We start from the raw sequence: 46,609 nt of genomic DNA, 5'->3' as shown, positions 1-46,609 counted from the left end.
CCCCCCCCGGGGGCTTTAACCCCCGCCGCCGGTCCGGCGGCAACAGGACGAGACACGACGAGGCACGACAGGAGGACCCGGTGTTCTGGTGGCAGGACGACGTCGGGCAGGGCGTCCGGGTGGCGTTCACGGACCGCGGCGCGGGCAACCTCGCGCTGCACACGGGTGACGACGCGGACGCGGTGCGGGGCCGCCGCGCCGCGCTCGAGCGGTCGATCGGCGTCCCCGGCGGCTCCCTGGTGTTCCTCGAACAGGTGCACGGCACGGACGTCGCCGACGCGGACCGCGCCGACCGGCCGGCCGTGCCGACCGCCGACGCCGCGGTCACCGCCACGGGCGTGCCGCTGGCCGTGATGGTCGCCGACTGCGTGCCCGTGGTCCTCGTCGGGGAGGGCCCGCGAGGCCCGCTCACGGGCGTGGCGCACGCCGGGCGCCGCGGCCTGCTCGACGGCGTGCTCGAGCGCACGGTCGAGCAGCTGCGGGCCCGGGGCGCGCGCGGGCTGTCCGCGTGGCTCGGTCCCTCGATCTGCGGGAGCTGCTACGAGGTGCCGGCCGCCATGCGCCGGGAGGCCGCGGAGCGGATCCCCGCGGTGGCCGCCACGACGTCCTGGGGCACCCCGGCCCTCGACCTGCGCGCCGGGGCCGCGGAGCGGCTGTCCGCCCTCGGGGTCGGCGTCGTCGAGCCGGCGGCGGCCGGCTCCTCCTGCACCCTCGAGAACGAGCAGCTGTCCTCCCACCGGCGGGACCCCGGCTCCGGCCGCATCGTCGGCCTCGTCTGGCGCGCCGGTCCCCGTGGGGAGGACGTCGCGTGAGCACCGACCGGACCGCCGCCCCCGGCGGGGACGATCCGCGGACCCTGGAGCTCTCCCGGTCCCTCGACCGGGTGCGCGCCCGGATCACGGCCGCGGTACGGGAGGGCGGGGCGGCCGAGGAGCCCGTGCTGGTCGCCGTGACGAAGTTCTTCCCGGCTGCTGACGTGGCCCGGCTGCACCGGCTCGGCGTCCGGGACGTCGGGGAGAACCGGGACCAGGAGGCCGCCGTCAAGGCGCGGGAGGTGTCCGGCCTCGTGGACGGACCCCTCACCTGGCACTTCGTGGGACAGCTCCAGTCCAACAAGGCGAAGTCGGTCGTGCGCTACGCGTCGTGGGTGCACTCCGTGGACCGGGCCTCCCTGGTCACGGCCCTCGGCAAGGCGGTGCAGCGGCACCGGGAGGCCGTGGCGGCCGGGGACGCGGCCCCCGGGCCGTGCGCCGGCCAGGACCTGACGTGCCTCGTCCAGGTGTCCCTCGACGCCGAGGAGCGCCGCGGCGGCGCCCGCCCCGAGGACGTCGTGGAGCTCGCCGAGCAGATCGCCCGCACCGAGGGACTGCGGGCCGGGGGCCTCATGGCCGTCGCCCCGCTGGGGGCGCCCCCGGGGCCCGCCTTCGACCGCCTCCAGGAGCTCTCGCAGCAGCTGCGACGGTCCCTCCCGGAGGCCACGGCCGTGTCCGCGGGCATGAGCCAGGACCTCGAGGAGGCGGTCGCCAGGGGGGCCACGCACGTGCGCGTCGGCTCCGATATCCTCGGCCCCCGGGCGCCCGTAGGATAGCTTGGAGGACGGCCCCGCGGGGCCAGGGCCGTACCGCGTTCCGGGCAGCACGACGGGCGCAGGGCGGTCCGAGGATCCCGGAACTCCCCCCACCGCCGATATCCGCACAGACAGTCAAGGAGAGCACCATGGCCGGAGCGTTGCGCCGCACCATGATCTATCTCGGCCTCGCCGAGACGGACGAGGACTACGACGAGCCGACGCCGTCCCGCCAGGAGCACCAGCCCGCCGTCGCGGTCCGCGAGGAGCCGCGCGAGGCCCGCGCCCACGAGTCCACCGCGGTGGCCGTGCCCCGCCGGTCGGCCGAGTACCGGGCGCCGGTCACCTCCATCAAACGCGCCCCCTCCAGCTCTCGAGAGGACAGCTCGACCTTGCGCACGATCACCACGGTCCACCCCCGCTCCTACAACGACGCGAAGTCCATCGGCGAGGCCTTCCGCGAGGGCACGCCCGTCATCATGAACGTCAGCGACATGGGCGACGCCGAGGCCAAGCGCCTGGTGGACTTCTCCGCCGGCCTGGTCTTCGCCCTGCACGGCTCCATCGAACGGGTCACCGGCAAGGTCTTCCTGCTCACCCCGTCCTACGTGGAGGTCGTCGGGCACCCCGCCGGCGGCGAGGACGAGACCGACGACCACCAGGAGGACTGAGGCGGACCGATGGACCTGTTGCTCTCCGTGCTGTACCTGGCACTGCACCTCGTGTACGTCGCGCTGCTCGCGCGCCTCGTGCTCGACTGGGTGCAGATGTTCGCCCGCAACTGGCGGCCCCGCGGGGCCGCCCTCGTCGGGGCCTCGGCCGTGTACACCGTCACCGACCCGCCGATGCGGTGGCTGCGGCGGATCGTGCCGCCCCTGCGCTTCGGCGGGGTGTCGCTGGACCTCGGGTTCCTCATCCTCATCTTCGCCGTCAGCATCGTCCAGGGCATCATCGGCTCGATGCTGGTCTGACCCGATGCTGGTCCGACCCGATGCCGGTCTCATCCGATGCCGGTCTGGCCTGACGCCGGTCCGGAGCCTGGGCGACCCGGTGCCGGTCCGGCCCGGCCCGCCGAGGACCGGCCTGTACGCTGTAACCGCACGACCACCGGGCACCGGCCACCGCGCCGCCCCGGCCCCGGTCGGACGGATCCCCCGCCGCGGGCCGCGCCCGCGCTCCGCCCACGAAGGAATGCACTCATGGCTCTGACGCCCGAAGACGTCATCAACAAGCGGTTCCAGCCCACCAAGTTCCGGGAGGGCTACGACCAGGACGAGGTCGACGACTTCCTCGACGAGATCGTCGTGGAGCTGCGCCGCCTGAACCAGGAGAACACGGACCTCAAGCAGCAGCTCGAGGCCGCCGGGCAGCCCGTTGCCCCCAAGGAATCCGCGCCGTCGCCCGTGTCCGAGCCCGGCCTGCCGGTCGCGGAGGACACCGTCGGCGCCGAGTCCCCCGCGCCGGTCACCACCGGTGCGCAGCGGGACGCGGTGGAGCAGACGGCGCCCGCCGCGGCGGAGCTGCCGGAGACGGCTGCCGCCGAGACCGCCCCCGGAGGGACCCCGCCCGCCTCCGGCGCGGCGCAGTCCGCGGCCGGCGTCCTGGCCATGGCACAGAGGCTGCACGACGAGTACGTCGCCGAGGGCACGGCCGAGCGGGACCGGATCATCGGCGAGGCCCGCGACCGGGCCGAGGAGCTCGTGACGGACGCCCAGCGCACGCGCGAGGAGACCCTCACCGCCCTCCAGGAGGAGCAGGCCGAGCTGCAGGCCCGCGTCGCGGGGCTGCGCTCCTTCGAGCAGGACTACCGCACCAACCTCAAGGCGTACATCCAGGACCAGTTGCAGGACCTGGACACCACCCCGTCCCTCGAGCCCGCGCCGACCGCGGACGGCGCCACCGGCGCGGTCCGGATCGAGCAAGCCTAGCCACCGGGCCACGACGCGCGACCCGCGGAGGGACCGGCCACGTGCCGGTCCCTCCGTCGTCGCCCGGCCGGGTGCTCCGGCCGGGCGCGCTCCTGGAGGGGTCGCTCCCGGGCAGGAGACTCCCGGGGGACGTGGCACCATGGGACGGGACCGGAGTCCCCGCCGCCCTGCCCCGCGGGGCGGCCCGTCAGACCGATCCGCCACCCGAGGAGAGCATGAGCGAGTCCCCCGAAGTCCCCGCCGGCGCACCCGACCGCGGGGTGCCGCGGGGCGTCCTGCTCCTCGCCGCGTCCGGCGCGCTGCTGGTGTACGCCGCGGACCAGCTCACCAAGTGGTGGGTCGTCGCGAGCATGGAGCTCGGCCGGCGGACGCCGGTGGTCGAGGGACTGCTGTCGTGGCAGTTCATCCGCAACCCCGGCGCCGCGTTCTCCCTGGGAGAGGACATCACCTGGGTCTTCACCGTGGTCATGGTGGTCGTGTCCGTCCTCATCGTGCTCACCCTCCGCCGCGTCCGCTCGGCCGCGTGGGCCCTGGCCCTGGGTCTCGTCCTCGGCGGCGCCCTCGGCAACCTGACCGACCGGCTCCTGCGGGAACCGGGCTTCGGGGTGGGGCACGTGGTCGACTTCATCGCCGTGCCCCGCTTCGCGATCTTCAACATCGCCGACTGCGGGGTGGTCGTGGGAGTGTCCCTCGTGGTGCTCCTGACCCTGCTCGGCCGGGAGCTCGACGGCACCCGCACGGGCTCGGGCGGCCCGGGCGGGGAGCGGCTCGAGGCCTCCCCGGAGGAGGAGGGCACCCGTGGCTGAGTCCGAGGAGCACGTGCAGGAACGCTTCACCGTGCCGCCCGAGCTGGAGGGCCACCGCGCGGACGCCGCCGTGGCGGCCCTCACGGGGCTCTCCCGCTCCGCGGCCGCCGTGCTCTGCGCGGAGGGTCGGGTGCTGCACCGCGACCGGCCGGTCGCCAAGTCCTTCCGGGTCGAGGCCTCGCAGACGCTCACCGTGCACGTGCCCGTCCCCGAGGACCCGGCGCGGATCGTGCCGCAGCTGGTCGAGGACTTCCGCGTGGTCCACCTGGACGACGACATCGTGGTGATCGACAAGCCCCCGGGCGTCGCCGCGCACCCCTCGCCCGGGTGGAAGGGACCGACCGTGGTCGGGGCGCTGGCGGGCGCGGGCGTCACCGTGAGCACCTCCGGCGCCCCCGAACGGGCCGGCGTGGTGCACCGGCTCGACGTCGGCACGTCCGGGCTGATGGTCGTGGCCCGCACGGAGCGCGCGTACACCGCGCTCAAGCGCGCCTTCAAGGAACGGACGGTGACGAAGGTCTACCACAGCGTGGTGCAGGGCCTGCCGGACCCCCTGCGCGGGACGATCGACGCGCCGATCGGGCGCCACCCCGGCTACGACTGGCGCTTCGCCGTGGTCGAGGGCGGCCGCCCGTCGATCACCCACTACGAGGTCCTGGAGGCCTTCGGCCGGGCGGCGCTCGTCGAGGTGCACCTGGAGACCGGCCGCACCCACCAGATCCGCGTGCACTTCTCCGCGCTGCGCCACCCCTGCTGCGGGGACCTCACCTACGGCGCGGACCCCGCGCTGTCGGCCGGCCTCGGGCTCACCCGGCAGTGGCTGCACGCCAAGCGGCTGGGCTTCGAGCACCCCGGGACGGGGGAGCCCGTCGAGTACGAGAGCCCGTACCCGCCGGACCTCTCCTTCGCCCTCGAGACGCTGCGCGACGGCGGGCCCGCCTGACCCTGCGGACCGGACCGGCGCCGGTCCGCCTGACCCTGCGGTGCGGTCTCCTCCGGGGGAGCCGCCCGCGGCGGGCCGGTCGCGACGGGGCCGAGCGGTCGGTGCGGGCCACTACACTGGTCGGGTGACGACGGCGACCGGCAAGAACAGCTTCACCCACCTGCACGTGCACACCGAGTACTCCATGCTCGACGGTGCGGCACGCCTCGACGACCTCTTCGAGGCCTGCCACGAACTGGGGATGTCCTCCCTCGCGACGACCGACCACGGCTTCGTCTTCGGGGCCTTCGACTTCTGGAACAAGGCCCGCAACGCGGGGATCAAGCCCATCATCGGCGTGGAGGCCTACCTGACGCCGGGCACCGCCCGCTCCGACCGCACCCGCGTGAAGTTCGCCGACGGCGGCCGCGACGACGTCTCGGGCGGCGGCGCCTACACCCACATGACCCTGCTGGCCGAGACCACCCAGGGCATGCAGAACCTGTTCCGGGCCTCGTCCCTGGCCTCCCTCGAGGGCCAGCTCTACAAGCCGCGCATGGACCGTGAGTTGCTGAACACCTACGGCAAGGGCCTGATCGCGACCACGGGCTGTCCCTCCGGCGAGGTCCAGACCCGGCTGCGGCTGGGCCAGTACCAGGAGGCCCGGCAGGCCGCGGCGGAGTTCCGCGACATCTTCGGCGCCGAGAACTACTACTGCGAGCTCATGGACCACGGCCTGGGGATCGAGAAGCGGGTCACCGGCGACCTGCTCAAGCTCGCCAAGGACCTGCAGCTGCCGCTCGTGGCCACCAACGACCTGCACTACACGCACGCCGAGGACGCGAAGTCCCACGCGGCGCTGCTGTGCGTGCAGTCCGGCTCGTCGCTGGCGGACCCGAAGCGGTTCAAGTTCGACGCCGACGAGTTCTACCTGAAGTCCCCCGCGGAGATGCGGGAGCTCTTCCGCGACTTCCCCGAGGCCTGCGACAACACCCTCGAGATCGCCGAGCGGTGCAACGTCGAGTTCGACACCTCCGCGAACTACATGCCCCGCTTCCCGACCCCCGAGGGCCACGACGAGGAGTCCTGGTTCGTCGAGGAGGTCCAGCGGGGCCTGCACCACCGCTTCCCCGGCGGGATCCCCGAGGACGTGCAGCGCCAGGCGGACTACGAGAAGGGCATCATCCTGCAGATGGGCTTCCCCGGGTACTTCCTGGTGGTGGCCGACTTCATCAACTGGGCCAAGAACAACGGGATCCGGGTGGGCCCCGGCCGCGGCTCCGGTGCCGGCTCCATGGTCGCCTACGCCATGCGCATCACCGAGCTGAACCCGCTCGAGCACGGGCTGATCTTCGAGCGCTTCCTCAACCCGGACCGCGTGTCCATGCCCGACTTCGACGTCGACTTCGACGACCGCCGCCGCTCCGAGGTGATCCACTACGTCACCGAGAAGTACGGCGACGAGCGCGTGGCCATGATCGTCACCTACGGGACCATCAAGGCCAAGCAGGCCCTCAAGGACTCCTCGCGCGTGCTCGGCTACCCCTTCTCGATGGGGGAGAAGCTCACCAAGGCCATGCCGCCGGACGTCATGGGCAAGGGCATCTCGCTGAAGGACGTCTACGACGAGAGCGCCAAGCGGTACGGGGAGGCCGACGAGCTGCGCGAGATCCTCGCCCAGGACCCGGAGGCGAAGAAGATCTTCGACACCGCCGAGGGCCTGGAGGGGCTCAAGCGCCAGTGGGGCGTGCACGCGGCCGGCGTCATCATGTCCTCGGACCCGCTGATCGACATCATCCCGATCATGCGCCGCGAGCAGGACGGCCAGATCATCACCCAGTTCGACTACCCCACGTCCGAGGGTCTCGGGCTGATCAAGATGGACTTCCTGGGGCTGCGCAACCTCACGATCATCTCCGACGCCATCGAGAACATCACCCTGAACCAGGACGGGTTCGTGCTCGACCTGGAGAACCTCCTGCTCGACGACGCCGAGTCCTACGAGCTGCTGGCCCGCGGCGACACCCTGGGGGTGTTCCAGCTCGACGGCGGGCCCATGCGCCAGCTGCTCAAGCTCATGCGCCCCGACAACTTCGAGGACATCTCCGCGGTCATCGCGCTCTACCGCCCCGGCCCCATGGGCGCGAACTCGCACACCAACTACGCGCTGCGCAAGACCGGCCAGCAGGAGATCACCCCGATCCACCCCGAGCTCGAGGAGCCGCTCGCGGAGATCCTCAACACGACCTACGGCCTGATCGTCTACCAGGAGCAGGTCATGGCGATCGCCCAGAAGGTCGCGGGCTTCTCGCTCGGCCAGGCCGACATCCTCCGCCGCGCCATGGGCAAGAAGAAGAAGTCGGAGCTGGACAAGCAGTACGAGGGCTTCCACGGCGGCATGGTGGAGCGCGGCTACTCCGAGGCCGCCATCAAGGCCCTGTGGGACATCCTGCTACCCTTCTCGGACTACGCGTTCAACAAGGCCCACTCCGCGGCCTACGGCCTCGTGTCCTACTGGACGGCGTACCTCAAAGCGCACTACCCGGCCGAGTACATGGCCGCGCTGCTCACCTCGGTGGGCGACGACAAGGACAAGCTCGCCCTGTACCTCACGGAGTGCCGTCGGATGGGCATCACCGTGCTGCCCCCGGACGTCAACGAGTCCGCGCTGAACTTCACCCCGGTGGGCACCGACATCCGCTTCGGGATGGGCGCGGTGCGCAACGTGGGCGCGAACGTGGTCAGCGCGATGGTCGAGGCCCGAGAGGAGCACGGCGCCTTCACCTCCTTCAACGACTTCCTCGCGAAGGTCCCCGCCGTGGTCTGCAACAAGCGCACCATCGAGTCCCTGGTCAAGGCGGGCGCCTTCGACCGGCTGGGCCACACCCGGCGCGGGCTCGTGCTCTGCCACGAGGAGGCCGTGGACGCCACGGTGGCCGTCAAGCGCCAGGAGGCGGCCGGACAGTTCGACCTCTTCGGGGGCATGGGCCTGGACGACGAGGACCCCACGACCTCGCTGACCGTCGCGGTCCCGGACGTGCCCGAGTGGGAGCGCAAGGACCTGCTGGCCTTCGAGCGCGAGATGCTCGGCCTGTACGTCTCCGACCACCCGCTGCGCGGCCTCGACGAGGCGCTCGGCCAGTACGCCGACACCTCGATCCAGCCGCTGCTCGGCGAGGACGGCAGGCCCGACGGCGCCGTGGTGACCGTGGCGGGCATGATCACGTCCCTGTCCCGGCGGATCGCCAAGACCTCGGGCAACGCCTACGCCCGGGTGGAGCTCGAGGACCGGACGGGCTCGATCGAGATCATGTTCTTCGGCAAGGCCTACGCCCCCATCGCAGGGGTGCTCGCGGAGGACCTCATCTGCGTGATCAAGGGGCGGCTGCAGCGCCGGGACGACGGGTCGGTGACGATCTCCGCGCAGGAGCTCACCGTGCCGGAGCTCTCGGCGGACGGGCACAGCGGTCCCGTGCTGATCGCCCTGCCCGAGTTCCGCGCCACGGAGGAGACGGTCAAGGAGATCGGCGCGGTGCTGCGCAACCACCGCGGGGACTCCGAGGTGCGCATCCACCTCGAGACGCGCCAGAAGGTGCAGGTCCTGCGCCTGGGTCCGGACCTGCGGGTGAACCCGTCACCGGCGCTGTTCGGGGACCTCAAGGTCCTGCTCGGCCCGACCTGCCTGGAGGTGTAGCCCACCGGGCGGCGGAGCGCAAGGCCCGGCACCCGGCCGGGCGTCGCGGTGGAATACCATGGAGAGCGTGACTACTGCTGAGACGACCACGACTCCCGTCCTGCGAACGATCGACCTGCGCGGCCGGCACCTGTCCTGGTCCCAGCTGCGGGCGGCCGTGCCCCGGCAGAGCTCCACGTCGCTCGCGTCGGCGCAGCAGGCCGTGGAGGAGATCATCGCCGCGGTCCGCGCCGAGGGCGCCGTCGCCCTGCGCCGCTACGCGCAGCGCTTCGACGGCGTGGAGCAGGACCGGCTGCGCGTCGACCCGGCGGAGATCCGCCGGGCCGTCGACGAGCTGGACCCGGCCGTGCGGCGGGGCCTCGAGACCGCCATCGAGCGGACCCGGGCCTTCGCGCAGGCGCAGCGGCCGGCCGACGCCCGTGTCGAGGTCGCGCCCGGCGCCGTGCTCGTGCACCGGTGGACGCCCCTGCGCCGGGCGGGGCTCTACGTGCCCGGCGGGCTGGCCGTCTACCCCTCGTCCGTGGTCATGAACGTCGTCCCGGCCCAGGCGGCCGGGGTCGGCTCGGTGGTGCTGTGCAGCCCGCCGCAGAAGGAGTTCGGCGGTCTTCCGCACCCCACGATCCTCGCCGCCGCCGGGCTGCTCGGGGTGGACGAGGTCTGGGCGATCGGCGGCGCCCAGTCGCTGGCCGCCATGGCCCACGGGGTCACGGACGGCGAGGACGTCCTGGAGCCGGTCGACACCGTGACCGGTCCGGGCAACGTCTACGTCGCCACGGCCAAGCGTCTGCTCCGTTCCGTGGTCGGCGTGGACGCCGAGGCGGGGACCACCGAGATCGCGGTGCTGGCCGACGACACGGCCGTGCCGGCCTACGTGGCCGCCGACCTGATCTCCCAGGCCGAGCACGACCCCGCGGCCGGCGCGGTGCTGATCACCCACTCGCCGGGGCTCGCCGAGCGGGTCGCCGCGGAACTGGCCGTCCAGGTGCCCGAGGCGAAGCACCGGGAGCGGATCACCACCGCCCTGTCCGGGCCGCAGTCCGGGATCGTGCTCACCGACGACCTCGACGCCTCGATCGCCGTGGCCGACGCCTACGCCGCCGAGCACCTCGAGATCCACACCGCCGACCCGCAGGAGGTCGCCGCACGCGTGCGCAACGCGGGGGCGATCTTCCTGGGCCCCTACAGCCCCGTCCCGCTCGGCGACTACGCGGCGGGCTCGAACCACGTCCTGCCCACGGGCGGGACGGCGGTGCACGCCCAGGGCCTGTCCACCACCGCGTTCATGAAGGCCGTGCAGATCGTCGAGTACACCCAGGACGCCCTCGCCCGGATCGGGGAGGACATCGTGGCCGTCGCGCGCTCCGAGGACCTGCCCGCCCACGGCCGGGCCATCACGATCCGCACCGGGAGCTGATCCGACCGTGCACTGCCCGTTCTGCCGTCACACCGACTCCCGCGTCGTCGACAGCCGCACCACGGACGACGGGACGGCGATCCGCCGCCGCCGTCAGTGCTCCGAGTGCGGCCGGCGGTTCACCACGCTCGAGACCACGACCATCTCGGTCATCAAGCGCTCGGGCGTCACCGAGCCCTTCGACCGGCAGAAGATCGTCAACGGGGTGCGCAAGGCCTGCCAGGGCAGGCCGGTGAGCGAGGACGACCTCGCGATGCTCGCCCAGGAGGTCGAGGAGACGATCCGGGCGCTGGGCGCCGCGGAGATCGAGGCCCACGAGGTGGGGCTCGCGATCCTGGCCCCGCTGCGCCGGCTGGACGTCGTGGCGTACCTGCGCTTCGCCAGCGTCTACCAGGCCTTCGACGGACTGGGGGACTTCGAGGAGGCGATCGACCTCCTGCGCAGGCAGCAGGCCGAGCAGACCGGGCAGCAGACCATCCCCGCCACCGTGGAGCCCATCGGGGCCGCCAGGAAGCGCACCGGCCGCCGGCCGCGGGGCAAGGGCCTCGAGGGAGTGTCGCAGCCGCGGCTGCTCTGACGTCCCGGCCGGCTGATGGCCGGCCTCCCGGCGTGTCTCTTGCCGCAGCCCGGACGGCAGTCGTAGAGTGGGCTACGTAACAGGCTCCCGTCGGGGGCTGCGGAGGGGAAGCCGCGGCCCCCGGCGGGTTTATTTGTGTCCTAGGGTGCGAAAAGGACCGTGCACCGACCGCAGGATCAGGTCGGTGCACGGTCCTTTTCGTGAGCGGGACGGCGTCGCGGGTCACGGCGACCCGGACGGGCCGCGGGGAGTCGGGCCGTCCGGGTGGTCGGTCGTCAGCGGGCGGACACCGGCAGGTCGGCACGCAGAGCGGCCCCGACGATGCCCGCGTTGTTGCGCAGCTCCGCCACCTTGATGGGCGTCCGCAGCTCCAGGTAGGGGAGGAACTTGTCCGGGTTCTTCGACACCCCGCCGCCCACGATGAACAGGTCGGGGGAGAAGAGGAACTCGACGTGGCTGAAATAGGGCTGCAGCCGCTTGGTGGCCCATTTCTTCCAGGGCATGTCCTCGCGCTCCCGCGCCGCCGCCGAGGCCCGGGTCTCGGCGTCGTAGCCGTCGATCTCCAGGTGACCGAGTTCGGCATTGGGGACGAGCCGGCCGTCCTGCACGAGCGCCGAGCCGATGCCGGTGCCCAGGGTCAGCACGATGACGAGTCCGCCGACGCTCCGGCCGGCGCCGTACACCGCCTCGGACAGCCCCGCCGCGTCGGCGTCGTTGAGGGCCTCCACGGGTCGGCCCAGCCGCCGCGTCATGAGGGAGTCCACGTCCGTGCCGATCCACGACTTGTCGATGTTCGCCGCCGACAGGGCGACACCGTTCTTGATGATCGCCGGGAACGCGATGCCGACCGGGGAGTCCGGAGCCGGTGCGTCGGGGCGGGCCTGAAGCTCCTCTACGATCTGCGCGACCGTCTCCGCCACCGCCTCGGGGGTCGCAGGCTGCGGCGTCGGGATGCGGAAGCGCGTGCCGACGAGCTCCCCCGTGTCGAGGTCCACGATCCCGCCCTTGGTGCCGGTGCCGCCGAAGTCGACGCCGATCGCTCGGCGGTGGGCCGCGGGAACGGTCGCGGGAAGTTCGGTGGTCTGTGGCTGGCTCATGGGAGGTCCTCTCGCGGGCCGGGGCGGTCTGTCAAGTGTGGGCAGTCTACGGCAGGGCCTACGGAATTGTGAGGACGTCCACTCCGTCCTCGGTGACGGCCATGGTGTGCTCGAACTGCGCGCTGCGCCGCCGGTCGCGGGTGGTCACGGTCCAGTCGTCGTCCCACTGCTCCCACTGGATCGTGCCCAGGGTCAGCATGGGCTCGATCGTGAACACCATGCCCGGGACCATCAGGGTGGAGTAGGACGGCGCGGCGTCGTAGTGGGGGACGATCAGTCCGGAGTGGAACTCGCGGCCCACCCCGTGACCCGTGAAGTCCCGCACCACGCCGTAGCCGAAGCGCCGGGCGTACTTCTCGATGACGCGGCCGATGACATTGATCTCGCGGCCCGGGCGGACCGCCTTGACGGCCCGGTTCAGGGCCTCCTCGGTGCGCTCGACCAGCAGGCGGGACTGCTCGTCGACCTCGCCCACCAGGAACATCCGGTTGGTGTCGCCGTGGAAGCCGTTCTTGTAGGCCGTGACGTCCAGGTTGATGATGTCGCCGTCCTCCAGCACCGTGGAGTCGGGGATGCCGTGGCAGATCACCTCGTTGAGGGACGTGCAGATGGACTTGGGGAAGCCCCGGTACCCCAGGCACGAGGGGTAGGCCCCGTGGTCGCACAGGTACTCGTGGGCGATCCGGTCGAGCTCGTCCGTGGTCGTGCCGGGCACGGCCGCCCGGCCGGCCTCCTGCAGGGCGCGCGCCGCGATCCGGCCCGCCTCGCGGATGAGCTCGATCTCGTCCGGGGTGTAGACGTTGCCGCCGCGGCCCTCGTCCGGCTCCGCCCGGCCCACGTACTCGGGGCGGGGGATGGCCGCCGGCACGCGCCGGCCGGGGGTCACGGAGCCGGGGGCGAGGGCCCCCACGGGGGCGGTCCCGCCGGGGGCGGGAGCGGTGAGGTTGTGCGTGGGCACGGGAGTCTGGACCTCCTGGATCGGGTGAGCCGGCCCCGTCCGGGCCGGTCCGGGCCTAGGATCTACCCTAGCGCGCCGGGCACGGGGCCGGCCCGGTCGCCGGGGCCCGGCGGCCACCGAGAGGAGAGGTCATGGCCGAGTTCTGGTTCAACACCTACACCCACCAGGTCGAGGAGGGCCCGCAGTCGGACTACCGCAAGCTGCTCGGGCCCTATGCCACGCGCGAGGAGGCGCAGAACGCGCTGAAGCTCGCCGCGGAGCGCACCCGGCGGTGGGACGAGGAGGACCGCGCCTTCGAGGATGGCTGAGCGGACGCGGGCCCGGCGCCCCGCGGGGCCGGGACCGCCGCCGGGCGGGGCGGTGCGTCGCGGCCGGTGGCTCAGAAACCGTGCTCGGGGCCCGGGAACGTCCCCGAGCGCACGTCCTCGACGTAGTGGCCCACGGCGTCGGAGACCACCCCGTGGAGGTCCGCGTACTGCCGGACGAAGCGCGGCATCCGGCCGCGGCGCAGTCCCAGCATGTCCTGCCACACGAGCACCTGGCCCGTGGTCGCGGGCCCGGCACCGATGCCCACGGTCGGGATCTCCAGGGCGGCGTCCACGGCCGCGGCGGCCTCCGCCGGGACCATCTCCATCACCAGGCAGAACGCCCCGGCGGCCTCGAGGGCACGGGCGTCCTCGACGAGCGTCCGCGCGGCGTCGCCGCGGCCCTGCACCCGGTACCCGCCCAGGGCGTGCTCGCTCTGCGGGGTGAAGCCGATGTGCGCCACGACGGGCACCCCCGCCTGGACCATGGCCCGGACGTGGGGGGCGAACCACGCCCCGCCCTCGAGCTTCACCGCGTGCGCGCCGCCCTCCTTGAGGAAGCGCACCGCGGTGGCCACCGCCTGCTCGGGGGAGGCCTCGTAGGAGCCGAAGGGCAGGTCCACCACCACGAAGGCGCGCTCGACGGCCCCGGACACGGCCCGGCACATCGGCAGCAGCTCCTCCACGGTGACGGGCAGGGTGCTGGAGTGGCCCAGGACGTTGTTGCCGGCGGAGTCCCCGACCAGCAGCGAGTCGACGCCGGCCGCGTCGAAGATCGCCGCGGTCAGGGCGTCGTAGCACGTGAGCATCGTGAACTTCTCAGCACGGCGCTTGGCCTCGCGCAGGTGGTGCGTGCGCACCCGGCGCACGTCCAGCGCGCCCGGTGCCGGACGAGGGGTCTCCTGGGTCATGTCCCCACCCTATCGGGCGCACCGCCCGGGCCCGTTCCCGTCCGGCGGGCGCGGCGGGGCAGCGCGTTAGAGTGGGCGGGACAGCAAGCGTGCCCGGTCGGCACAGCACGCCCGGGCAGGAAGACGAGGAAGACAACCATGGACCGTCAGCAGGAGTTCGTCCTCAGGACCATCGAGGAGCGCGACGTCCGCTTCGTGCGCATGTGGTTCACGGACGTCGTCGGGAGCCTCAAGTCGGTGGCCCTGGCACCCGCCGAGGTCGAGGCCGCCTTCGAGGAGGGGCTCGGCTTCGACGGCTCGTCCATCGAGGGCCTGTCCCGGGTCTCCGAGGCGGACATGCTCCTGCAGCCGGACCCGTCCACGTTCCAGATCCTGCCGTGGCGCAGCGAGACGGAGCCCACCGCACGGATGTTCTGCAACATCCTCACCCCGGACGGGGAGCCCTCCTCCTCGGACCCGCGCGGGGTGCTCAAGCGCGTCCTGGAGAAGGCCTCGGACATGGGCTTCACCTGCTACACGGCGCCGGAGATCGAGTTCTACCTGCTGAAGTCCGCGGACCTCGACGCCGAGGGCCAGCCGACGCCCGTGGACCACGAGGGGTACTTCGACCACGTGCCGGGCGGCGTGGTGCAGGACTTCCGACGCAAGGCCGTCAACATGCTGGAGGCCGTCGGGATCTCCGTCGAGTTCTCCCACCACGAGGCGGGCCCCGGGCAGAACGAGATCGACCTGCGCTACGCCGACGCCCTGCAGACGGCCGACAACATCATGACGTTCCGCACGGTCATCAAGGAGGTCGCGCTCTCGCAGGGCCTGTACGCGACCTTCATGCCCAAGCCGTTCACGGAGCACCCCGGCTCCGGGATGCACACGCACTTCTCGCTCTTCGAGGGGGACACCAACGCCTTCTTCGAGGCCGGCTCCGAGTTCCGCCTTTCCCGCACGGCCGGGCACTTCATCGCCGGCATCCTGCGGCACGCCCCCGAGTTCACGTCCGTGACCAACCAGTTCGTCAACTCCTACAAGCGGCTCTGGGGCGGGGGAGAGGCCCCCTCCTACCAGTCCTGGGGGCACAACAACCGCTCCGCCCTCGTGCGGGTGCCCCTGTCCAAGCCGGACAAGGTGCAGGCCGCACGGATCGAGTACCGCGGCATCGACTCCGCCACGAATCCCTACCTCTCCTACGCCGCGCTGCTGGCCGCGGGGCTGCGGGGCATCGAGAACGAGTACGAGCTCCCGCCCGTGGAACTGGACGACGTCGCGGCGATGAGCTCCGCGGAGCGCCGCGCCCTCGGCCACAACCCGCTGCCCTCGAGCCTGTACGACGCCATCCGGGAGACCGAGGAGTCGGAGTTCATGGCCGAGCTGCTCGGGGAGCAGGTCTACGACTACTTCCTGCGCAACAAGCGCCGCGACTGGAACGACTACCGCCGGGTCGTCACGCACTTCGAGCTCAAGAACAACCTCGGCATCCTCTGACCCCGGACGGACCGTCCCATGACACATCCTCCCCAGTCGGCGGCCCCCGCGGACCCCGTCGCGTCCGGCCGCCTCATCAAGGTCGGTTTCGCGGACACGGCCAACGCCCAGCGCTGGCTCGCCTTCCCCGAGCTCGCGGAGGTCGACCTCGACCGGCTGCTGGAGGGCCTGGCGCTGGCGGCGTCGCCCGACGTCGCCCTGCAGCTCACCGTCCGGCTCCTCGAGGGCTCCCCGGAGCTCGCCGAGCGGATCAACGCGGGTCCGGAGGCCTCCGAGACCATGTTCCGGCTGCTGGGCGCCTCCGAGGCGCTGGGGGAGTTCCTGCTCCGGCGCCCCGAGCACCTGGACCTGCTCGCGGAGCCCGCCGCCGCCGAGCCCGGGGAGATCCCGGGGGAGCAGTTCCGCGACGCGCTGCTGACGGCGGTCGGAGCCGATCCCGCCGCGCGCACCCCGGTGGCGGCGGAGACCGGCGACGTCGCCTGCAGCGCCCTCCGCGTGTCCTACCGGCGGGAGCTGGCGCGCATCGCCATCCGGGACGTCGGGGCCCTCTACCCCGCCGACCACATGCCCGCGGTGGGCCGCCAGCTGGCCGACCTCGCCGCCGCGGCCCTCGAGGGGGCGCTCGCCGTCTCCCGGGCGGAGGCCGCGGGGACCTGGGCGCCCGAGACCGTCGACCGGGTGCGGCTCGCCGTGATCGGGATGGGCAAGTGCGGTGCCCGGGAGCTCAACTACATCTCCGACGTCGACGTCGTCCACGTCATGGCCGTCGAGGACCCGGACGGCGCGGAACCCCTGGACGGGGCGGAGGCCACCGTCATCGCCACGGCCCTCGCCACGGGCACCGCCCGGGCGCTCATGGCCCGCGGCGCGGAACCCCCGCTGTGGGAGGTGGACGCCAACCTCCGACCCGAGGGCAAGGACGGGCCGCTCGTGCGCACCCTGGACTCGCACGTGCGCTACTACGAGCGGTGGGCCGAGTCCTGGGAGTTCCAGGCCCTGCTCAAGGCCCGGCCGGTCGCCGGTGACCCGGAGCTCGGAGCGGCGTACCGGAAGGCCATCGAGCCGTTCGTGTGGCGCAGCTCCGGGCGCGAGGGCTTCGTCGAGTCCGTGCAGGCCATGCGCCGGCGGGTCACCGACAACATCCCGGCCGCCGAGGGCGAGCGCCAGATCAAGCTGGGCCCCGGCGGGCTGCGCGACGTCGAGTTCACCGTCCAGCTCCTCCAGCTCGTGCACGGGCGCACGGACGAGCGGGTCCGGACGCAGGCCACGACCGAGTCCCTGGCCGCGCTCTCCGAGGGCGGCTACATCGGCCGCCGGGACAGCGAGCAGTTCTCGGCCCACTACCGCTGGCTGCGTCTGCTGGAGCACCGCATCCAGCTGTTCCGCCTGCGCCGCACCCACCTCATGCCGCGCGGGGAGCGGGAGCTCACGGTCATCGCCCGGTCGCTGCGCGGCGCCGCGGACACCGCCCGCCCGTCCGCCGACTCGCTGCTCGAGGAGTGGCGCAGGGTCAAGCGCAGCGTGCGGGGAATGCACGAGCGGATCTTCTACCGGCCGCTGCTCGCGGCGCTCGCCCACCTGCCCGAGACCGACACCAGCCTCTCGGCCGAGTCGGTGCGGGACCGGCTCGCCGCGCTCGGCTACCGGGACCCCAAGGCCGCCGTGCGCCACATCGAGGCGCTCACCCGCGGCGTCAGTCGGCGGGCCGAGATCCTGCGCACCCTGCTGCCCGTGCTCCTCGCCTGGCTGGCCGACGGCGTCGACGCCGACGCGGGCCTGCTGGGCTTCCGGCGGCTCTCCGAGTCCCTCGGGACCACCCCCTGGTTCCTGCGTCTGCTCCGCGACTCGAACGCCGCCGCCGAACGGTTGTGCCAGATCCTCTCCAGCTCCCGGTACGTCACCGACCTGCTGGAGAACTCCCCGGAGGCCACCGCCTGGCTCGGCCAGGACGACGAGCTCTGCCCCGTGTCCTTCGAGACGCTGTGGAGCGAGATCCGCGCGCAGATGGCCCGCCACCCCGACCCGGGGGAGGCCGTGCGGATGATCCGGCTCGTCCGCCGCCGCGAGGAGCTGCGCGTGGCGCTCGCGGACACCTCCGGGCTGCTCGACGTCGAGCAGGTCGTGGAGGCCCTGTCCGACATCGACCGGGTCTGCATCCTGGGCGCCCTGCACGTGGCCGAGCGCGAGGTCTACGACCGGGCCGGCCGGCTCGCCGACGTCCTCGTCGTCGCGATGGGCCGGCAGGGCGGGCGGGAGATCGGCTACGGCTCCGACGCCGACGTCATGTACGTCTACGCCCCGGTGGGGGACGCGGACCCCACGGCGGCCCGGGAGCAGGCCGAGGCCCTGCTGCAGCGGATGGTGCAGCTGCTCAAGGCGCCCTGCTCACCGCCCATCGTGGCGGAGCGCGTGCTGGAGATCGACAACGACCTGCGTCCCGAGGGCAAGCAGGGACCCATGGTGCGCTCCGTCGAGTCCTACGCCGAGTACTACGCCCGGTGGGCGCAGACCTGGGAGTTCCAGGCGCTCACCCGGGCGCTGCCCGTCGCCGGCAGCGACGAGCTGGCCGACGCGTTCCGGCGGGTCGTCGACCCGCGCCGCTACCCGGAGGAGTTCGCCGAGCGCCAGCTGCTCGAGATCCGGCGCATGAAGGCCCGCGTGGAGAACGAGCGCATGCCGCGGGGCGCGGACCCGTCCCGGCACCTGAAGCTGGGCCGGGGCGGACTCTCGGACGTCGAGTGGCTCGTCCAGACGTTGCAGCTCCAGCACGGGCACCGCGTCCCGGGGCTGCGGACCACGAGCACCCTGCGCGCCCTGCACGCCGCGGAGGAGGCTGGTCTCGTGACCGCCGAGGACGCCATGGCCCTGTCCGCCGCGTGGCGGCTGGCCACGGCGGTGCGCAACGGCAACGTCCTGCGCACCGGGCGCCGCTCCGACGCCCTGCCCTCCAAGCGGGCCGACCTCGAGGCGGTGGCCCGCTGGTGCGGGTACCCCCACGGCTGCGCCGGCCGGCTCGAGGAGGACTACCTGCGCACCACCCGCAAGGCCCGGGCCGTCTTCGAGCGCCTCTTCTACGGCCACTGACGGCGTCCCCTGGCGCCGCCCCCGGGCCGTCGGCAGCACGGGGAGGGCCCCGGACCCCGTCCTGCGGGTCCGGGGCCCTCCCCGTGGCGCTGCGGCGCAGCGCGGTTGCGGCTCAGACGCCGTAGTACAGCGAGAACTCCAGCGGGTGCGGGACCACGGACAGCGGCTTGAGCTCGAACTCGCGCTTGTACTCGATCCAGGACTGGATGGTGTCCTCGGTGAAGACGTCACCGGCGAGCAGGAACTCGTGGTCCTCCTCCAGGGCCAGCAGCGCCTCGTCGAGCGAGGCCGGGGCCTTCTTGATGTCCTTGGCCTCCTCGGCGGGCAGCTCGTAGAGATCCTTGTCGATCGGGTCGGCCGGCTCGATGCGGTTGCGGATGCCGTCGAGGCCCGCCATCAGCTGGGCGGCGAACGCCAGGTACGGGTTGCACGAGGGGTCCGGGGCGCGGAACTCGAGGCGCTTGGCCTTCGGGTTGGTGCCCGTGATCGGGATGCGGATGCCGGCGGAGCGGTTGCCCTGCGAGTACACCATGTTGACCGGTGCCTCGAAGCCCTTGACCAGGCGGCGGTAGGAGTTCACCGTCGGGTTGGTGAAGGCCAGCACGGCAGAGGAGTGCTCGAGCAGGCCGCCGATGTACCAGCGGGCGAGGTCGGACAGGCCCGCGTAGCCCTTCTCGTCGTAGAACAGCGGCTCGCTGCCCTTCCACAGGGACTGGTGGCAGTGCATGCCGGACCCGTTGTCGTTGAAGACGGGCTTGGGCATGAACGTGGCCGACTTGCCGAAGGCGTCCGCCGTGTTCTTGATGACGTACTTGAACTTCTGCAGGTCGTCGGCGGCCTTCGTCAAGGTGTTGAACTTGTAGTTGATCTCGGCCTGACCGGGAGCGCCCACCTCGTGGTGGGAGCGCTCGACCTCGAGGCCCACCTCGTCCAGCGCCACGCACATGGCGTCGCGCAGGTCGGCCTGCTTGTCGACCGGGGAGACGGGGAAGTAGCCGCCCTTGGTGGCGGTCTTGTTGCCCAGGTTCCCGCCCTCCTCCTTGCGACCGGTGTTCCAGGCGGCCTCGTCGGAGTCGATGGCGTAGAAGGAGCCCTGCGGCTGGATGTCGTAGCGGACGTCCTCGAAGATGAAGAACTCGGCCTCGGAGGCGAAGTTGGCGACGTCCGCGATGCCCGTCGACGCCATGTAGGCCTCGGCGCGCTCGGCCACGCCGCGGGGGTCGCGGTGGTAGGGCTCACCGGTGCGGGGGTTCACGATCGAGCAGGTGACCACGAGCGTCTTCTCGACGCGGAACGGGTCCACGAACGCCGACGTCGGGTCCGGGATGAGCTGCATGTCGGACTCGGCGATGCCCTGGAAGCCCCGGATGGAGGAGCCGTCGAACAGCTGCCCGTGCACGAAGAAGTCGTCGTCCACCGACTTGGCGGGGAGGTTGAAGTGCTGCTGCACGCCGGGCATGTCCGTGAACCGGACGTCGACGAAGACGATCTCCTCGTCCTTGATGAACGTGAGGACTTCCTCGGGTGTCTGGAACATGTGCTGTTCTCCTTGTTAAGTGGGCTGGACCGCCGTGCCGGGAACGCTCCAACGGCGTCCGTTTCCGGGGACAACGCTACGGACCGGGCATTAAGGCTCCGTGTCCCGGGTGTTTCCTCGGTGTTACACAGGAGGCCTCGGGGAGCCACGGTCTCCCGCCAGTCTAGGGGAGTCCCTCCCCGATACCCTGAGGGGATGATCGACAGAAGCGACGTGGGCTCATGGCTCGAGGGGCCGGGAACCGGCCGGCAGCAGTACCCGGGGCAGCGCCTCGGGAGACCGGAGCAGGGGCCGGGCTCCGTGGGTCGCGTGGGGCGGCGGATCGTGGCCCTGGTCCTGGACTGGTTCCTGTGCTGGGCCCTCGCCGAGTGGCTCGTGCCCCAGTGGAACGAGCAGGGCCTGATGACCCTGGCGTTCCTGCTCGTGCTCAACGTGCTGCTGGTCGGCGCGACCGGCCACACCCCCGGGCACCTGCTGCTGGGCCTGCAGGTGCAGACGCTGGCCGGGCGGCCGGCGGGCTTCGCCCGCGCCGCGGTCCGCTCCCTCCTGCTGTGCCTCGTGATCCCGGCGGTCGTGTTCGACCCGGACCAGCGCGGCCTGCACGACCGGGCGGCGGACACGGTCCTCGTCCGCACGCGCTGAGCACGCGGCCGGGCACGGTGCCCGGTACGACGACGGAGCCCCTCGCCTTTTCATCAGGCGAAGGGCTCCGTGGCTGTCGTCCGCTCGAGGACGGGTCCGCGGGTCAGCGGCCGCGCATGGCCCGGCGGTCCGGGCGGGCACGCATCGGGTCCACGCCCTTGGGGATCGGCAGGCGGTTGCCCAGGGTGCTGATCCGCTTGTGCACCGTCTGCACCTCCTGCTGGGTGAGCTTCTTGTCGAGCTTCTTCATCCGCTTGGACAGCTCGCGCAGCGGGACCTGTCCCTCGCCCTTGCCGGTCTTGATGACGTGGATCGGGACGTTCTGGATCACGGGGCCGATCCGGCGGCGCTCCTTGGCGACCAGCTTGTCGACCCGCCCGGCGGGGCCCTCGGTCACGAGGACCACGCCGGGACGGCCGATGGCGCGGAAGATGAGGTCGCGGGTGCGGGGGTCCATGGCGGCCGGCTGGTCCTCGACGATCCAGCCGCGGCGCAGCGCGGACAGGGCGGCACCGGCGGCCCCGGGCTGGTCCTCGATCCGGGCGAACGCGGCGCGCTCGGCCCGCCGGGAGAGGTAGAAGGACGCGGCCAGCAGGGCGAACGGCAGGCCGATGAGCAGCCCGGTGATCCAGTTGCCCAGGAGGACGCCGATGAGCAGGAAGACCAGGAGGACGCCGAGGCCGATCAGCAGCATCCACCAGCCGATGTTGGGCTCGACCTCGCGGGTCATCTTGAAGACCTGCTTGATCTGACCGAGGAAGCCGGGTCCCTTGGCCGCCTTCCGCTGCTTCCTCGCCTCGCGCTTCTGCGCCCGGGTGGGCTTCCCGGTCGGCTTCCCCGTCGGCTTCCCGAGGGAGGTGGATCGCGACGTGGGGCGCGACTTGGCGTGGGAAGGTGACACGGTGAGACCTCGTCCTATGGTGCGGTGGCGGTGTTCCGGGGGGACCCGCGGCCTCAGGGCGTCAGGGCGCCCGGCCGTGGTCCGTCCTCCAGTTTAGCGGGTGGGCGGGGCCGGTCCCCGCCGGACCTCAGCGGAGTCGCTGGACGAGCGAGGAGGCCTCCTGGGAGGCGCTGCCGGTGTCCTCGATGTGCGCCAGGTGGTCCGGGATGGCCCGGCCCGACTTCTCCATGGCCCGGGCCCACAGCCGGCCGGCGCGGTACGAGGACCGGACCATCGGACCGGCCATGACGCCCAGGAAGCCGATCTCCTCGGCCATCTCGGAGAGCTCCACGAACTCCTCCGGCTTGACCCACCGGTCGATCGGGTGGAACAGCGGGGAGGGGCGCAGGTACTGGGTGAGCGTGATGATGTCGCACCCGGCGTCGTTGAGGTCGCACAGCGCCTCGTGGATCTCCTGGTTCGTCTCGCCCATGCCGAGGATGAGGTTGGACTTGGTGATCATCCCGGCGTCCTTGCCCTGGGTGATGACGTCCAGGGAGCGCTCGTAGGTGAACGCGGGCCGGATCTGGCGGAAGATGCGCGGGACCGTCTCCACGTTGTGGGCGAAGACCTCCGGCGCGGCGTCGATGACCTGCTGCAGCCGGTCCGGCTTGCCCTGGAAGTCGGGGATCAGGATCTCCACGCCGGTGTTCGGGTTCAGCGTGTGGATCGCGCGGATGGTCTCCGCGTACAGCCAGGCGCCGCCGTCGTCCAGGTCGTCACGGGCCACGCCGGTGACGGTCGCGTAGCGCAGTCCCAGCTCCTTGACGGACTCGGCCACCTTGCGGGGCTCGGTGACGTCCAGCAGGTCGGGCTTGCCGGTGGCGATGTCGCAGAAGTCGCAGCGGCGGGTGCACTTGGAGCCGCCGATCAGGAACGTGGCCTCCCGGTCCTCCCAGCACTCGTAGATGTTGGGGCAGCCGGCCTCCTCGCACACGGTGTGCAGGCCCTTGCCGCGGGCCAGGGACTTCAGCTCCTGGAACTCGGGGCCCATCCGTGCGGTGTTCTTCAGCCAGGACGGCTTCTTCTCGATCGGCGTCTCGGCGTTGCGCGCCTCGACGCGCAGCAGGCGGCGGCCCTCGGGGGCAACGGTCATGGTCGGTCTCCTTGTCGAGATGTCGACGGTGGTGCGCTCACGGTCCCGGTGGTCCCGGGGCGGCGCGGGTCAGCTGACGGCGGTGGGCCAGGGCAGCGGGCCCGGGGTCCCCGACGGGACGAACTGTTCGCACAACTCGTCCCGGCGGGCGGATATTTCCTGCTCCAGGCGCGCGACCACCGATTCCGGGGTCACGAGCCGGCCCGTCTCCTGCGAGAGGCTCGTGACGGAGGCGTCGGTGATCCCGCAGGGGATGATCTTGCCGAACGGCCGCAGGTCGTTGGAGCAGTTCAGCGCGAAGCCGTGCATGGTGGCCCGCTTGGAGACCTGCACGCCGATGGCGGCGATCTTGCGGTCCGGCCCGTGCTCGTCGGCGAGCACCCACGCCCCGGACCGGCCCGCCACGGTGGTGGCCTCCACCCCGAAGTCCGCGACCACGGCCACGATGATCTCCTCGAGCAGGCGCACGAAGCGCACGACGTCGATGGGCGTGGTCAGCCGGACGATGGGGTAGCCCACGAGCATCCCCGGGCCGTGGTAGGTGAGCTTGCCCCCGCGCCCGATCTCCACGACCTCGGTCCCGTCGTAGGGGTACTCGTGGGGTTCGGTGCGCCGTCCGGCCGTGTAGACCGGGGGGTGCTCCAGCAGCAGCACGGTGTTGTCCCGATCGCCCGCGACGACCTCGCGGTGCACGTTCTTCTGCAGCTCCAGCGCCGGGCGGTAGTCGACGAGGTGCGGGTCGAAGCCGAGCCGTTCGAAGCAGAGGGACATGACCCCAGCCTATCGCGCGCCCGGCCCGGCGCGCGCCGGGCGGGGGCTGTGGACGGCGTCCACGGACCCTGGCGGCGTGCGGGCATGCTGGGGGCATGGAGCATCGTCCCGTCGCGCACGGCGGCCACCACGAGTCCTCCCGGCCCCCGTCCGTCTCCGCGCGGGCGCGGCTCGCCGCGGCGGTCCGTGACGACCGTGCGCACGGCGGCGCCGGCCCGTCCGGCGGCTCGCGGGCGGAGGACACGCCTCCGCGGCTCCCGCCCGAGGACGGGCTGGAGCCGGTGCGCCGACTGGGCGGGCGGTCCTGGCTGGTGCGGGAGTCCCGGTCCGGGGAGCACTTCGTCCTGCGGTCCTGTCCGGAGGCGCCCGGGCCGGAGCGCGACCGGTCGCTGGCCGCGCTCCGGTCCCTCGCCGTGGCCCTGGCGGGCCGGGACGAGCCCTGTCTCGTGGCCGTGCGCGGACTGCTGGGCCCGGCGGCGGAGCCCGTGGGCCTGATCGAGGACTGCCTGGTGGGCGGCTCCCTCGCCGACCGGCTGGCCGAGCGCGGCCGGCTGGCGCCCGCCGAGGCGGCCGCGGTGTTCCGGGACGCCGCGACGGGCCTGGCGGCCCTGCACGGCCTCGGCCGGTCCCACGGAGAGCTCTCCGCCCGGCAGGTCCTGTTCCGCAGCACGCAGACTCCCGCCGCGGGCACGGCGGCGACCCCGGTGGCGACCCCGGTGTCGCCGGACGGTGGGGGGCATGTCGCCGCCGTGCGCGCGGGCACGGCGCCCGGGAGTCCGGCGGAGGACGTCCGCGCTCTCGGGGCCGTCGGTTGGACGGCGCTCACCGGGCGGGCACCGGCCCGGGAGGCGCGGCGGGTGCCTCTGTCCCTGCTGTGCCCCGGCGCTCCGCCCGCACTCGTCCGGGCGGTCGAGGCCGCCCTCGCCGCCGATCCCTCGGCCCGGCCCACGGCGGCGGACCTGGCCGACCGGTTCGCGCGGGTCCAGGAGGCGGTGCCCGACGGCCCGGGGGTCCCCGCCGCCCGTCCGGAACGGGTCCGGACGGTGGGCGGTCTCCGGGCAGTGCTCGTCGGTGCCGCGGCGCTGCTGCTGGCCGCCGGAGGCGCGGTCCTCCTGCCGCGGGAAGGGCCTGCCCCGCCCGCGGTCCCGGCGGCCGAACCGGCGGCGACCCACCCGTCGGCCAGCCACCCGGCGCACCCCCTGGCCCCTGGGCGGCCGGGCCCGGTGGCGCCGGGGCCCGTCGGCGGCACGCCGCGGGCCGCCACCGACGCCGAGGATCCCCGACGGGCGCTGCGGGAGCTGGTGGCGCTGCGGGGCGAGGCCCTGCGCGCCGGTGACGCCGGGCTGCTGGACGAGGTGTACGCCCCCGGCGCCGAGGCCGGGGCGGCCGACCGGGACCTGATCGCGCGGGCGGGCAGGGACTTTCCCGAGCTCGTGCTCGAGGTCGGGCGCGTCCGCGACGCGCCGGCCGGGTCCGCGGAGCCGGGCAGGGTCGTGCTGGTGGCCGAGGTGCGGGTCGACGGTTACCGCGGCGCGCCGGGCACGATCCCGTCCGTGGTGCCGGCCGGGGACGGATGGGTGCAGACGGTCCTCGTGGCCCTGGTCGAGGGGGAGCAGGGCTGGCGGCTGGCCGGGGTGGAGCCCGCAACGGGTGCGTCGGGTCCGCCGGGGGCGGACCCGGACGAGCAGGAACCGGCACGGCTGGACCCCCGGGGCTGACGGGCAGCGCCGGGGGTCCGGTCGTCGGGGGTGGGGAGCGGGGCTCACCAGAGGGTGGCGACCGCCATGTTGATCAGCGCCAGCCCGCCCACGGCGTGGGCGAGACCGGTCGAGACCGTCTCCCCTCGCCTGGTCCGCCGCTGGCCCACGAAGGCGGCGACCGCCACGGCGAGGGCGACCAGCAGCTTCACGGCGACCTTGACGTGGTTGACGTCGCCGTCGCCCATCTCGTAGACAGCCACGAGCAGGAGACCGGTCACCAGACTCAGCAGCGAGGCGTGGAACTGTCCGGGGGACACCGTGGGGCGCTTCATGGTGTAGATCCAGGTGCCCACGATGATCGCGGCGCCGACGAGGTGCAGGAAGACGAGGAGCCCGGTCAGGAAGGTCATGTCCCCGACCCTATCGGAGCGTCGTCCGAGGACGCCGGGAGGGCGTGTCCCTGTGACCAGGAACACGCCCTCCCGAGGCCCCAGGCCCTCCGCAGGTGCTCAGCGGGGGCCGGGGACCCGCACGCGGCCGGTCAGAGGCCGACCTCGGACTCGAACCGGCCCTCCTCCAGGCGCGCCTTGAGCGCCTGGAGGAAGCGACCGGCGTCCGCGCCGTCGACCAGGCGGTGGTCGTAGGTCAGGGACAGGTAGCACATGTGCCGGATGGCGATGGTGTCGTTGCCGTCGGCGTCGGCGACCACCATCGGGCGCTTCACGATCGAGCCCGTGCCGAGGATCGCGACCTGCGGCTGGTTGATGATCGGGGTGTCGAACAGGGCCCCGAACGAACCGAGGTTCGTGATCGTGAACGTTCCGCCGGTGAGGTCGTCCGGCGTGATGTTGCCGTCCTTGGCCCGGGAGCCGAGATCCGCGATCTGCTTGGCCAGGCCGCCGAGGTTGAGGTCGCCGGCGTCCTTGATGACCGGCACCAGCAGGCCCTTCGGGGTGTCCACCGCGATGGCGATGTTCTCCGAGCCGTTGTAGACGATCTCCTTCTCGGCCTCCTTGAAGGTGGCGTTGAGCTTGGGGTGGGCCTGCAGGGCCTCGGCCACCGCCTTGGCGAAGAACGGCAGGTAGGTGAGCTTGGCGCCCTCCCGCTCCTGGAACTTCGCCTTCGCCCGGCCGCGCAGCACGGCCACGCGGGTCATGTCCACCTCGGTCACCTGGGTCAGCTGGGCGGCCTCCTGCAGCGACTCGCGCATGCGCTGGGCGATCGTCATCCGGATCCGCGGGGCCTTCTCGGTGGTCCCGCGCTTGGCGTCCGCCTTCGGCGCGGCCGGGGCGGCCTCCTTCGCCGGCGCGGCAGCGGCCGGCTCGGCCGGGGCCTCGGCGGCCGGTGCCGCAGCGGTCTTCTGCTGCTCGGCGGCGGCCAGCACGTCCTGCTTGCGGATGCGACCGCCCACACCGGTGCCGGTGAGCGTGGAGAGGTCCACGCCCTCCTTCTTGGCGAGCTTGCGCACCAGCGGGGTCACGTAGGACGAGTTGTCACCGCTCGGGGCCTCGACGTTCTCGGTGCGGGCGCCGTCGCGCTGGGCGGCGTCCTGCTGCTCGTCACCGGAGGTGTCGGCCAGCACGGGCTCGTCGGTCTTGACCAGGGCCTCGTCGCGGGACGGCGCCTTCTCCTGCTTTCCGTCGGAGGACCCCTCGTAGCCCTCGCCGCCGGCGGTGGACTGCTTCGCCGGCTTCTCCTCGGCGGAGGAGGCTGCGGAGGTGTCCGCGGCGGGCTTCTGTGCGGGCTTGTCCGCGGAGGGGGCGGAGCCGGAGCCGATGATCGCCAGGACCTGGCCGACCTCGGCGTCCTCGTCCTCCTGCACGCGGATCTCCAGCAGGGTCCCGGCCACGGGGGAGGGGACCTCGGTGTCGACCTTGTCGGTGGAGACCTCCAGCAGCGGCTCGTCGACGGCGACCTCGTCACCGACCTGCTTGAGCCACCGGGTCACGGTGCCCTCGGTCACGGACTCGCCCAGGGCGGGCAGGGTGATCTCGCTGCCCTCGCCCGTCTGCTGGGCCTGGGCCTGCGGGGCCTGCTCCTGGCCGGAGGACTCCTGACCGGAGGACTTCTGCTCGGCGGCCTCGGCGGTCGCCTCGGGGGTCTCGGCCTCGGTCGCGGCGTCCACGGCCGCCTCGGCGGAGGACTCCTCGGGGGCCTCGTCCTGGCCGGATCCGCCGCCGGACCCGGAGCCCGAGCCGTCCCCGATGACGACCAGCGGCGCGCCGACCTCGACGTCCTCGTCCTCCTCGACGAGGATCTCCTCGATCACGCCCGCCACGGGGGAGGGGATCTCGGTGTCGACCTTGTCCGTGGACACCTCGACCAGGGGCTCGTCGACGGCGACCTCGTCACCGACCTGCTTGAGCCACCGGGTCACGGTGCCCTCGGTCACGGATTCGCCCAGTGCGGGCAGGTTTACGGTTTCTGACATGGTCCGACCGTCTCTCTTTCGGTGCCTTCGATGGTGCGGTCCGGGCGCCGGGCCCGGTTCCGGGGTAGGGGGGGAGGCCCCGCCCGGGAGGGGCGGGGCCTCGACGCGGTCAGCCGTGCAGCGGCGCGCCCGCGAGTGCCATGGCGGCCTCGCCGATGGCCTCGTTCTGGGTGGGGTGGGCGTGCACGAACGCGGCGACGTCCTCGGGGTAGGCCTCCCAGTTGACGATGAGCTGGCCCTCGCCGATCTGCTCGCTGATGCGCTTGCCGATGGCGTGGAAGCCGATGATGGGGCCGTCCTTCTCGCGCACCAGCTTGATGATGCCGCCGGTGCCCAGGATCGAGCTCTTGCCGTTGCCGGCGAGGTTGTACTCGGCGACCTCGACGTTGTCCTCGCCGAACTTCTCCTTGGCCTTCGGCTCGGTGTAGCCGACCGAGGCGATCTCCGGCTCGGTGAACGTGACCTTGGGGATGTTCACGTCGTCGACGACGGCCGGGTTCAGGCCGGCGATCTCCTCGGCCACGAAGCGGCCCTGCTGGTAGCCGCGGTGGGCGAGCTGGACGCCGGGGACGATGTCGCCGATCGCGTAGATGTTGCCCACGCCGGTGTGCAGCCGCTCGTTCGGGGTGACGAAGCCGCGGTCCATGGGGATGCCCTGCTCCTCGTAGCCCATGTCGGCGGTGTTCGGGCCGCGGCCCACGGCGACGAGGACGATGTCGGCCTCGAACACCTTGCCGTCGGCCAGGGTGACCTTCGCGCCGTTGTCGTCCTGCTCGACCTTCTCGAAGAAGGTGCCGAGGTTGGACTTGATGCCGCGCTTCTTGAACTCCCGCTCGAGGATCTTGATGAGGGCGGGGTCCTCGTTGGCGACCAGGTGGGGGAGGCCCTCGATGACGGTGACGTCCACGCCGAAGGACTTCCACATGGAGGCGAACTCGCAGCCGATCACGCCGCCGCCGAGGACGATGGCGCTCTTGGGCACGAAGTCGATCTCCAGCGCCTCGGTCGAGGTCATGATCCGTCCGCCGATCTCGACGCCCAGGGTCTTGGAGATCGAGCCGGAGGCAAGCACGACGTGCTTGCCGGTGTAGGTGGTGCCGTCGACCTCGACGGTGTTCTCGCCCGTGAGCTTGCCGACGCCCTCGATGACCTTGATCTTGCGCATCTTCATCAGACCGGTGAGGCCCTTGAACTTGCCGGCGACGATCTTGTCCTTGTACTCCCGCACGGCCGCCATGTCGATGGAGTCCAGCGTGGTGTGGATGCCGTACTTGGAGCTCTCCCGGGCGTCCTCGGCCAGCTCGGCGGAGTGCAGGTAGGCCTTGGTCGGGATGCACCCCCAGTGGAGACACGTGCCCCCGAGCTTGTTCTTCTCCACCAGGGCCACGGTGAAGCCGAGCTGGACGGCCCGCAGCGCGGCGGCGTAGCCGGCACTCCCTCCGCCGAGGACGAGGATGTCGAATTCGTTGTCGGCCACGTGTTTGGCTCCCTTGCGCGTTGACGTCGTTCCGGGTGGGTCGCACCCGTCCCGTGACGGGTTCGTTTCGTACATACCTTAGCCCTACGCCGGAGGGAGCGACCAGGCGGGCGCTCCCTCCGGCGCAGGGGTGTCGCGGGAGCTCAGCCGCGCTCGGCGACGGCGTCCTCGAGCAGCCGCACGAGCGTGCGCACGCCCGCGCCCGTGCCCTCCGTCGGGGTGTAGCCGTAGGGCGATCCCTCGTTGAAGGAGGGGCCGGCGATGTCCACGTGCGCCCACGGCACCCGTGCCCCGTCGTCGCCGCCGACGAACTCGCGCAGGAAGATCCCGGCGACGAGCATCCCGCCGTTCTTGTCCCCGATGTTCTTGAGGTCGGCGACTTTCGAGTCCAGGGACGGGCGCAGGTGCTCGGGCAGCGGCATGGGCCAACCGTCCTCGCCGGCGCCGCGGGCGGCCTCGGCCACGGCGGTGCGCAGTGCCTCGTCGCCCATGACGCCGAACGTCCGCGCGCCGAGGGCCACCATCTGCGCGCCGGTCAGCGTGGCGATGTCGACGACGGCGTCGGGGCCCTCCTCGCACGCGGCCACGAGGCCGTCGGCCAGCACGAGGCGCCCCTCGGCGTCGGTGTTGAGCACCTCGACGGTGCGGCCGCCGCGGATGGTGATGACGTCTCCGGGGCGGGTGGCCGTGGACGAGGGCAGGTTCTCGGCCAGGCACAGCCACCCGGTGACCCTCACGGGCAGGCCCAGCTCGGCGGCGGTGAGGACGGTGGCGAGGACGGCGGCGGCGCCGGCCATGTCCGACTTCATGGTCATCATCGAGGCCGGGGGCTTGAGGGAGAGCCCGCCCGAGTCGAACGTGATGCCCTTGCCCACGTAGGCGTAGTGCTTCGTGGCGCGCGCCGGGGCGTACTCCAGCTTCACGAGGCGCGGGCCGTGCACGGATCCCTGGCCCACGCCCAGGAGCCCTCCGTAGCCGCCCTTGGCGAGCTCCTTGTCGGCGAGCACGGTCACCGACACCTTGGTGCCCTTGGCGGCCTGGCGGGCGTAGTCCGCGACGGCTTCCGGGTACATGACGTTGGGGGAGAGGTCCACGAGGGTGCGGGCCGCGCGGACGCCCCGGCCGAGGGCGGAGGCGCGGTCGAGGCACCGGCTCAGCGCGGCGCGCGCCACGCCGGGGGCGTGCACGACGGCGGAGGCGAGCGGGGCCTGCACGGACCCGGCGGTCGCCGCGCGCTGGTGGGCGAAGGCGAAGGCGCCGAGGGCGGCGCCCTCGGCGACCGCGGCGGCGTCCTGCTCGGAGTCCACGGGCAGGGCGAGCACCGCGGAGTCGGTCCCGGCGAGCCGTCGCACGGCCGCTCCGGCGGCCCGGCGCAGCGACTCGGCGCGCTCGGCGGAGTCCTCGGGCAGGAGACCGACCCCGGTGAGGACCACCACGGTGAAGGGCAGCCCGGTCGGGGCCGGCACCACGGTCACCTCGTCGGCGGATCCCTTCACGCGCAGCGCGGCCGCGGCGTCCACCACGGGGGCGAGCCTGCGCTGCTCCCCGGCGGGGAGCAGGACACGGCCCGAGCCGTCGCCCTCCCGCCCCTTCTCCACGCCGAGCACCAGCGCGTGGGCCGGCGTCCGGCCCAGGGTCTTGTGCGTGGCGGTGAGCTCGATGCCCCGGGGTTCGAGCAGGTCCTGTACGTCGGGCATGGATCGTCCTTTCGCTGAGGTCGGGACCGGCGGGGCAGGTCCGCTCCCGGCGGCCCGGCCCGGCCGGCGGGCGTGCTGTCGATCCTATCCCCGTGGGTCCGCGCCGCCGGGGCTCGGACCCACGGGGCGCGCCGTGGCGGTGCGGCGCCTGACCGGCGGGGAATAAGGGGGTGCCCGCGGGCGGTTGACATGATCCGGGCGCGCCGACGGCGGCGTGCTCCCACCGGCCGCCCCACGGACGCCCGGAACCGACCCACCCCAGGAGGAAGAGCTGTGCTGGACCCCACCTCGCTGTACCTGAGCAATCCCGCTCTGCTCGAGGACGCCCGGGTTCGTGGCCTGCCGCTGATCGTCGCCCTGTCCGGCTACGCGGAGGCGGGGCACGTGGCCGTGCAGATCGAGCACACCATCACGGAGGCCCTCCCGCACGAGGTCGTGGCCCGTTTCGACCTGGACCAGCTCTACGACTACCGTGCCCGCCGCCCGCGCGTGAGCTTCGTGGAGGACCACTTCGAGGGCTTCCAGACCCCGGAGCTGTCCCTCCGGCTGGTCACGGACGGCCTGGGGCGCAGCTTCGCGCTGCTGACGGGCCCCGAGCCGGACCTGCAGTGGAACCGGTTCACGGAGGCCGTCGTGGGCCTGGCCCGGCGGATGGACGTGTCCCTCGTCGCCATCGTCTCGGGGATCCCCATGCCCGTCCCGCACACCCGTCCGTTCATCGTCTCGGTGCACGGCAACCGGGCCGACCTGCTGCCTGCCGAGCACGCGTGGAAGCCGGTCGTGGAGATGAGCTCGTCGGCCGCGCAGCTGCTGGAGATCCGCCTGGGCGAGGCGGGGATCGACAACATCGGCTTCACCGTCCACGTCCCGCAGTACCTGGCCGAGGCGCACCTGCCGCACGCCGCCGTGGCCGCCCTCGAGCACATCAGCGCCGTGACCTCGCTGACCCTGCCCTCGGACGAGCTGCGCGAGGCGGCTCGCGAGATCGAGCGCCAGATCGACCAGCAGGTGGGTGCGTCGCCCGAGGTGCAGGCGGTCGTGGCAGGCCTGGAACAGCGCTACGATGACGTCGTCGACGCCTCGGCTCCGCGCTCCCTGCTGGTGGGGGACGAGTCCGAGCTCCCCGACGCCGACGAGATCGGCGCCGCGGCCGAGGCCTTCCTGGCCGCCCAGGAGGACGAGCAGGACTGAGCCCGGCCGGCGCGCGGGGCGGTCCGGCGTCGTCCCGGGCGGCCCCGCCGTCCCGGGTCCCCGCCGGGACCCGTCCCCCGAGAGCGAAGTGCATGCCGTCCGACCGGTACCGGGTCCACGAGCCCGGCAAGGACTCCCGCCGCGCCCACCTGGTCTTCGCGATCGGCACCTTCGCCTACTTCAGCGCCGTGGCCCAGCGCACCAGTTTCGGCGTCGCCTCGGTCGACGCGGCCGAGCGCTTCGGCACCGCCGCCTCGGCGCTGTCGATGTTCTCGCTCATGCAGGTCCTCGTCTACGCGGCGCTGCAGATCCCCGTGGGCGTGCTCGTGGACCGGTACGGCTCCCGCGTCATGGTCGCCGCCGGGGCACTGCTCATGGCGGTCGGGCAGGTCCAGCTGGCCCTGGCTGACACGGTCGGCGAGGGCGTGGCGGGCCGCGTGCTCGTGGGCGCGGGGGACGCGACCACCTTCGTGTGCGTGATGCGCCTGATCCCCGCCTGGTTCTCCGCGCTGCGCGTGCCGCCGCTGACCCAGTTCCTGGGGGTCGTCGGCAACCTCGGCCAGCTCGTCTCCGTCATCCCGTTCGCCTGGCTGCTCGAGCTGACCGGGTGGTTCCCGTCCTTCGTGGCGCTGGCCTCCCTCGCCCTGCTCGCCGCCGTGCTCGCCGCGGCCCTGCTGCGCAACGCACCCGCCGGGGTGGAGGTGCTTAACCGTGAGCTGGGCCTGCGGCGGACCGCCCAGGTGCTCCGGGAGAGCGTCGCCGAGCCCGGGACCCGGCTCGGCTTCTGGGTGCACTTCACCACCCAGTTCGCGGGCAACACGTTCGTGCTCATGTGGGGCTACCCCTATCTCGAGTACGCCCAGGACCTGTCGGACACCACGATCTCCCTGGTGATGACCTCCTTCGTGCTGACCAACCTGGCCGTGGCCCTCGGCCTCGGCGGTCTCTCCGCACGCCGCCCGCACCGCCGCGTCCGGCTGTCCCTGGGGGTCACGGCCGTGATCTTCGCGGCGTGGACCGTCCTGCTGGTCTGGCCGGGGACGGCTCCCGTCCCGGTCGTGCTGGCCGCCGTGTGCGTCATCGCGATCAGCATGCCGGCCTCGATGATCGCCTTCGACATCACCCGCAGCTTCAACCCGGCCCGGCGCTCGGGCACCGCCACGGGGATCGTCAACGTGGGCGGTTTCACCGCCTCGGTGCTGGCCATCTTCGTCACCGGCTTCGTGCTCGACGTGCTGCACGCCGGGGGCTTCCGCGACGAGCTGTATGCCCCCGACGCGTTCCGGATCGCGATCGCGGCGCAGTTCCTGGTCGCGGCGGCGGGCGCCGTGGGCGTGCTGGCCACCGCCCGGCGGGTGCGCCGGCAGCACGGGCACGACGCCGCCTGACCGGCCCCGCGGTCCATCGGCACTGCACCGCGCCGGGCACCGGGTCCCGGCGCCGCCGGCGGTCCACAGGTCGGGCCCGGGCCGGCGCCCCCGGCCACGGGAGTGTCCAGGCTGGGCGCATGAGACAGCACCCCGCCCGAGATCCCTTCGTCCCCGTCGTCCGGTGCGCGGCCGACCTGCTCGCCGTCGTGCCGCACACGCTCGGCTACTGGCCCGCCGACTCCCTCGTCCTGTTCGCCGCCGGCGGCGGGTCGGCGGGGGCGTGCGTGCGCGTGGACCTGCCGGACGGCCCGTCCGGCGGAGACCTCGAGGAGGCCTTCGTCACCGAGCTCGCCGAGCTCGTGGGCCACGACGCCCTGAGCGACCGGGTCTTCGTGATCGTGTACACGTCGCCGTCTTCCGGGGACCCGCCCGGCACGCCGGTTCCGCCCGGCGGGGTGGACCGTGTGCTCGCCGTCGTGGACGAGGCCGCGCGGCGCGCGGGGCGGGCCGTGGCGGCGCGTTGGATCGTGGCCGGCGACCGCTGGTGGCCGGCCGGGGAGCCGGCCGACGTCCAGGACGTCGCCCGCATCGAGGACAGCGTCGTCAACGCCGCGCTCGTGGCCTCGGGCAGCTCCTACGCGGCCGCCCCGCGGCTCGCCATGGACCACGAGTATGGGGCGCTGCCCGCCGGCACCGACCGTGGCACCGGGCGCGCCGCGATCCGCTGGGCCCGGGCCGGGGAGGGCGCGTGGCACCACCTCGACCGCCTCGGGCCTGCACTGTCCGCCTGGGCCGACGTCCTCGCCGCGGTCCTGGGCTCGCCCGCTGGACCGGTGCCCGCCGCGCTGGGTCTCGACGACGAGCTGCTCGGCTTCCTGGCCTCGAGCCTGACGGACCCCGTGCTCGCCGACCTGCTCCTCGCGGCCTGCGCCACGGACGACCTGGACGGCGTCCTCGCGGCCGCCGCGATGTGGGCCGAGCTGTGCGACGACGTCGACGACCAGGAGGACGGCCCTGGTGCCGAGGGCGTCCCGATCGGTCCCACCCGCGCACCGGTCCCCCCGGGCGTCCCGCCGGTGCCGCCGCGGCCGCCGGCCGGTCCTGGCGGCGGCCGGCCCGGCCGGGCTGCCGCCCCGGTGCCCGCGCCCGACGCGGGGGAGCTGGTCCGGTTCTCCCGCGTGCTCTCCGGTGAGTGGGCGGAGACCCCGCACTGGTCGCTGCTCGACACCCTCTACCGGGTGCTGCAGGTGCTCAGCTGGCTCCTGGAGCCCACGGAGGCGGGTGCGGGGCCGGGTGTGCGGCCGGCCGGGGGATCGGCCAAGGACGCCGGGGCGGACGACGAGGCGCGGGGGCGCGCCGTGCTCGCGGGTGTGCTCGTCGAGCTCGCGCAGCTCAACCGGTTCCGGGCGCGCGGTTCCCACACCGCGCACTTCGTGCGCCGCGCCACCGCCCTGGTCCCCGGCCACCCGCCCGCGCTGCGCGTGCTGCGCCTGGCCGACGCCCGGCCCGTGCCCCTGTGGGCCCGGGACCGTGCCACCGCCTGGCACTCCTGAGCCGCGGGTCCCGAGCTTTTTCGGTTCCGTCCGGCCGGGCGGGAACAAATCCCGCCCACGGGTGGTTCCGGCAGTCAGGACCCTTCAAGCCCGCCGCGCCGGACACTGCCCGGCGCACGGACTTGACAGGGTCATAGGCGTGTTGCCCCGAGGGCGGACGCCGTGACCGCTCAACGAAAGGCTCTCAGTGTCACCTGCCGCCAGCAACAAGACGACGGACACCGCCGCCGAGACCCCGGGCACCGGGGACGCTCGGTCGCCGTCCGGCACCACGGGCACGTCGCCGCGGGCGAAGACCGCCGCTGCGAAGTCGACCGCGACCAAGAAGACCGTGGCCGCGAAGAAGACCACGGCGGCGAAGTCCACCGCCGCGAAGTCCACCGCGCCCAAGAGCGCCACCGGGGCCGCCTCCACGAAGTCCACGGCCGGCAGGTCGACCGCGACCCGGACCGCCGCGAGCAAGCCCCCGGCCGCGCCGAAGGCCACGGGCCGCCAGAAGGCGGCGGCTCCGACGGACAAGGACGCCCTGGACGTCGTCGGGGAGCCCGAGGAGGACGTCGTCGTCACCGACGACGCCGACATCGAGTCCGCCCTGACCGACGAGGCCGGGGTGATCGACCCCGAGGTGGACGAGGACGCCGAGGCGGAGGAGGAGGCCGCGCCCGAGGACGCGCCCGCCGCTCCCGCGCCCAAGGACGAGAAGACCTCAGGCTTCGTCATCACCAACAACGACGACGACGACGCCCCGGCCCAGCAGGTCGTCTCCGCCGGGGCCACGGCCGACCCGGTCAAGGACTACCTGAAGCAGATCGGCAAGGTCGCGCTGCTGAACGCGGAGCAGGAGGTGGACCTGGCGCTGCGCATCGAGGCCGGCCTGTACGCGGAGCACAAGCTCGCGGACGGGAAGGACTCCCTGGACCCGCAGACCCGCAAGGAGCTGCGCTGGGTCGTCCACGACGGCAAGCGCGCCAAGAACCACCTGCTCGAGGCGAACCTGCGCCTGGTCGTCTCGCTGGCGAAGCGCTACACCGGTCGCGGCATGCTCTTCCTGGACCTCATCCAGGAGGGCAACCTCGGCCTGATCCGCGCGGTCGAGAAGTTCGACTACACCAAGGGCTTCAAGTTCTCCACGTACGCCACGTGGTGGATCCGCCAGGCCATCACCCGGGCCATGGCCGACCAGGCCCGCACCATCCGCATCCCGGTGCACATGGTCGAGGTCATCAACAAGCTGGCCCGCGTCCAGCGCCAGATGTTGCAGGACCTCGGCCGGGAGCCCACCCCGGAGGAGCTGGCCAACGAGCTCGACATGACGCCCGAGAAGGTCGTCGAGGTGCAGAAGTACGGCCGCGAGCCGATCTCCCTGCACACCCCGCTGGGCGAGGACGGCGACTCCGAGTTCGGCGACCTGATCGAGGACTCGGAGGCCGTGGTCCCCGCGGACGCCGTGAGCTTCACGCTCCTGCAGGAGCAGCTGCACTCGGTCCTGGACACCCTCTCCGAACGGGAGGCGGGGGTCGTGGCGATGCGCTTCGGCCTGACGGACGGCCAGCCCAAGACGCTCGACGAGATCGGCAAGGTCTACGGCGTGACGCGGGAGCGCATCCGGCAGATAGAGTCCAAGACGATGTCCAAGCTGCGCCACCCGTCCCGTTCGCAGGTGCTGCGCGACTACCTCGACTGATCCGCCGGTCCCGCGCCCGGACACCGTCCGGGCGCGGGACGCCCACGACGACGGTCAGGACCTGGTCCGTGCACCGCTGCGGTCGCGGCGCCGTTCCCGGTCGGACGACCGGTGACGTGCCCCGTTCCGGTGACCGGGTCGCGGAGCGGGCACACAGGAGGGCCCCGACACCAGGTGTCGGGGCCCTCCTGTGTGCCCGGCTGCTGCGGGCGTCCCGGTCAGGAACCGATGCGCTCGGTCTCGTCCTGCCAGGTGGCGGCCAGCGGCCGCAGCTTCTGCTCGTTTTTGCGCGCGTGGTGAGCGCAGAACAGCAGCTCACCGCCCGTCGACTCGAGGATCACTCGGACGTAGGCCTGGGCGCCGCACGCGTCGCAGCGGTCGGTCGCATTGAGCTCTCGGCTCTCCAATGTTGCGTTCACGGGATCCTCCTCCTGGGTCGTACGCGTTGCACGGGGCACGGGGCCGCCGGTGCGGGTACCCGGGGTCTCGTGGACGCATCGGGGTACTGCTATATACAACCACGACCCTCGGACAAACGATTCCGGCGGGGGCTGTTTTTCGCCCCGGGCGTAGGTCGCGGCGCCGGGCGGCGGGCCGACGCCGTGACCTGTGCCCGGGCCTGCGGTGTCCGCCGCCCCGACTACAGTGGTGGGGAATCCCGCCGTCCCCCAGGAGTCGTATCCCCGTGACACCGTCCCGTTCCGAGTACAACGCCCGCCACCTCTCGGTCCTCGAGGGCCTCGAAGCCGTCCGGAAGCGGCCGGGCATGTACATCGGCTCCACCGACTCCCGCGGGCTCATGCACTGCATGTGGGAGATCATCGACAACTCCGTGGACGAGGCCCTCGCCGGCTTCGGCCACCAGATCACGGTGGTCCTGCACGCCGACGGCGCCGTGGAGGTCCACGACGACGGCCGCGGCATCCCCATCGACCTCGAGCCGCGCACCGGGCTGACCGGCGTGGAGGTCGTCTTCACCAAGCTGCACGCCGGCGGGAAGTTCGGCGGCGGCTCCTACAGCGCCTCCGGGGGCCTGCACGGCGTGGGCGCCTCCGTGGTCAACGCGCTCTCCGCACGCCTGGACGTGCAGGTGGACCGCGGCGGGAAAACCTACCAGATGTCCTTCCGGCACGGGGAGCCGGGACGCTTCGTCGACCAGGGCAGGCCCTCCCCCCACGCCCGGTTCGAGCCCTTCGTGGAGGGCTCGGTGCTCGACGTCGTCGGCAAGGCCAAGCGCGGGGTCACCGGCACGCGGATCCGGTACTGGGCGGACGAGCAGATCTTCACGACGGACGCGAAGTTCAGCTACGAGGAGCTCGCCAAGCGCGCCCGCCAGACCTCGTTCCTGATCCCGGGGCTGCGCATCACCGTGCGCGACCAGCGGGGCCTGCCCGGCACGCCGGGGGAGTTCGGGACCCACGAGGAGGTGTTCCAGCACGACGGCGGGATCTCCGAGTTCGTGGAGTACCTCGCCGCCGACAGCTCGGTCACCGACGTGTGGCGCTTCCAGGGCGAGGGCCGCTTCAAGGAGAACGTCCCGGTCCTGGACGAGAACGGCCGCTCCAAGCTCACGGAGCTGGACCGCACGTGCGAGGTCGACGTCGCCCTGCGCTGGGGCATCGGCTACGACACGTCCCTGCGCTCGTTCGTGAACATCATCGCGACCCCCAAGGGCGGCACCCACCAGGCCGGTTTCGAGGCGGCCCTGCTGAAGACGTTCCGGAAGCAGATCGAGGCCAACGCCCGCAAGCTCAAAGCCGGCAGCGACAAGATCGAGAAGGACGACGTCCTCGCCGGTCTCACGGCCGTGCTCACCGTGCGGCTGGCCGAGCCGCAGTTCGAGGGCCAGACCAAGGAGGTCCTGGGCACCCCGGCCGTGCGCCAGATCGTGAGCCGGGTCATCGAGAAGGAGCTGACCGCCAAGCTCACGTCCACTGGCCGCCACGACAAGCAGCAGGCCGGCCAGCTGCTGGAGAAGGTCGTGGCGGAGATGAAGTCCCGCATCTCCGCGCGGGTGCACAAGGAGACCCAGCGGCGCAAGAACGCCCTGGAGACCTCCTCGATGCCGGCCAAGCTCGTCGAGTGCCGCTCGAACGACGTGGAGCGCTCCGAGCTGTTCATCGTGGAGGGCGACTCCGCCCTCGGCACGGCCCGGCTGGCCCGGTCCTCCAACTACCAGGCGCTGCTGCCGATCCGCGGCAAGATCCTCAACGTGCAGAAGGCGTCCATCACGGACATGCTCGCCAACACGGAGTGCGCCGCCCTCATCCAGGTCATCGGCGCCGGCTCGGGGCGCACCTTCGACCTGACGGCCGCCCGCTACGGCAAGATCATCATGATGACGGACGCCGACGTCGACGGCGCGCACATCCGCACCCTGCTGCTCACGCTGTTCTACCGCTACATGCGTCCCCTCGTGGAGGCCGGACGGGTCTACGCGGCGGTGCCGCCGCTGCACCGGGTGGAGGTCGTCAACGCGGGCAGTGCGGCCAACGAGATGGTCTACACGTACTCCGAGCGGGAGCTCGCGGACCTGCTCGCGCGGCTCGAGGCGGAGGGGCGGCGGTACAAGGAGCCCATCCAGCGCTACAAGGGTCTCGGCGAGATGGACGCGGACCAGCTCGCGGAGACGACCATGGACGTCCGGCACCGGATGCTGCGCCGGATCCGGGTCGAGGACGCCGAGGCCGCCGAGCACGCCTTCTCCCTGCTCATGGGCTCCGAGGTGGCCCCGCGCAAGGACTTCATCATCGAGGGCGCCACGCAGCTGGACCAGGAGCGCATCGACGCCTGACCGCACCAGGGCCTGCCGCGCCGGGGGCCGGTGCCGCGGCCCGGCCGCTACGCTGGGCAGGGACGAGCGACCGTCCCCGAGGAAGGACCCCGCATGACCGCCACCGGCCCGCACACCCCGTCCCCCGCCCCCGGCCGGCCCCGGCCGGTCACCGTCACCGTGACCGGTGCCGCGGGCCAGATCGGCTACGCCACCGTCTTCCGGGCCGCGGCGGGTGACCTCCTCGGGGCCGGCACTCCTGTCCGCCTGCACCTGCTCGAGCTCCCGCAGGCGCGGCGGGCCGCGGAGGGCACGGCCCTGGAGCTGCAGGACGGGGCGTTCCCGCTGCTCGACGGCGTGGAGGTGTTCGAGGACGCCGACGCGGCCTTCGAGGGCGCCTCGGTGGGACTGCTCATCGGGGCCCGCCCCCGGTCCCAGGGCATGGAGCGCGCCGATCTGCTGGAGGCCAACGCCGGGATCTTCTCGGTCCAGGGGCGGGCCGTCAACCGTGGAGCGGCCGAGGACTTCCGGGCCGTGGTGGTCGGCAACCCCGCCAACACCAACGCCTACATCGCCGCCTCGCACGCCCCGGACGTCCCGCGCGAGCGGTTCACCGCCCTGACCCGGCTCGACCACCACCGCGCGATCGCCCAGCTCGCCGCGGCGACCGGGACGCGCGTCGACGAGATCGAGGGCGTCGCCGTGTGGGGCAACCACTCCGCGAGCCAGTACCCGGACCTGACCCACGCCACGGTCGGGGGCCGGCCGGCGCTCGAGGTGCTGGCGGGGAAGGGGCACGACCTCGCCTGGGTGGACGGCACCTTCATCCCCCGGGTGGCGCGCCGCGGCGCGGAGATCATCGACGTGCGCGGCGGCTCGTCGGTGGCCTCGGCGGCCCACGCGGCCCTCTGCCACGTCCGCGACTGGGTCCGGGGCACCGCCGAGGGCACGTGGACGTCCATGGCGGTCGCCTCCGACGGGTCCTACGGCGTGCCGGAGGGGCTCGTCAGCTCGTTCCCGGTCGTCTGCCGGGACGGCCGGGCCCGGATCGTCCCCGACCTGGAGCTGGACGAGTTCTCCCGCACCCGCATCGACCGCTCCGTCCGTGAGCTGGAGGACGAGCGGGCGGCGGTGGAGCAGATGGGGCTGCTCGGGCCCCGCCGCTGAGCCTCAGCCGTAGGCCGGGCCCACCGCGTCGATCACCTGGTCCGTGGGCACGCCCGAGCCGTCCCGGCGACCGTGCTCGGTGGGCAGGGCCCGGGCCACGCCCGAGGCCGAGACGGCCTTGGCCGGTCCGTGCCCCACCCAGGCCAGGGCCAGTCCCGTCTCCCCCTTCAGGAAGCGGTGCGCGCGCACTCCGCCGGTGGCCCTCCCCTTGGGCGGGTACTCCGAGAACGGGGTGACCTTCACGGAGTACTGCGACATGCCGGGCAGCACCTCGTCGGCGCGGGCGAGGGTCACGACCACGGGCGTCTCGTCCGCGGCGCGCACGGCCCCGAAGAACACCACGGCGTCCCCCGGGACCAGCTTGACCCCGGCGACGCCGCCGGCGGTGCGGCCCTGGGGGCGCACCGCACCGGCGTCGAAGTGCAGCAGCTTGCCGTCCCTGGTGACGAACACCAGCTCGTCCTCCGTGGCGGCGGACTCGGCGAGACCGACCACCTCGTCGCCGTCCTTGAGCGCGATGACCTCCCAGTCCTCGCGGTTGAGGGGATACTCGGGGCTGACCCGCTTGACCACGCCGTTGCGGGTGCCCAGGGCGAGCACGGCGTTGAGCGGCGCGAGCCCCACGAGCCGCTCCCCGCGGCCGAGGGTGAGGAAGTCCTTGACCGGGACGCCGTCGCCCAGCTTCGGGGTGCCCTCGTAGGCGGTCAGCACGGGCACGTCCATCACCTGGACGCGCAGCATGCGCCCGGTCGAGGTGACCGCCCCGATCTCCCCGCGGGCGGTGGCCCGCACCGAGGAGACCAGGGCGTCGTGCTTGATCCGCCGCGGCGGGTCCACCATCGGGACCTGGGAGGGCGTGCGGGCGAGCTGGCCCGAGGTGGACAGGAAGACCCAGCACGGGTCGTCGGCGATCTCGAGGGCGAGCCCGCCCGCCGGGGTCCTCCCCGGAGCGGGGGCCGCCGCGGCGGCCGCGGCCGCCGGCAGGGCCTCGGACTCGAGCAGCTCGGTGCGCCGGTCGTCGCCGTGGGTCTCTGCGGTCTCCGCGAGCTCCGCGGAGACCAGGGCCCGCAGCCGGGAGTCGGAGGCGAGGGTCTCCTCGAGCTCGGCGATCTCCCGGCGCAGCTCCTCCTGTTCCTTCTCGAGCTCGATCCTCGAGTACTTGGTCAGCTGCCGCAGGCGCAGCTCGAGGATGTGGTCGGCCTGCACGCGGCTGAGGTCGTACACGGCCATGAGCCGCTCCCGGGCCACGGCGGTCTCGTCGGAGGAGCGGATGATCTGGATGACCTCGTCGATGTCGACGATCGCCACGAGCAGGCCCTCGACCAGGTGCAGGCGGTCGCGCCGCCTGCCCAGGCGGAAGCCGGTGCGCCGCCGGACCACCGACAGCCGGTGCTCCACGTAGACCCGCAGCAGCTCGAGGAGGCCCATGGTGCGGGGCCGCCCGTCCACGAGCGCCACGTTGTTGATCCCGAAGGAGTCCTCCATGGGCGTGTACTTGTAGAGCTGCTGGAGGACGGCCTGCGGGTTGAAGCCGTTCTTGATCTCGATGACGAGCCGCAGACCGTTCTTGCGGTCGGTGAGGTCCACGACGTCGGAGACGCCCTGCACCTTCTTGGCCTGCGCCGCCTCCTTGATCTTCTCGGTGACCTTCTCAGGCCCCACCATGTAGGGCAGCTGGGTGACGACGATGCCCTGCTTGCGGGGGGACACCTGCTCGATCGACACCTTCGCGCGGGTCTTGAAGGAGCCCCGCCCGGTCCGGTACGCGTCCCGGATCCCGTCGAGGCCCACGATCCGCCCGCCCGAGGGCAGGTCCGGGCCCGGGACGAAGCGCATGAGCTCCTCGAGCGTCGCCTCGGGGTGCTCCACGAGGTGGCGGGCGCCCGCGACGACCTCCCGCAGGTTGTGCGGGACCATGTTCGTGGCCATGCCCACCGCGATGCCGGAGGAGCCGTTGACCAGCAGGTTGGGGAACGCCGCGGGCAGGACCCCCGGCTGGGTGAACTGGTTGTCGTAGTTGGGCACGAAGTCGACGACGTCCTCGTCGAGGTCGGCCGTCAGCGCCAGGGCGGCCGGGGCCATCCGGGCCTCGGTGTAGCGGGAGGCCGCGGGGCCGTCGTCGAGGGAGCCGAAGTTCCCGTGCCCGTCCACGAGCGGCAGGCGCATCGCGAAGGACTGGGCGAGGCGGACCATCGCGTCGTAGATGGCGGAGTCGCCGTGCGGGTGCAGCTTGCCCATCACCTCGCCCACGACGCGCGCGCTCTTGACGTGGCCGCGGTCCGGGCGCAGGCCCATCTGGTTCATCATGAACAGGATGCGGCGCTGCACGGGCTTGAGCCCGTCCCGGGCGTCCGGCAGGGCGCGGGAGTAGATCACGGAGTACGAGTACTCGAGGAAGCTCGTCTCCATCTCGGAGGTCACGTCGATGTCGACGATGTTCTCCCGGAAGTCGGCGGGCAGCTCGTCCTCGGCGGACGGGCGGGAGGGCGCACGGCGGCGTGCCATCACAGCGGGGGGTCCTTCGGTCGTGGGTCGGTCCGGGGCGGGCCCGGCGGCTCGGCGTTCGAGATCGTCCGGGGACGCACCGGGACGCACCGTTGACGGTGCAGGTTTGTCTACTAGCCTGAAGTCTATGGTTCCAGAGACCGCGGACACGGACGACGCCGGGCAGTACCCCGAGTACTGGGAGGCCGACGTGATCCTGCGCGACGGCGCGACGGCGCAGCTGCGCCCGATCTCCCCGGAGGACAAGGACGCGCTCCTGGCCTTCCACCAGTCGCAGTCCGAGAACTCCATCTACCTGCGCTTCTTCTCCTACAAGCCGACCCTCTCCGCCCGGGAGCTGGAGCGGTTCACCCGGGTGGACCACCGGGACCGCGTGTGCTTCGTGCTGCTGCTGGGGGACCGCATCATCGGCGTGGGCCGCTACGACCGCACGGACCGGTACGACGACGCCGAGGTCGCGTTCATGATCTCGGACGCCCACCAGGGACGCGGCATCGGCTCGATCCTGCTCGAGCACCTCGCCGCGGCCGCGCGCGAGAACGGGATCGACCACTTCTCCGCGGAGGTCCTGCCCGAGAACCGCAAGATGCTCCGCGTGTTCGCGGAGGCCGGCTACGAGCTCACCCGCAAGTTCGACGACGGCGTGGTGGTAGTGGGCTTCGACATCGACCCGACCGAGAAGTCGCTGGCCGTGATGGCCGCGCGGGAGCACCGCGCCGAGGCCCTGTCCATGGCCGATCTCCTCTCCCCGTCCTCGATCGCCGTGATCGGGGCGTCGCGGGACCCCGGCCACGCCGGGCACGCGCTGGTCGAGCACCTCGTCGCCTCCGGGTTCGCCGGCCGGCTCAGCGGGGTGAGCCCCACGCCCTTCGAGCGGGAGGGGATGACCCACGCCACCTCCATCGGGGAGGTCCCCGAACCCGTCGACCTCGCCGTGGTCGCCGTGCCCGTCGACCAGGTGGCCGACGTCGTGGACCAGTGCGGCGCGGCCGGCGTGCGCGCCGTCGTGGTGGTCACGGGCGGGTACGCCGAGGCCGGCGCGGCCGGGCAGGCCCGGCAGAGCGAGCTCGTGCGCCGGGCGCGCTCCTACGGGATGCGCCTGGTCGGCCCGGCGAGCCTCGGGCTCTACAGCACGGCCCCGGAGTCCCGCTTCAACGCCTCGATCCTGCCCACCGTGCCGCGGGAGGGCCCCGTGGGGCTGTTCAGCCAGTCGGGGGCCATCGGCATGATGCTCAACGCCGCCGCGCTGCGCCACGACGTGGGCGTGTCCACGTACCTCTCCGCCGGCAACCGGGCGGACGTCTCCGGCAACGACATGATGCAGTACTGGGAGGACGACGCCGCGACCCGCGCGTGCGGGCTCTACCTGCAGTCCGTGGGCAACCCGCGCAAGTTCTCCCGCATCGCGCGCCGGCTGTCCCTGACCAAGCCCGTGATCGTGGCCAAGAGCGAGGTCACCGGGCTGCGGCTGCCTCCCGGCCACACCGGGCGCACCACCCAGGCCCCGCCGGGGGCCCTGGACGCGATGTTCCGGCAGGCCGGGGTGATCCGCGCGGACACGAGCGAGCACCTGATGGACGTGGCCGGGATCCTCGCCGGCCAGCCCCTGCCCGCGGGCGCCCGCACGGCCCTCGTCTCCAACGCGCTGGCCCTGGGCCAGCTCATGGAGGACCGGTGCATGCAGCTGGGACTGGACGTCGCGGTGACCCAGGCGGGCGTCCGGACCGCGGACGGCGGCGAGGACGCCCTCGAGGCGCTGCGGGCGGCCGTCGACAGCTGCCTCGGGGCCGAGGCCGTCGACGCCGCGGTCGTCACGCTGATGCCGATCCCGGACACCACGCCGGAGGCCGTGGCCGAGCTCGTGGGGCGCGTGGGGCGGGAGCACGGCAAGACCGTGGTGGTCGTCTTCACGGGCAGCACCGAGCCCGGGGCGGTCTCCGCCCTCCACCACGCCGACGGCGGCCTGGACGTGCCGTGCTTCGACTCCCCGGGGGCGGCCCTGCGCGCGCTCGCCAAGGTGGTGGACTACACCCGGTGGCGCGCCCAGGACCAGGGTCGGCTCGCCGAGCCGAAGGGCATCGACGCGGAGGCGGCCGAGACCTTCGTGGAGACCGTGCTGCCCCGGGTCTCCGGCGACGAGCTGCTCGAGCTGGACGGGGACCAGGCGCGGGCGCTGCTGGACACCTACGGCATCGGCCTGCTGCCCAGCGAGAGGTTCACGGATCCCGAGGACGCCCCGGCCTCCGCCGCCCGGCTCGGCTACCCCGTGGCCCTGAAGACCACCGACCCCAACCTCCGGCACCGTCTGGACCTGGGCGGCGTGCAGCTCAACATCCAGGACGACGGGCAGCTGCGCGCGGCCATCGAGACCATGCACCGGGCGCTCGCCCCCTTCGGCACCTTCGACCTCGAGGTGCAGGCCATGGCCCCCACCGGCCAGTCGGTGGTGCTCCGGGCCATCGAGGACCCCCTCATCGGACCCGTGGTCTCGTTCGGGATGGCGGGGGACGCGGTGAATCTCCTCGAGGACTGGGCCCACCGGGTGCCGCCGCTCACCGACCAGGACGTGCGGCGGATGGTCCGCGAGCCCAAGGCCTCCCGCAAGCTTTTCGGCCACCAGGGGGTCCCGGCCGCGGACGTCGACCGGCTCGAGGACCTCGTCTCCCGGGTGGCGCTGCTCAAGGACCGGCACCCCGAGATCGCCCGTGTGGAGCTGAACCCCGTGCTCGTCTCCAGCGGCTCCGTGACCGTGCTCGGGGCCTCGGTCGGCATCGGCAACGCCCGGCAGCGGACGGACAGCGCGCGCCGGGCCATGCGCAGCTAGGCGGGCCCGGACTTCGTGGCGGACACCATAGCCGGTCGGTACACCCTCATCGACCCCATCGCGCGTGGCGGCAGCGGGTCGGTGTGGCGGGCCTGGGACGGCCGGCTCCAGCAGCTGTGCGCGGCCAAGGTGCTGCGCCAGCGCGACTCCGCGGACCTGCTGCGCTTCGCCAGGGAGCAGTCGGTGAAGCTGGACCACCCCAACGTGCTCGCCCCGTACGGGTGGGCCGCGGAGGACGCGCACGTGGTCATCGCGATGCCCCTCGTCCACGGCGGCACCCTGGAGTCCGCCCTGCTCGACAACGGGGCCGCCTCGGTGGAGCTGACCGAGGAGATCCTGGCCCAGCTGCTCCAGGCGCTGCAGTTCGTGCACGCCCAGGGCTGGGTGCACCGGGACGTGAAGCCGGGCAACCTCATGCTGGACAGCACCGGGACGGGCCGGCCCCACGTCCTGCTCTCCGACTTCGGCATCGCCGTGCGCGTCCAGGACGCCCGGCTGACCCGGACGGG

At 72.9% G+C, this 46,609-nt stretch carries 36 protein-coding genes (1 of these 36 cut by a window edge); 23 read left to right on the top strand and 13 right to left on the bottom strand.

Annotated elements, in window-relative coordinates; all coding sequences use genetic code 11:
- Positions 1 to 80 precede the first annotated feature (80 nt).
- The 10 genes from ACYVM4_RS00905 (at position 81) to nrdR (ending at position 10,908) form a co-directional block, all read left to right on the top strand.
- Positions 81 to 812, top strand: coding sequence for a purine nucleoside phosphorylase YfiH/LACC1 family protein (locus ACYVM4_RS00905; protein ID WP_368821189.1), 732 nt, complete (start codon positions 81 to 83; stop codon positions 810 to 812).
- Positions 809 to 1,588, top strand: coding sequence for a YggS family pyridoxal phosphate-dependent enzyme (locus tag ACYVM4_RS00900; protein WP_460667354.1), 780 nt, complete (start codon positions 809 to 811; stop codon positions 1,586 to 1,588). Before ACYVM4_RS00905 ends, ACYVM4_RS00900 begins: the two co-directional genes overlap by 4 nt.
- Positions 1,589 to 1,716: 128 nt before the next feature.
- Positions 1,717 to 2,238, top strand: coding sequence for a cell division protein SepF (locus tag ACYVM4_RS00895; RefSeq protein ID WP_368821191.1), 522 nt, complete (start codon positions 1,717 to 1,719; stop codon positions 2,236 to 2,238).
- A gap of 9 nt (positions 2,239 to 2,247) precedes the next feature.
- The gene (locus ACYVM4_RS00890; protein WP_017833679.1) at positions 2,248 to 2,538 is read left to right on the top strand and encodes a YggT family protein; all 291 of its coding nucleotides are present in this window, start codon (positions 2,248 to 2,250) and stop codon (positions 2,536 to 2,538) included.
- A gap of 228 nt (positions 2,539 to 2,766) precedes the next feature.
- A complete protein-coding gene (locus tag ACYVM4_RS00885; protein ID WP_460667353.1) occupies positions 2,767 to 3,495 on the top strand; it encodes a DivIVA domain-containing protein in 729 nt (242 codons plus the stop codon).
- Positions 3,496 to 3,710: 215 nt separating this feature from the next.
- The gene (gene lspA / locus ACYVM4_RS00880) at positions 3,711 to 4,301 is read left to right on the top strand and encodes a signal peptidase II (protein ID WP_460667352.1); all 591 of its coding nucleotides are present in this window, start codon (positions 3,711 to 3,713) and stop codon (positions 4,299 to 4,301) included.
- Complete coding sequence (locus tag ACYVM4_RS00875; RefSeq protein ID WP_368821194.1) at positions 4,294 to 5,244, top strand: RluA family pseudouridine synthase; 951 nt, start codon at positions 4,294 to 4,296, stop codon at positions 5,242 to 5,244. The genes lspA and ACYVM4_RS00875 overlap by 8 nt, the downstream gene beginning before the upstream one ends.
- Positions 5,245 to 5,368: 124 nt before the next feature.
- The gene (gene dnaE, locus ACYVM4_RS00870; RefSeq protein ID WP_368821195.1) at positions 5,369 to 8,917 is read left to right on the top strand and encodes a DNA polymerase III subunit alpha; all 3,549 of its coding nucleotides are present in this window, start codon (positions 5,369 to 5,371) and stop codon (positions 8,915 to 8,917) included.
- Between the two features lie 58 nt (positions 8,918 to 8,975).
- Positions 8,976 to 10,331, top strand: a complete 1,356-nt coding sequence (hisD, locus tag ACYVM4_RS00865) for a histidinol dehydrogenase (protein WP_387610144.1) — start codon at positions 8,976 to 8,978, stop codon at positions 10,329 to 10,331.
- Positions 10,332 to 10,338: 7 nt separating this feature from the next.
- On the top strand, positions 10,339 to 10,908 hold the full coding sequence (nrdR, locus tag ACYVM4_RS00860; protein WP_133411691.1) for a transcriptional regulator NrdR: 570 nt from the start codon (positions 10,339 to 10,341) through the stop codon (positions 10,906 to 10,908).
- A gap of 275 nt (positions 10,909 to 11,183) precedes the next feature.
- Here the strand turns inward: nrdR and ppgK are convergent, their stop codons facing one another.
- Positions 11,184 to 12,005 (bottom strand): polyphosphate--glucose phosphotransferase, encoded by an 822-nt coding sequence (gene ppgK, locus ACYVM4_RS00855; RefSeq protein WP_368821197.1) that lies wholly within the window; start codon positions 12,003 to 12,005, stop codon positions 11,184 to 11,186.
- A gap of 58 nt (positions 12,006 to 12,063) precedes the next feature.
- Complete coding sequence (gene map / locus ACYVM4_RS00850) at positions 12,064 to 12,963, bottom strand: type I methionyl aminopeptidase (protein WP_460667351.1); 900 nt, start codon at positions 12,961 to 12,963, stop codon at positions 12,064 to 12,066.
- A gap of 131 nt (positions 12,964 to 13,094) precedes the next feature.
- On the opposite strand from map, the gene ACYVM4_RS00845 reads away from it, so the two are divergent.
- Complete coding sequence (locus ACYVM4_RS00845) at positions 13,095 to 13,271, top strand: SPOR domain-containing protein (protein WP_460667350.1); 177 nt, start codon at positions 13,095 to 13,097, stop codon at positions 13,269 to 13,271.
- Positions 13,272 to 13,342: 71 nt separating this feature from the next.
- Here the strand turns inward: ACYVM4_RS00845 and panB are convergent, their stop codons facing one another.
- Positions 13,343 to 14,179, bottom strand: coding sequence for a 3-methyl-2-oxobutanoate hydroxymethyltransferase (gene panB, locus ACYVM4_RS00840; protein WP_460667349.1), 837 nt, complete (start codon positions 14,177 to 14,179; stop codon positions 13,343 to 13,345).
- Between the two features lie 138 nt (positions 14,180 to 14,317).
- Between panB and glnA (ACYVM4_RS00835) the strand changes: the two genes are divergently transcribed.
- Both glnA (ACYVM4_RS00835) and ACYVM4_RS00830 read left to right on the top strand, forming a co-directional pair.
- Complete coding sequence (glnA, locus tag ACYVM4_RS00835) at positions 14,318 to 15,658, top strand: type I glutamate--ammonia ligase (RefSeq protein WP_368821201.1); 1,341 nt, start codon at positions 14,318 to 14,320, stop codon at positions 15,656 to 15,658.
- 18 nt (positions 15,659 to 15,676) lie between these two features.
- Positions 15,677 to 18,742 carry a bifunctional [glutamine synthetase] adenylyltransferase/[glutamine synthetase]-adenylyl-L-tyrosine phosphorylase gene (locus ACYVM4_RS00830; protein WP_460667348.1) on the top strand — a complete coding sequence of 1,022 codons (3,066 nt, stop codon included), beginning with the start codon at positions 15,677 to 15,679 and terminating at the stop codon, positions 18,740 to 18,742.
- A 112-nt stretch (positions 18,743 to 18,854) separates the two neighbouring features.
- Here the strand turns inward: ACYVM4_RS00830 and glnA (ACYVM4_RS00825) are convergent, their stop codons facing one another.
- The gene (gene glnA / locus ACYVM4_RS00825) at positions 18,855 to 20,279 is read right to left on the bottom strand and encodes a type I glutamate--ammonia ligase (RefSeq protein WP_368821203.1); all 1,425 of its coding nucleotides are present in this window, start codon (positions 20,277 to 20,279) and stop codon (positions 18,855 to 18,857) included.
- Positions 20,280 to 20,474: 195 nt separating this feature from the next.
- Between glnA (ACYVM4_RS00825) and ACYVM4_RS00820 the strand changes: the two genes are divergently transcribed.
- Positions 20,475 to 20,921, top strand: a complete 447-nt coding sequence (locus ACYVM4_RS00820) for an RDD family protein (protein WP_460667347.1) — start codon at positions 20,475 to 20,477, stop codon at positions 20,919 to 20,921.
- Between the two features lie 103 nt (positions 20,922 to 21,024).
- Here the strand turns inward: ACYVM4_RS00820 and ACYVM4_RS00815 are convergent, their stop codons facing one another.
- From ACYVM4_RS00815 to lipB, 3 genes are all read right to left on the bottom strand, one after another.
- Positions 21,025 to 21,822, bottom strand: a complete 798-nt coding sequence (locus tag ACYVM4_RS00815; RefSeq protein ID WP_460667346.1) for a DUF4191 domain-containing protein — start codon at positions 21,820 to 21,822, stop codon at positions 21,025 to 21,027.
- Between the two features lie 127 nt (positions 21,823 to 21,949).
- The gene (lipA, locus tag ACYVM4_RS00810) at positions 21,950 to 22,957 is read right to left on the bottom strand and encodes a lipoyl synthase (protein ID WP_368821206.1); all 1,008 of its coding nucleotides are present in this window, start codon (positions 22,955 to 22,957) and stop codon (positions 21,950 to 21,952) included.
- A gap of 69 nt (positions 22,958 to 23,026) precedes the next feature.
- Entirely contained in the window at positions 23,027 to 23,728 is a 702-nt protein-coding gene (gene lipB, locus ACYVM4_RS00805; RefSeq protein ID WP_460667345.1) for a lipoyl(octanoyl) transferase LipB, read from the bottom strand.
- A gap of 95 nt (positions 23,729 to 23,823) precedes the next feature.
- Here lipB and ACYVM4_RS00800 point away from each other — a divergent pair, with 95 nt between their 5' ends.
- Positions 23,824 to 25,446 carry a serine/threonine-protein kinase gene (locus ACYVM4_RS00800; protein WP_460667344.1) on the top strand — a complete coding sequence of 541 codons (1,623 nt, stop codon included), beginning with the start codon at positions 23,824 to 23,826 and terminating at the stop codon, positions 25,444 to 25,446.
- Positions 25,447 to 25,490: 44 nt separating this feature from the next.
- On the opposite strand, the gene ACYVM4_RS00795 is transcribed toward ACYVM4_RS00800, so the two are convergent.
- The 4 genes from ACYVM4_RS00795 to ACYVM4_RS00780 form a co-directional block, all read right to left on the bottom strand.
- Complete coding sequence (locus tag ACYVM4_RS00795; protein ID WP_460667343.1) at positions 25,491 to 25,838, bottom strand: hypothetical protein; 348 nt, start codon at positions 25,836 to 25,838, stop codon at positions 25,491 to 25,493.
- A 131-nt stretch (positions 25,839 to 25,969) separates the two neighbouring features.
- Positions 25,970 to 27,859 (bottom strand): 2-oxoglutarate dehydrogenase, E2 component, dihydrolipoamide succinyltransferase, encoded by a 1,890-nt coding sequence (sucB, locus tag ACYVM4_RS00790; RefSeq protein WP_460667342.1) that lies wholly within the window; start codon positions 27,857 to 27,859, stop codon positions 25,970 to 25,972.
- Positions 27,860 to 27,968: 109 nt separating this feature from the next.
- The gene (gene lpdA, locus ACYVM4_RS00785; protein ID WP_368821211.1) at positions 27,969 to 29,336 is read right to left on the bottom strand and encodes a dihydrolipoyl dehydrogenase; all 1,368 of its coding nucleotides are present in this window, start codon (positions 29,334 to 29,336) and stop codon (positions 27,969 to 27,971) included.
- Between the two features lie 143 nt (positions 29,337 to 29,479).
- Positions 29,480 to 31,033, bottom strand: a complete 1,554-nt coding sequence (locus ACYVM4_RS00780; protein WP_460667341.1) for a leucyl aminopeptidase — start codon at positions 31,031 to 31,033, stop codon at positions 29,480 to 29,482.
- 273 nt (positions 31,034 to 31,306) lie between these two features.
- Between ACYVM4_RS00780 and ACYVM4_RS00775 the strand changes: the two genes are divergently transcribed.
- The 4 genes from ACYVM4_RS00775 to ACYVM4_RS00760 all read left to right on the top strand — a co-directional run bounded on the left by ACYVM4_RS00775 (position 31,307) and on the right by ACYVM4_RS00760 (position 36,831).
- Positions 31,307 to 32,224 (top strand): proteasome assembly chaperone family protein, encoded by a 918-nt coding sequence (locus ACYVM4_RS00775; RefSeq protein ID WP_460667340.1) that lies wholly within the window; start codon positions 31,307 to 31,309, stop codon positions 32,222 to 32,224.
- A gap of 92 nt (positions 32,225 to 32,316) precedes the next feature.
- Positions 32,317 to 33,612: an MFS transporter gene (locus ACYVM4_RS00770; protein ID WP_460667339.1), complete on the top strand. Its 1,296-nt coding sequence runs from the start codon at positions 32,317 to 32,319 to the stop codon at positions 33,610 to 33,612.
- A gap of 119 nt (positions 33,613 to 33,731) precedes the next feature.
- Positions 33,732 to 35,147, top strand: a complete 1,416-nt coding sequence (locus ACYVM4_RS00765) for a DUF4192 family protein (RefSeq protein WP_460667338.1) — start codon at positions 33,732 to 33,734, stop codon at positions 35,145 to 35,147.
- A gap of 187 nt (positions 35,148 to 35,334) precedes the next feature.
- Complete coding sequence (locus ACYVM4_RS00760; RefSeq protein ID WP_460667337.1) at positions 35,335 to 36,831, top strand: RNA polymerase sigma factor; 1,497 nt, start codon at positions 35,335 to 35,337, stop codon at positions 36,829 to 36,831.
- Positions 36,832 to 37,049: 218 nt separating this feature from the next.
- Here ACYVM4_RS00760 and ACYVM4_RS00755 read toward each other — a convergent pair whose 3' ends face one another.
- A complete protein-coding gene (locus ACYVM4_RS00755; RefSeq protein WP_017834164.1) occupies positions 37,050 to 37,250 on the bottom strand; it encodes a DUF7455 domain-containing protein in 201 nt (66 codons plus the stop codon).
- A 266-nt stretch (positions 37,251 to 37,516) separates the two neighbouring features.
- On the opposite strand from ACYVM4_RS00755, the gene ACYVM4_RS00750 reads away from it, so the two are divergent.
- Positions 37,517 to 39,625 (top strand): DNA gyrase/topoisomerase IV subunit B, encoded by a 2,109-nt coding sequence (locus ACYVM4_RS00750; protein ID WP_368821217.1) that lies wholly within the window; start codon positions 37,517 to 37,519, stop codon positions 39,623 to 39,625.
- A gap of 93 nt (positions 39,626 to 39,718) precedes the next feature.
- The gene (locus tag ACYVM4_RS00745) at positions 39,719 to 40,771 is read left to right on the top strand and encodes a malate dehydrogenase (protein WP_460667336.1); all 1,053 of its coding nucleotides are present in this window, start codon (positions 39,719 to 39,721) and stop codon (positions 40,769 to 40,771) included.
- A gap of 3 nt (positions 40,772 to 40,774) precedes the next feature.
- Here ACYVM4_RS00745 and ACYVM4_RS00740 read toward each other — a convergent pair whose 3' ends face one another.
- On the bottom strand, positions 40,775 to 43,276 hold the full coding sequence (locus ACYVM4_RS00740; protein WP_460667335.1) for a DNA gyrase/topoisomerase IV subunit A: 2,502 nt from the start codon (positions 43,274 to 43,276) through the stop codon (positions 40,775 to 40,777).
- Positions 43,277 to 43,403: 127 nt separating this feature from the next.
- Between ACYVM4_RS00740 and ACYVM4_RS00735 the strand changes: the two genes are divergently transcribed.
- Both ACYVM4_RS00735 and ACYVM4_RS00730 read left to right on the top strand, forming a co-directional pair.
- Entirely contained in the window at positions 43,404 to 46,100 is a 2,697-nt protein-coding gene (locus tag ACYVM4_RS00735; protein ID WP_460667334.1) for a bifunctional acetate--CoA ligase family protein/GNAT family N-acetyltransferase, read from the top strand.
- A gap of 15 nt (positions 46,101 to 46,115) precedes the next feature.
- A protein-coding gene (locus tag ACYVM4_RS00730; RefSeq protein WP_460667333.1) for a serine/threonine-protein kinase crosses the window boundary here: on the top strand, positions 46,116 to 46,609 show its beginning. 1,072 nt of this gene lie beyond the right edge of the window; only the first 494 of its 1,566 coding nucleotides appear in the window; its start codon is at positions 46,116 to 46,118; the stop codon falls past the right edge of the window.

This window comes from Kocuria himachalensis, assembly GCF_054784195.1.
Note: the sequence above shows the minus strand (reverse complement) of the source record. Positions and strands in the feature narration are given on the sequence as shown.

Bases quoted from the DNA above. Each gene is read 5' to 3' on its own strand.
- ACYVM4_RS00830 (WP_460667348.1), top strand. From the start codon at position 15,677: ATGACACATCCTCCCCAGTCGGCGGCCCCCGCGGACCCCGTCGCGTCC.
- ACYVM4_RS00740 (WP_460667335.1), bottom strand. From the start codon at position 43,276: ATGGCACGCCGCCGTGCGCCCTCCCGCCCGTCCGCCGAGGACGAGCTG.
- lspA (WP_460667352.1), top strand. From the start codon at position 3,711: ATGAGCGAGTCCCCCGAAGTCCCCGCCGGCGCACCCGACCGCGGGGTG.
- lipA (WP_368821206.1), bottom strand. From the start codon at position 22,957: ATGACCGTTGCCCCCGAGGGCCGCCGCCTGCTGCGCGTCGAGGCGCGC.
- glnA (WP_368821201.1), top strand. From the start codon at position 14,318: ATGGACCGTCAGCAGGAGTTCGTCCTCAGGACCATCGAGGAGCGCGAC.
- ACYVM4_RS00770 (WP_460667339.1), top strand. From the start codon at position 32,317: ATGCCGTCCGACCGGTACCGGGTCCACGAGCCCGGCAAGGACTCCCGC.
- ACYVM4_RS00745 (WP_460667336.1), top strand. From the start codon at position 39,719: ATGACCGCCACCGGCCCGCACACCCCGTCCCCCGCCCCCGGCCGGCCC.
- ACYVM4_RS00820 (WP_460667347.1), top strand. From the start codon at position 20,475: ATGATCGACAGAAGCGACGTGGGCTCATGGCTCGAGGGGCCGGGAACC.
- hisD (WP_387610144.1), top strand. From the start codon at position 8,976: ATGGAGAGCGTGACTACTGCTGAGACGACCACGACTCCCGTCCTGCGA.
- ACYVM4_RS00800 (WP_460667344.1), top strand. From the start codon at position 23,824: ATGGAGCATCGTCCCGTCGCGCACGGCGGCCACCACGAGTCCTCCCGG.
- ACYVM4_RS00795 (WP_460667343.1), bottom strand. From the start codon at position 25,838: ATGACCTTCCTGACCGGGCTCCTCGTCTTCCTGCACCTCGTCGGCGCC.
- ppgK (WP_368821197.1), bottom strand. From the start codon at position 12,005: ATGAGCCAGCCACAGACCACCGAACTTCCCGCGACCGTTCCCGCGGCC.
- ACYVM4_RS00890 (WP_017833679.1), top strand. From the start codon at position 2,248: ATGGACCTGTTGCTCTCCGTGCTGTACCTGGCACTGCACCTCGTGTAC.
- ACYVM4_RS00895 (WP_368821191.1), top strand. From the start codon at position 1,717: ATGGCCGGAGCGTTGCGCCGCACCATGATCTATCTCGGCCTCGCCGAG.
- ACYVM4_RS00885 (WP_460667353.1), top strand. From the start codon at position 2,767: ATGGCTCTGACGCCCGAAGACGTCATCAACAAGCGGTTCCAGCCCACC.
- glnA (WP_368821203.1), bottom strand. From the start codon at position 20,279: ATGTTCCAGACACCCGAGGAAGTCCTCACGTTCATCAAGGACGAGGAG.
- panB (WP_460667349.1), bottom strand. From the start codon at position 14,179: ATGACCCAGGAGACCCCTCGTCCGGCACCGGGCGCGCTGGACGTGCGC.
- ACYVM4_RS00780 (WP_460667341.1), bottom strand. From the start codon at position 31,033: ATGCCCGACGTACAGGACCTGCTCGAACCCCGGGGCATCGAGCTCACC.
- lipB (WP_460667345.1), bottom strand. From the start codon at position 23,728: ATGTCCCTCTGCTTCGAACGGCTCGGCTTCGACCCGCACCTCGTCGAC.
- ACYVM4_RS00735 (WP_460667334.1), top strand. From the start codon at position 43,404: ATGGTTCCAGAGACCGCGGACACGGACGACGCCGGGCAGTACCCCGAG.
- ACYVM4_RS00845 (WP_460667350.1), top strand. From the start codon at position 13,095: ATGGCCGAGTTCTGGTTCAACACCTACACCCACCAGGTCGAGGAGGGC.
- sucB (WP_460667342.1), bottom strand. From the start codon at position 27,859: ATGTCAGAAACCGTAAACCTGCCCGCACTGGGCGAATCCGTGACCGAG.
- ACYVM4_RS00765 (WP_460667338.1), top strand. From the start codon at position 33,732: ATGAGACAGCACCCCGCCCGAGATCCCTTCGTCCCCGTCGTCCGGTGC.